Genomic DNA, 54,958 nt, shown 5'->3' with positions numbered 1-54,958 from the left:
GCCCCGGACCGACGGGAACGGCGATACGTCCGGGCGAGGGCTTGCGGGCGGCAAAGCGATCGGACAAGGCGCATGGTCCGGCAGTGATGGCGAAATAGTCGTAGTCGCCCGGCCGGTCGAAGGCGCAGAGGTACTGCAGGTGCAGCCGGAACCACCGCCAGCGCAAATCCCGCTGCAAGCGGGGCGACAGGGTGTGGCTGAACGCGGCCGAGATCACCAGGGGCCAGCGTTGCCCCGGCCCCGCCACGCCGCTGACCGCCACCGGATCGCACAAGGCGAAGCTGCACGGGTCGCCGGGGGCTGTCACGTCCAGCCAGAATAGCTCGGGCCGTTCGGACAGAAAGGCGAGGTCGGCCCGAAGCCGCTGCGCCCCGGGCAGGAAGGATGCCATCGGCACGACGTGCCCCAACGTCAGCAGGGTCAGGGCAGGGCGATGGGGACCCACGTCCCGGCGCAGCAGGTCGGCCATCAGCGACACGGCAAGATAGGCGCCCGAGGAATGGCCGACGACCAGAACCTCGTCCACGTCCTCGGCCAGGGCGTCGGCGACGCGGTCGGTGAACCGGGCCAGCCGTTTTTCGAGTTCAGGGGGATAGGCCCCGCGAAGACTGGCGGTGAACGCATAGTCATGCATCAGGTAATATGCGAACAGCCGGTGGTCCTGCGATGCGGCAAGGGACAGGACCCCCCAGGCCGCAACGATGCCAAGGATGGCGGCAAGCCAGCCTTGGCCGGTCAGGTCCATGGCGGTCCAGCCGGCCAGAAGCGCCGCGAGGATGGCGGCGATCAGTTGCAGGACCAGGACCACCACAGGATAAAGCGCCGCCAGCACGGGTCCCCGGCGCAGCCGCATCAACCTTCGCAGCGCGCCCGAGGCGATGTAGATCCACGCCGTCCGCACCAGTTGCGCATAGGTCGTCAGGATGCCGCCCTTCATGGACGCCTGAACCAGATCGGACCAGACCAGCACGTCGAAGCGGGTCCTTGCCTCGCCCCCGGGGAAGCGCGCATGGGTTTGCCAGCCGAAGCCCGCGCCCTTGCCGGGCTTTTCCATTGCCAGGTCGAAGCCGCTGACCTTGGCCTGCTTTCGCGCTTCCTGCCGGAAAAGCTCGCGATAGCGACGCGGGGGCATTGGGTCGAAGCCGGGCAGGTAGAAAACCCGGCGGCGGAAGGGTCGCGTCATCGTCTGTCCCGGTTGTTCGCCGGAAGCATAGGACAACCACCGCGTGCCGCAAGGCCCTTCAGCCGTCGTGCCAGCGGGCCTTGTGCGCCTCGATGGCGGCAATGCGGCGGGCGGTGGGCGGGTGCGACAGCAGCCAGGCAGGCGCCTGGCCCATGCCCTTGCCGGTCAGCCGGTCCAGCTTGCGAAACAGCGAGATCTGCGGATCGGTCCCCAGACCCGCGCGGATCATCAGCGCGCTGGCGAAGCGGTCGGCCTCGAACTCGTCGTCGCGGGACAGGCGGGCGGCCACGGCAGTTGCCACAAGCCCGGCGATCCAGACGCCAAGGCCGGGGATGATGCGGCCCAGGATGCCGGCAAGCGCCATGCGGATGGCGTTCTGGCCCGCGAAGTCGATCATGCGCCGGCGTGCATGGCCATGGGCGACATGGCCAAGTTCGTGCGCGATGACGCTGGCCAGTTCCTCGGGCGTGACCTCGCCCGCGTCCAGCTTGCGGATGAAGCCGCGCGTCAGGAAGATACGGCCGTCGGGGGCGGCAAGGCCGTTGACCGGCTCGACCTCGTAGACATGGGCGCGAACGGCGGGCAGGTCCATCGCCCGGCCCAGACGTTCCAGCATCGGCGTCAGGCGGGGATGGCTCAAGGGCGTCGATCGCTGGTTCAGTTCCTGCTTCAGGCGCCACAGCGAGAAGAACCACACGGCGGCCAGGTAAAGGATCAGCAGGATGATCGGGGTGAACTTCAGCATGGCTCCAATATGGTCGCGCCGTGCCGTCCGCGCCAGAGGTTAGCCCAAGGCCCGCATGGCCTGCGTCAACCCGTCCAGTGTCAGGGGCATCATGCGATTTTCGAAGATCCGGCCGATCATGGCGATGGACTGCGTATGGCCCCAATGGGCCTGCGGCACGGGGTTCAGCCAGACGTGGTCGGGCCATGTCTCGCAGGCCCGGCGCAGCCACAGCTCGCCCGGTTCGGGGTTCCAGTGCTCGTTTGCGCCGCCCGCCACCGCGATCTCGTAGGGCGACATCGAGGCGTCGCCCACGAAGATGCACTTGTAGTCGCGCCCGAAGCGATGCAGCACGTCCCAGGTCGGCGTCTGTTCCACCCAGCGGCGGCGATTGTCGCTCCACACGCCTTCGTAAAGGCAGTTGTGGAAATAAAAGTGCTGCATGTGCTTGAACTCGGCGCGGGCGGCCGAGAACAGCTCGTCCACGACACGGATATGGTCGTCCATCGAGCCGCCCACATCCAGGAACAGCAGCACCTTGACCGCGTTGCGCCGCTCGGGCCGGGTCTGCACGTCGATATAGCCGTGGTCGGCGGTGGCGCGGATGGTGGCGGGCAGGTCCAGTTCGTCGGCCGCGCCATGCCGCGCCCATTGCCGCAGGCGCTTCAGCGCGACCTTGATGTTGCGGGTGCCCAGTTCCACGCCGTCGTCAAAATTGCGGAACTCGCGCTTGTCCCAGACCTTGACCGCGCGGCGATGGCGGCTTTCGTGCTGGCCGATCCTGACCCCCTCGGGGTTGTAGCCATAGGCGCCGAAGGGCGACGTCCCGGCCGTGCCGATCCACTTGCTGCCGCCCTGGTGGCGGGACTGCTGTTCCGCCAGCCGTTCGCGCAGCTTCTGCATCAGCTCCTCGAAGCTGCCGCTGCCCTGGATCTGGGCCTTCTCCTCGTCGGTCAGCAGCTTTTCCGCCAGTCTTTCCAGCCATTCGCGCGGGATCGCCTGTTCGCTGACCAGGGCCTCGACCGGGATCTGCTCCAGTCCCGCAAAGGCTTCCGCGAAGGCGCGGTCGAAACGGTCGATATGCCGTTCGTCCTTGACAAGAGCCAGCCGGGCCAGATGGTAGAAGCCGTCGACGGTCCAGTCTGCGACCCCCGCCTGCATTCCCGCCATCAGGTCCAGCCATTCCCGCAGCGAGACCGGAACTCCGTGCCGGCGCAGGCTGTCGAGGAACGGGATGAACATCACATCATCCGGTCGACGAAAACGGTGGCAAACAGGCCGACGACGGCAAAGGCCACGGCGAAGGCTGCCGCATACTGGGCGCGGTCCCGCTGCGAGCCGCCAAGCTGGCCGGCGCGGCGCCAGCCCAGGATTGCGCCGATGACGGCGGCGGCGATGACGATCATGAAGGCCCCTCGGGTTCCGCTCTGGTCCTCCAGATAGCCGTTGGTCCCGTGCGGCGCAACCAAGCCTGTTCCCGCATCGGGACGGGTCCGGACAGGATCTCTTTGGCGTTGCGGCGGGAACATGAATCGGCAGGGCGGGTTGACTCGGGACAGGATGCAGGAGACTACCATGGACGAGAAGGAAAATCCCGATGCCGTTCCGCCCGGCACCCCGGGCGCGGGCGAGAACATCTGCCGCAAATGCGAGGGCAGCGGGCGCATCGAAGGCAAGGAATGCCCCGATTGCGGCGGCACCGGCAAGGTGAACACGGGAATCGGCGGCGGCTGATGACGCCGGTTCCGGTCAGGCCGGATCGGCCTTGCCGCCAAGCATCGCCCTGAATGCGTGCCAACTGGTCTTGGGGGTGCGCTTCATCGTCGTGTAATCGACATGGACAAGGCCGAAGCGCGGCCCGAAGCCCCAGCCCCATTCGAAATTGTCGAGAAGCGACCAGTAGAAGAAGCCTTTCAGGTTCACGCCCCGATCCATCGCGGCGCGTGCCGCGCGAAGGTGATCGCCGATGAAGGCGATGCGGCGCGGATCGGCCGCGACGTCCTGACCCGCAGCTTCGGACATGCCGTTTTCCGTCACGGAGATCGGCAGGTCGCCCACGTGATCCTGCTGCAGGCGGATCAGGAACTCGGTCAGGCCCTCGGGCCGGATTTCCCAGCCCATCTGCGTCTTGGGCAGGGGACCGTCCACCGCGCTGCCCCGCGGCCACAGGCCCGTTCCAGCCGCATAAAGGCGCCGCGTGTAGTAGTTGACGCCAAGCCAGTCTATAGGCTGCGCGATCAACCCCATGTCGGCCTGCCAGTCGTCCGGCAGATGCGCGGCAAGGCCTTCCAGCGCTAGGGGCGGATAACCTTGCCCCATGATCGCGCGGATGAACCACTGGTTGTAGATGGCATCCTGCACCCGGGCGGCGCCGAGCGCTTCGTCGCTGTCGTCGGCGGGCTGGGCCGTTTCGAAGTTCAGGACGATGCCGAGGTTTCGCGCGCCCTCGGACCGCAGCGCCTGGGTGGCGGCGCCGTGGGCCAGCAGGACGTGGTGCATGGCGCGGGCGGCTGCCCGGACGTCGCGCAGGCCGGGGGCGTGCTGGCCCAGGAAATGCGACAGCCAGGCGATGCACCAGGGCTCGTTCAGCGTGGCGGTGCTGGCGACGCGGTCGCCAAGCTTGCGGTGGATCACGGTGCAGTAATCGGCAAAGCGGGCGGCGATGTCGCGGTTCTGCCAGCCACCCGTGTCCGCCAGCGCGGCAGGCAGTTCCCAGTGGTAGCAGGTCAGATAGGGCGCCAGCCCCCGCTGCAGCATTCCGTCCACCAGCCGATCATAGAAGTCGAGGCCCTCCGGGTTCACCCTCACTCCGTCCGGCATGACGCGCGCCCATGATGTCGAGAAGCGATAGGCGGAAAAGCCCGCGTTGCGGATCAGGTCCAGATCCTCGGGCCAGCGATGGTAATGATCGCAGGCAAGGCTGCCGTTGCTGGCATCCGCGATGGTGCCGGGCGTCGCGGCAAAGGTGTCCCAGTGGGACGGACCCGACCCTCCATGCCCCGAGCCCTCGATCTGATAGGCCGAGGTGGCGACGCCGAAGACGAAATCGGGGGGAAATGCCTGGCGATCCGGCAGCATGGAGGTTCCTCTCAGGTGGCGGCGGTGCGGCGATGGGTCAGTTGCCGCCAGAAGAAGACCAGCGCGAACAGCGCGGTCATGACGACAACGATGGTCGGGGCAGGCGCGCTGTCCAGCCAGAAGCTGATCCAGATGCCGAGCAGGCTTGATCCGACGCCGACCGCGACGGACAGCGCCAGCATCGCCTGCAGCCGCGTGGTCAGCAGGAAGGCGATGGCCCCCGGCGCAATCAGCAGGGCGACCGACAGGATGATGCCGACCGCCGACAGCATGGCGACCACCACAGCCGAGATCATCGCCAGCATGCCGTAATGCAGCCATGGCACGGGCAGTCCTGCCACCCGCGCCTGCACGGGATCGAAGACCAGCAGCGCGAAGTCACGCCATTTCAGGACCAGGACCAGCGCGACAACGGCCGAGATCGACCCGGCCGAGATGAAGTCGTCGCGCCCCACGCCCAGGATGTTGCCAAACAGGATATGGTCCAGGTGCACGTCGGTCGGGAACTGCGTGTAGATCACGATGCCAAGGCCGAACATGCCCGACATGACGACGCCCAGCGTGGTGTCGGGTTTGACCCGGCTGTTGGCGTCCAGCCAGCCCGCCGACAGCGCGCAGATCATGCCCGCGATGAACGCTCCGATCAGCAGGGGGATGCCCGCCAGATAGGCTAGCACGATCCCCGGCAGCACGGCATGGCTGATCCCGTCGCCCATCAGCGACCATCCCCTCAGGACCAGGAAGCAGCTGAGCAGGGCGGCGGGAATGGCTACGATGACGGTGATCAGCATCGCCTCGACCATGAAGGGGAAGGCGAAGGGCGCGGTGAGCCAGGTCATTCGGTGGCCTCGCGCAAGCGGCGGCGGCTGGCAAGGATGCCGTGCGTGGGCGCGAAGACGAAGGCCGCCAGGAAGATCAGCGTCTGCATGACCACGATGATGCCCCCCGTTGCCCCGTCCAGGAAGAAGCTGAGATAGGCGCCGATGGCCGAGGTCAGGGTGCCGATGGCGACCGACAAGGCGATCAGGCGCGGAAAGCGGTCGGTCAGCAGGTATGCCGTGGCGCCGGGCGTCACCACCATGGCGATCACCAGGAAGGCGCCAACCGTCTGCATGGCGGCGACCGTGGACCCGGCCAGCAGCGTGAAGAACAGCACGCGCAGGCGGCCGGGACGCAGGCCGATGGTGCGGGCGTGGCTTTCGTCGAAGAACACCACCGTCAGGTCGCGCCATTTTGCCAGCAGGATCACCAGCGACACGCCGCCGATGATCGCCAGTTGCAGCGTGTCGCCGGGCGAGATGGCGAGGATGTTGCCCATGGTGATCGCTTGGAGATCCACCGCGACCGGGTTCAGCGAGATCATGAAGAGGCCGATGCCGAAGAAGCCGGTGAAGATGAGGCCGATGATCGCGTCCTCCTTGAGCCCGGTGCGGCTGTTGAGGAACAGCATGGTCAGTGCCGCCAGCCCCCCCGACAGGAAGGCGCCGAGCGCGAAGGGCAGGCCCAGCATGTAGGCGCCGGCGACACCGGGGACGATGGAGTGGGACAGGGCGTCGCCGATCAGGCTCCAGCCCTTCAGCATCAGGTAGGCCGAGAGGAAGGCGCAGACGCCGCCGACCAGGGCCGAGACCCAGATGGCGTTCGCCATGTAGCCGTAGGTGAAGGGGATCAGCAGGGTTTCCAGCATCAGGCGTTTTCCCTTGCGTCCCGCGGTCGCCGGGGGGCCAGCCCCCCGGACCCCCCGGGATATTTGGACCAAGGCAAAGAGGCTGTCATTCGTCCGTCCTGCGGGCACGCTGATCGTAGAAGACCGCCGGGCGTTCGTCGTCGGTGAAGACATCCAGGCTGCGCTGGTCGGCGTCGTCGTGAAGGGCGGCGCCCGCCAGCACGAAGTGGCGCAGCACGCCGCCGAAGGCATGGCGCAGGTTTTCGGGGGTGAAGGTCGTTTCGGTCGGGCCGCTGGCCAGCACGGTACCCTTCACCATCACGACGCGGTCGCAGTATTCTGGCACGGAACCCAGGTCGTGAGTGGAAACCAGCATGACCCGGCCTTCGTCGCGCATGGCCTTCAGCAGGGCGATGATCGCTTCCTCGGTCTTGACGTCCACGCCGGTGAAGGGCTCGTCCAGCAGAATCACGCGTGCGTCCTGCGCGATGGCGCGAGCCAGGAAGACGCGCTTCTTCTGGCCGCCCGACAGTTCGCCGATCTGGCGGCGGCGGAAATCGGTCATGCCCACGCGGGCCAGCGCGGCATCGACCGCCTGCCGGTCGGCGGCGCGGGGGCGGCGGAAGAAGCCCATGTGGCCGTAACGGCCCATCATCACCACGTCCTCGACCAGGACGGGGAAGGTCCAGTCCACCTCCTCGGCCTGGGGGACATAGGCGACGAGGTTGCGGGACAGCGCCCGGTCGACGGTTTCGCCCATGATGCGGACCTGGCCCGAGGCGTGGGGCAGAAGGCCCATCAGCGCCTTGAACAGCGTCGATTTGCCCGCGCCGTTGACGCCGACAAGGGCCGTGACCGACCCGGTCGGGACGGTGAAGCTGGCGTTCCGCAGGGCGGTGACGCCGTTGCGATAGGCGACGGTCAGGTCCCGGACGTCGATCCCGTCACTCATGCTGCAATCCCGTCACGATGGTTTCCGAGGTGACGCGCAGGAGGTCCAGGTAGGTCGGCACCGGGCCATCGGCCTCGGACAGGCTGTCCACGTAGAGGGTGCCGCCATAGGTCGCGCCCGTTTCCGCAGCCACGCGGCGCGCGGGGCGGTCGGAGACGGTGGATTCCGAGAAGACCACGCCCACGTCGTTGTCGCGCATCACGTCGATCACATGGCGCACCTGCTGGGGCGTGCCCTGGGCATCGGCGTTGATCGGCCACAGGTAGAGTTCCTGCAGGCCGAAATCGCGGGCGAGGTAGGAGAACGCGCCTTCGGACGTGACCAGCCAGCGGCGATCCTGAGGCAGCGCGCGGGCGGCGTCGCGCAGGGGGGCGATGGTGGCGGTGATCTGCGCCTTGTAGGCTTGGGCATTAGCCTGGTAGGTCGCGGCATTGACGGGGTCGGCGGCGGCCATCGCCTCGGCTATGTTGTCCACGTAGATCAGCGCGCTGTCCAGCGCCATCCACGCATGGGGGTTCGGCTTGCCCTCGTACTCTCCGCCGCTGATGGGCATCGGTTCCACGCCGTCGCTGACCACGGCGACAGGAACGTCGCCCAGTTGGTCGATGAACTGCTGGAACCAGCTTTCGAGGTTCAGCCCGTTTGCAAGGATCAGTTGCGCATCCGCCGCGCGGATCAGGTCGCCCGAGGTGGGTTGGTAGTTGTGGATCTCGGCCCCCGGCTTGGTGATCGATTCGACCGTCGCGGCATCGCCCGCGACGTTGCGGGCCATGTCGGCGATGATGGTGAAGGTGGTGGCGACCTTCAGCTGTTCGGCATGGGCGGGCAGGGCAATGAGGGTGGCAAGGGCTGCGGCCAAGGGCAGTTTCATCGGTCTTGTGTTCCAGTGCTTGCTGTCCATGGCCAAGTTATGTGCGAGCGATTCTCATCTGTCAACAGATGAGAATTAGTTGCAACTGAACGCCGGATCGGGCATGAGGGTTTCATGGAAAATCGTGCGACACAGTTGGAACAGGCGCTGCGCCGCGCCGGGGTGCGGGTGACACGGCAGCGTGCGGCGCTTTTGCGGGTCATCGCGGGCAGCGAGGATCACCCGGACGCCGCCGAACTGCACCGCCGCGCCGAGGCCGCGGGGGCGGGGGTGTCGCTGGCGACGGTGTATCGCACGCTGACCACGCTGCAGACGCAGGGCGTGATCGAGAAGCTGGAATTCCAGGGCGAGCCCGCCCGGTGGGAGGCGGCGGACCAGCGGCACCACGACCACATGATCGACGTGGACACGGGCGCGGTGATGGAGTTCACCAACGACCGGATCGAACGCCTGCAGGCCGAGATCGCGGCCGAGATGGGGTACGAGATCGTCCATCACCGCTTGGAGCTTTACGTCCGGCGGCGCGGCTGAGCCGTGCAGGTCTTCGACAAGATCATCTCGGACCGGGGATCGCGCTATGCGGTTTCAGGTGGCCCAGCCGCCAATCGGGCCGAGGCCTTGGCGCTGCTGGCCGAATTGAAGCGCAACAAGCGCTTCGCCAAGGCCACCCACAACAGTTGGGCTGCGATCCTTGGGGGCGAGCCGGTCAAGGACGATGACGGAGAGGCGGGCGCGGGCGCGCTGATCCTGCAGATGCTGGAGCGTGCCGGGCTGCGCGATCATGTCGTGGTGGTGACCCGCTGGTACGGCGGCAAGCAGTTGGGCGGCGACCGCTTCCGCCATGTGGCGGACGCGGTGCGGCATTATCTGCGGGAAACCGGGCTGGGCTAGCGCCAACCGAGCGCCGGGGCGACGTGGCGCAGGATGCTGTCCAGGACATGGACGTTGTAGTCCACCCCCAGCATGTTCGGCACGGTCAGCAGCAGGGTGTCGGCCTCGGCGATGGCCTCGTCCTCGCGCAGTTGCTCGATCAGGCGAGGGGGCTCGTCGGCATAGCTGCGCCCGAACACGGCGCGATAGTTGTCGATGTTGCCGATCTGGTCGCTGTCCTTGCCGCCGCGCCCGAAATAGCGGCGGTCCATGTCGCTGACCAAGGCAAAGATCGACCGGCTGACCGACACGCGCGGGGCGCGTTCGTGGCCCGCCGCCTTCCAGGCCTCGCGATAGGTGCGGATCTGGCGGGCTTGCTGGACGTGGAACGGCTCTCCGCTTTCATCCACCTTCAGGGTCGAGCTTTGCAGGTTCATGCCCATCCGCGCCGCCCATTCGGCGGTTGCGTCGGACGCCGAGCCCCACCAGATGCGGTCGCGCAGCCCTTCGGAATGCGGTTCCAGCCGCAGCAGGCCCGGCGGGTTCGGGAACATCGGGCGGGGGTTCGGACGGGCGAAGCCCTTGCCTTCCAGTTGTTGCAGGAAGACCTCGGTATGGCGGCGGGCCATGTCCTGCTCGCTCTCGCCCTCGGCGGGTTGATAGCCGAAATGGCGCCAGCCATCGACCACCTGTTCCGGGCTGCCCCGGCTGATGCCCAGTTGCAACCGTCCGCCCGAGATCAGGTCGGCCGCGCCCGCGTCCTCGACCATGTAGAGCGGGTTTTCGTAGCGCATGTCGATGACGCCGGTGCCGATCTCGATCCGGCTGGTCCGCGCCCCGACGGCGGCCAGCAAGGGGAAAGGCGAGGCGAGTTGGCGCGCGAAGTGATGGACGCGGAAATAGGCGCCGTCCGCGCCCAGCTCCTCGGCGGCGACGGCCAGGTCGATGGATTGCAGCAGCACGTCCCGGGCGGTGCGGACCTGCGAGCCGCGCTCGGGCGACCAGTGGCCGAAGGACAGAAAGCCGATCTTCTTCATGGTGGTGATCCCTTCTTGCGCGTGATGCGCCTTGCGGTCGATGTAGGGGTTGGCCCCGCAATGCCGCAAGGATCGCCGGCGCGCAGGGGATGTGCGCCAGCGATCAGAACGGGTGCTATTTCCAACGCCGATGGACCCAGAACCACTGGTCCATGTGCTGCCGCACCAGCATCTCCAGGTCGTCGTTCAGCGCCTGCATCATCTGCGCCGGTTCGCCGCGTTCGACCGGCGCGCCGACATGGACGCGGAAGCGCAGGCCGTCGGGGCAACGGATGCCGTGGACCGGCACCAGCAGCGCGTCATAGCGGACGGCCAGTTCGGCAGGCGTCAGCACCGTGCGGCTGGGCAGGTCGAAGAACCGCAGTTCCGGCGCGTGCCGGTCGTATTGGTCGAAGCCCAGCGCCAGCCAGCCGCCGCCCTTCAGGAACCGCAGCATCGAGGTCAGCCCGGACCTGCCGCGCGGGAACAGGGGTTCCGCGATGGCGGTGATGGCGGGGATGTAGTGGCGGTTGAACGCCTCGTTGTTCATGGGGCGGTAGAGCGCGCCGACCGGCCAGCCGCGCCCCGACAGCGCCGCGCGCATGGCGTCGTAGTTGCCGAAATGCGCGCAGGCGATGATGACCGGGCGATGCGCGTCGAAGGCGGCCTCCAGCGCGGGCAGGCCGGGGCCTTCCAGCGGGTCGGCGGCGTGGATGCGGTCGGTGAATTCCTCGCCCGAATAGATTTCGGCCACGGAGCGGCCCGCGTTGTTCGGCACCGCGCGGGTCAGGGCCCTGACCTCATCGGGCGTGAGGTCGGGGCGGGCGAGCGTCAGGTTCTCCCGAATGCGGCCCCGCCAGCCCGCAAGCGGGCCAAGCACATGCGCGAAAAGCCAGCCCACGGCGGGGATGCGCCTTTCATAGGGCAACAGCCGGGCAAGGCCGATCACCGACAGAAAGGCTGCGTTGGCGATCCGGTCGGACAGGGGCGGAGTGTCGGGATGGCTCATGGGATCTTTCGCGCCGCGCGGGCCTCACGCGACCAGACATACAGGCCCGCGACAACGATAATGGTGGCCCCCGCGACCGTCCAGACATCGGGAAGCTGCCCGAAAAGCAGCCAGCCCCACAGCCCGGCCCAGACCAGCCCGGTATAGCCGAAGGGCGCCAGCACCCCGGCCTCGGCCGTGGCGAAGGCGCGGACCAGCAGGTATTGGCTGAGCGTGCCGAAGACCCCCAGCAACGCAAAGGCCCACAGGTCCGACGGCGCGATCGGCTGCCAGACGAAGGGCACCGCCAGCGAGGTCAGCAGGCTGCCCACCACCGCCGACCACATGACGGACGTGGCGACCGAATCCGCCCGCGCCATGCGCGTCAGCAGCGCGCCCGTGGCATAGGTGAAGGCGCCCGCAAGCGGCAGCAGCGCGGCGGGCTGGAACACGCCCATGCCGGGGCGGATGATGATCAGCGCGCCGACCAGGGCGGCGCCGATGCCGGCAAGCCGTCGCGGCCCGATCTTCTCGCCCAGGAACAGCGCGGCGCCCAGGGTGATCAGCACCGGGTTCAGATCCATGATCGCCGTCGCCTCGGCCAGGCCGATCACCTGCAGCGAACTGAAGAACAGCGCCACCGATCCCAGCTGCATCAGGGCGCGGGCGAATTGCAGGCCGGGACGGCGGGTGCGCAGCAGCGGAAACAGGGCGCCCCGGAAGATGATCGCGAAGATCAGCAGGTTGCCGACGAAGCGCGCCCAGACGACCTGCGCGGGGTGATAGGTCTGCGTCAGGTGCTTTGCCGTCGCGTCCATCATCGTGAAGCCTAGGATCGCGGCCAAAATCAGCATGATCCCGGCGGCTTGCGTATCGCCCGGCAGGCGCGTGCCGATCTGAAGCTTCATCCGTTCCCCCGCAGGATCATTGCCCGCCCTCCCTAGCGGCAGGAAGGGCAAGGTCCAAGACCCCTATCCCCTGCGGGCAAGGGGATGATGGGTCAGCACCAGGTCCCGCATCCGGTCGTCCAGGACATGCGTATAGATCTCGGTCGTGCCCAGGTCGGCATGGCCCAGCAGCGTCTGGATGCTACGCAGGTCGGCGCCGCCTTCCAGCAGGTGGGTGGCAAAGGCGTGGCGGATCACATGCGGCGTCACGCGGGACGGAAGGACGCCCGCGCGCACGGCCATGTCGTTCAGCAGCCGCCCGAAGGTCTGGCGCGGCATGTGGCCCACGGCGCCCGGCGCGGGAAACAGCCAGCGCGCGCCCTTGCCCGCCACAAGGCGTCCCAAGGCGCTGTTCTTCGGGGCAGCGTCGCGCAGCGCCAGCCAGTGCGACAGCGCCCGCCGGGCCGGGGGGGTCAGCGGCACCATGCGTTCCTTGCTTCCCTTGCCCCGGATCAGCAGCACGCGCGGATCGCCCCGGCACGCCGCGACGGGCAGCGACACCAGTTCGCTGACGCGCATCCCGGTCGCATAAAGCAGTTCGATAAGGCACAGGTTGCGCGCCTGTTCTGTCTCGCTGCGCCCGATCTGGGGGGCGGCGGCAAGCAGGGCCTCGATCTCGTCCCGGCCAAGGGTCTTGGGCAGGCGCTTGGCCTTTCCCGGGCCCACGATGCGGATGGCGGGGTCGTCCTCGCGCCAGCCTTCCTCCAGCGCGAAGCGCGAGAACTGCCGGATCGAGGACAGCCGCCGTGCGCGCGTCGCTCGCGACAGACCCTGTGCGTCGCAATGGGTCAGATAGTCCTCGACCCGTTCGCGGGTCAGGTCGGCAAGCGTCGCGCGGCGGGCAGCCAGCCAGTCCGACAGGTCGCGCAGGTCGCGCCCATAGGCCAGCATCGTATTCTGCGCCGAACCGGACTCGGCAGCCTTGGCATCCAGAAAGGCCGAGATGGCGCGGTGATCGGCGATCATGGCGCGACCCGCATCACCGGCAGCAGCGACAGTTGCGCCGCCGCCAGATCGGCCTCGGCCGACAGCCCCAGCGCGCGGATCATCGCAAGGCCGCGTCCCGCGCGGGGCAGGTCGCCGTCAAGCCCCGCATCCACGTCTGCCATGGCGGCCAGCAGGGCCTCGCCCTTCTGGGTGTCGGGGGGCTGCACGCCATCGGCTTTCAGCGCCGGGTCCAGAACCAGCGGCACCGGCGTCGGCAGGCCCTGCCATTGGCGCAGCCAGACGGCGATCTCGGCCGAGCGTCCCTCGCCGCCCTCGGGAAGGTCGGCGGCAACCATGGCGGCAAGGACATCCGCCATGCCGGCGCCGCGGAACTGGTCAAAGGCGTGGGGCAGGGCGGGCGAGGGGTCGCCCCCGGCCAGGGCGGCCTCCAGGGTGCGCATGGCGCCCGCGCGTTCCCAGACCCCGCCCGAGGCCGCGGGCTTCTGTTCGCTGTAAAGTGCGCGCAGCATGTTGGGCGCAATGGCGCCGGCGCGGGCAAGACGCTCGGCCGCTTCCAGCCGCGCCTTCCAGCCATTGTTCATCCGCAGGTCGGAATGGGCAAAGGCGATCGGCAGGGCCGATGTCGGCAGCGGCTGGCCGATCGCCTCGTGGATGCGGAAGTCCAGGGGCGTCATGCGGTCTGGGGCGGGCAGCGCCTCGCCGCTGTCCACATAGGCGTCGTCCAGGAAATGCGTCAGCAGCACCGCCTGCCGCTGGTCCAGCAGGCCCAGCGTCTCGGCCCCGTGCAGGCTGATGGCGGCGGCGGCCCAGTCGCCGGTCTGCGCAAGGCAGAAGATGCGCGCGGCAAAGCTGGGCGCAATGCCGGGAGTGGTGTTCATGATGTCGCAAGCCCGGCCCTCGTCCCCTTCCAGCAGGGCGATGTCGAACAGGCGGCGGAAGATTTCGGGATTGCTGGGTCCGGCGGCGATCAGCAGCGCTTGCGCCCGGTCCACGGCGCCCGCATCCAGCAGCCGGTCGGCGCGCGCCAGGAACAATGCGCCCTGCGGGGCGTCAGCCTGCGTTGGCGGGGCGAACTGCGTGGTCAGCACGCGATCCAGCAGCGCGTTCATCGCGGGCAGCCGGGCAGGTGTGCGCAGGATCATCTCGGCCAGGGCGGTGGTGGTGCTGCCTTCCCACAGATCCGGCGGAAGGCCGGCCTTGCGGGGGGTCTTCAGGCCCACGGCGTCGGGATTGCCGTTGCCCAGCCGGGTGACCTGGACCGAGCCGACCTCTCCGGTCGCGGCGACGGGCTTGGGGCCGGGGGCGCCGGGCACGTCGGGGGGCGGCTTGTCGCCCGGCCTCCAGGCCGAGCTTTCGCGATCTGGCCCGCGCACGCTGCCCGACAGCCAGTCGCTGGCCGACAGCGGCTGCTGGCCCTGGGCAGGCCAGGCCAGCGCCAGCGCAACGGCCACGGGCAGCAGGCGCACGCTCACTCGGTTTCCGTCCCGGCGGCGGGTGCCGCAGGCGCGCCGGCGATGGGGCTGCGCACCTCGGACCGGACCGGCTGCATGTCGCCGAAATAGGCGTATCCCACCAGGCCGATCACCGCAGCCAGAATCAGCACCACCAGAACCTTGAGCAGCCGCATCGAAATTCGCCTCGTTCGTCGTTGTTCGCTACATTCAGCCGGTCTTTCGCCGGCTTGGCCGGAATATATATGGCATTTTCCGAAAGATCACGCCATTCAGTCGGGCCAATGAACGGGGGTTGTTTATGCGCCAGCGCCTGAGGCGCCATATCGTGCTGGTTGGAATGATGGGGGCGGGCAAGACCGCCCTCGGGACGGAACTGGCCCGGCGGCTGCACGTCCCCTTCACCGATTCGGATGTCGAGATCGAAACGGCGGCGGCCATGTCCATCTCCGAGATTTTCGCCCGCGACGGAGAGCCGTTCTTCCGCGACCGCGAGGCGCAGGTCATCGCGCGCATCCTGAAGGAATCGCCGCGCGTGATCTCGACCGGCGGGGGCGCCTGGATGCAAGAACGCAACCGGGCGGCCATCAGGGCGGCGGGCCTGTCGGTCTGGCTGGCCTGCGACCTGGACACGCTGTGGCACCGGGTGCGGCAGCGCACGACCCGGCCCCTGCTGAAGACCGCCGATCCCAAGGGCACCCTGGCCCGCCTTCTTGCCGAACGCGAGCCGACCTACGCCCTGGCCGAACTGACCTTTCCCGCGCGCCCCGGCGACAGCGTGGACGCCGCCACCGCGCGGCTTCTGGACGCGATCCGCGACGCCGACCCCGCCCTAGTGATCGAGACGCCATGACCAGCCATCCCCAACCCGTCACCGTTCATGTGCCCTTGGGCGACCGCGCCTATGACGTCCGCATCGGCGCCGGTCTGATCGACCGCGCGGGCGAGGAGATCGCGCCCTTGCTGCGCCGTCCGCGCGTTGCCATCGTGACGGACGAGACCGTGGCGGGGCTGCACCTGAAGCGCCTCCAGGCGGCACTGGCGGCGCAGGGCATCGTGTCCGAGGCCCTGGTGCTGCCGCCCGGCGAATCCACGAAAAGCTGGCCGCACCTGACCACCTGCGTCGAATGGCTGCTGGAACACCGGGTCGAGCGGCGGGACATCGTCATCGCCTTTGGCGGGGGCGTGATCGGCGATCTGGTGGGCTTTGCGGCGGCGATCCTGCGTCGGGGCGTTCGCTTCGTGCAGATCCCCACGACGCTTCTGGCGCAGGTGGACAGCAGCGTCGGCGGCAAGACCGGCATCAACAGTCAGCACGGCAAGAACCTGATCGGCGCCTTTCACCAGCCCTCGCTGGTTCTGGCCGACATCGCGGTGCTGGACACGCTGACGCCGCGCGATTTCCTTGCGGGCTATGGCGAGGTCGCGAAATACGGCCTGCTGGGGGACGCGGACTTCTTCGAGTGGCTGGAGGTCAATGCCCCCCGCCTGCGCGACGACATGGCGCTGCGCCAGCACGCCGTCGCGCATTCGGTCGCGATGAAGGCGGGCATCGTCACCCGCGACGAAACCGAGCAAGGCGAACGCGCGCTGCTGAACCTGGGCCATACCTTCGGCCACGCGCTGGAATCGGCCACCGGCTATTCCAGCCGCCTTCTGCATGGCGAGGGCGTGGCGATCGGCTGCGTGCTGGCCTTCGACCTGTCGGCCCGCATGGGGCTGTGCAGCCAGGAAGCGCCGTCGCGCGTGCTTGCGCATCTGCGGGAAATGGGGATGCCCGCAGCCATCCGTGACATTCCGGGCGATCTGCCCGACGACGCCGCGCTGATCGCGCTGATGGGGCAGGACAAGAAGGTCGTGGACGGCCAGTTGCGCTTCGTCCTGGCGCGCGGCATCGGCGAGGCCTTTGTCAGCGACGACGTGAAGGCGGACCTGCTGGAACAGGTGTTGCGGGACGCGCGCTAGCCGCGCCCCGCGACAGGATCAGAACGGAATTTCGTCGTCATAGTCGCTGCGGCTGCCGCCACCCTGGCTGCCGCCGCCGCCGCTGCTCGACGAGCCGCCGCGATCGTAGTCGTCATACCCGCCGCCCCCGAAGCCGCCGCCGCTGTCACGGCCGCCGCCCGAGCCGCCGTCGCGTCCGTCCAGCATCTGCAGGGTGCTGTTGAAGCCGCGCAGCACGACCTCGGTCGCGTAGCGGTCCTGGCCGGACTGGTCCTGCCATTTGCGGGTTTCCAGCTGGCCCTCGATATAGACCTTGCTGCCCTTCTTCAGGAAACGCTCGACCACGTTGACCAGGCCCTCGGACATGATGGCGACGCTGTGCCATTCGGTCCGTTCCTTGCGCTCGCCCGTGTTGCGGTCCTTCCACTGTTCCGAGGTTGCGATCCGCAGATTCGCGACCTTGCCGCCGTTCTGGAAGGTGCGGATTTCGGGGTCGCGGCCCAGATTGCCGATCAGGATGACCTTGTTGACGCTGCCTGCCATGGCGGGCTCCTTGCACTGTGTTTCTTGGCGAACGGTCTAGCGCAGGGCCCTTCTCGATGCAAATAGGCGCTTTGGCGCCGACGTGCCCCGGCCTGTCTGAAAAGCGATGCTGGCGACGGGCCCCGAAATCTGTATAGTCCCCTCAAAACCCAAAACAACGAGGGCGGGGACATGAAATTCATCCCAACCATCAAGGCGGGTCTGTGCGCGGTCCTGATCGCGGGAATCGCGGTTCCCGCCGGGGCCGAGGGGCTGCGCCTGTCGGGCAGTTCATCGAAATCGCGCGCCGAGCAGTTCGCCCGCCAGACGCGGCTGATGGATTCGCGGTTGGCCGGGCAATACCAGCAATCGGCGCGGCTGCAGCCCAGGGGGCGCAGCACCAGTTCGGTGGAAATCCAGCTTTCCGCGAACATTCCCGCCTATCGCGGCAAGCGCAGCGACTTCATCCCCCACGCCCGCGCGGCCGCCCGCCAGCACGGTATCCCCGAGGATCTGTTCCTGCGTCTGGTCCAGCAGGAATCGGGCTGGAACCCGCGGGCCCGGTCCCACAAGGGTGCGACCGGCCTTGCGCAGCTGATGCCCGGAACGGCGGCGAAGCTGGGGGTGAACCCCAATGATCCCGTGCAGAACCTGAACGGCGGGGCACGCTATCTTCGGATGATGTACAACCAGTTCGGCAACTGGCGCCTTGCGCTGGCGGCCTATAACGCGGGACCGGGCGCGGTGCAGAAATACGGCGGCATCCCCCCCTATCGCGAAACGCGCAACTATGTGCGGATCATCGCGGGAAGCTGAGGCTTTCCGCCTTGGAACGAAGCGGGGCCTTGCGGCCCCCTTTCCTTTTTCAGGGCACCTGGAAAAATTGCGCTAACCGGGCCGCCGGGGCAGGACGCACAGGGCTTTCGGCTGCTGGAGCTTGACGATGGTGCAGATGGGTTTTTTGATCTTTCGGACCGCTATGCGAGCCTGGACACCAAGAAGGATCCCCTGGTCGAGATCAACGCCGTGGCGGCACGGGAGGAGTTTCGCCCCATCCTTGAGCGGGTCTGGCGCAAGCCCATGGACGCCGTTCTGATGTTCAAGACGCTGGTGCTGAGCGCGCTCTATAACCTGTCCGACGACCAGATCGAATACCAGGTGCGTGATCGGCTGTCGGCCAGGACGGTTCCTCAGCCTCGGGCTTGAGGACCGGGTGCCCGATGCCAAGACGGTCTGGCTTTATCGCGAGGCGTTGGCGCAGGCAGGCGTGGTGGAGATGCTGTTCAAGCAGTTCGACGGCTATCTTGCGCGACAAGGTTATATCGCGCGGGGCGGGCAGATCCTTGATGCCTCCATCGTCCCGGTGCCGCGCAACCATAATACGCGTGATGAAAACCAGGCAATCAAGAGCGGTAAAAGGTTCCTGAGGATTGGGCGGACCACCCGGCCAAGCGGTCACAGAAGGACGTTGATGCCCGCTGGAGCGAGGAGGATCAGAAAACAGTCTGGGGGACTGTTTTCCCGACGAGTAAGCACGGGAAATCCCACTATGGCTACAAGAACCATGTGAGTATGGACAGGAAGCACAAGCTGGTGCGGCGTTACCATGTCAGCGATGCCGCCCTGCACGACAGCCAGGCGGTGGACCACCTGCTGACGCGGGGCAACACCGGCGCGGGTGTCGGGGCCAATCCGGCCTATCGCTCCGAGGACATGGAAGCCAGGCTCTGCGCGTGCAAGCTGAAGAGCCACATCCACCGCAAGGGCAAGCGCGGCAAGCCGCTGACCGAGCAAGCCAAGGCAGCAACCGGACCAGATCTTCGGTGCGCGCACGGGTCGAGCATGTCTTCGGCGCGCAAGCCAACGAGATGGGCGGCACACTGGTGCGGACGATCGGCATGGTGCGGGCGAAGGCAAAGATCGGGATGAAGAACCTGGCTTACAACATGCGCCGCCTCGGCCAGTTGAGCCGTCTGAACCCGTGCCCGGGCTGACACCAGGGCGCGGAAACCAAGTCGTGCGGCACGAAACGCCGCGCGCGACAGGCAAAGCATCAATGACCCCATAGCGCGCAAGGGCGCTGACGGGCTGCATCACGCCCATTTCGAGCCGCCCGCCCGCTACCCGCAGCCGGAAAAGCTAAAGAATCGAGGTGCCCTTCAGACTTCCTCGATCCGCAACTCGACCGGATCGCTGACCAGGACGCCCGTGCGCGGCAGCGCCTCGATGGCGAAGTCGATGGCCTCGGGCGTGGTCTTGTGGGTGACCACCAGGACCGGAACGCTTTCGGGGCTGTGCTGGCCATACTGGCGCATCCGGTCGATCGAAATCCCGGCCTCACCCAGGACGGTCGCGACCTTGGCAAGCGCGCCCGGCTTGTCCTGCAGTTCCAGCCGCATGTAGTAGGCCGCCGGAACGGCCGTGCGCGCGGGCTGCGCGGCTTTCAGGCTGGCCGCCGGTTGGCCGAAGACCGGCAACTGCACGCCGCGCGCGATCTCGATCACGTCGGACATGACGGCACTGGCCGTCGGGCCTTCGCCCGCGCCTGCGCCGCGCAGGACGATCTGGCCGACGCTGTCGCCCTCGACCACGACCATGTTGGTGCCGCCCATGAGCTGACCCAAGGGACTGTCGGCGGGGACAAGACAGGGGGACATGCGCTGTTCCAGCCCGCGCGGCGTCATCTGCGCCACGCCCAGCAGCTTGATGCGATAGCCCATGTCGGCGGCGCGGCGGATGTCGTCGATGCTGACGCGCTCGATCCCCTCGATCTCGACCGCGTCGAAATTGACCTGCGTGCCGAAGGCGATGGCAGACAGGATCGACAGCTTGTGGCCTGCGTCGATGCCGCCCACGTCCAGGGTCGGGTCGGCCTCCAGATAGCCAAGCTGGCGGGCTTCCTCGAACACGTCCGCGTAGGGCAGGCCCGCGCTTTCCATCCGCGTCAGGATATAGTTGCAGGTGCCGTTCATCACGCCCATGACGCGGCGTATCTCGTTGCCGGCAAGTGATTCCGTCATCGCCTTGATGACGGGGATGCCGCCCGCCACCGCTGCCTCGAACCGCAGGGTGCGGCCCAGGCCCTCGGCCAGTTCGGCAAGCGCCTGGCCATGGACCGCCAGCAGCGCCTTGTTGGCCGTGACGACGTCCTTGCCCGACCGCAGGGCCGCCTCGATGCTGTCCTTGGCGATGCCGCTGTCGCCGCCCACCAGTTCGACGAAGACGTCCACGTCGCCGGCGGTCGCGACGGCCATCGGATCGTCCTCCCACCGGTAGGAGGACAGGTCGGCGTCGCGGTTCTTGCGCCTGTCGCGGGCGCTGATGGCGGTGATCGACACGGGGCGGCCCGTCCGGAGCGCCAGAAGATCGGCGTGTTTCTGGACGATCTTGACGACACCGATCCCGACGGTGCCGAGCCCGGCGATACCCAGGCGAAGGGGGGACGACATAAGGGCCTCTTGTCTAACGTCGCCTGCTGTTAGCGCGCCGGGCGGCCTCATGCAACGGAGTCAGGCATCGCCCCCCTCGCGATCGTCGAATCCGGCCCATTCGCCATGGATTCCGGTGTCCCGCATGATGGACACGACCCGCCGCGCCGCCCGCAAGGTATCGGCATGGATGGCATGGACGGCAGCGGCGTCCATGTCGTCGGGGTAACGCTCGCCGCGCGTGTTGATGAAGGTGGGGTGCCAGAAACCCGGCTTGCCGCCGGGACGCCACGAGGCGTGGCACAGCAGGTTCCGCTTCAGGCGGATCATGCGCAAATCCTCGGCCAGGGGCTGTCGTCCTTCGATGCCAGATTGCTTCATCGCGGCGGCAAAGCTGTCGATCAGGGTTCCCAGGGTGTCGTCGGCGATCTCCTCCATCCGCCGCAGCCATTGCTGCAGTGCCTTGTCGCTGACCTCCGCCCCCAGTTCCTGGCGGGTCAGCGAAAAGATCGCGCGCTTCAACGCCTCCTCCAGAAAGCCGAAGGCCGATATGGCGTGGCCGATGGCCGCCGCCATCTCGTCCGACAGGCGGTCCGGCGCGCGCGGCAGGCTCATCTCACTCGCGCCACAGGTCTTTGACCCAGGTGGCGGGCAGCAGGTAGTGGCGCAGGTGCTTGGACAGGCTTTCCCGGCGCCCCGGGCCAAGGGCGGCGCGCAGGTGATCCAGCGGCGGGCGGTGCCGCTCGTCCTCGTGCCACCGGCCCGCAATGGCATCCGGCGGGTTGAGGTTGCCCGCGAAGATCACGATCCGGCTGTTCTTCGGCACCTTCGGTTCGCGAAGGTAGTTCAGCGGAAAGGGCGGGACCGAATGCATCCGGAAATGTGCCAGCCAGCCGCGCGGCCAGAACTTGACGCCGCCCGGCGCGTTGCGGGTGACGAAACGCTGCTCGTACTTGTACTTGTCCGCCACGGCCTGCGGATCGGCGCGAAAGATGTCCTGCAGCGGCGCCAGCTTGCCCACCCGCATCCGATAGACGGACGTCTGCCCCAACTTTTCCAGCGGCGTGTTCGGATTGCGCCCCAGGATCGTGTCGTCGGGATCGCCGAAGGTGAAGAACGGGTCCAGGTTTCCGGTGATGATGACGTCCAGGTCCAGAAACAGCACCACGCCCGTCACATCGCCCAGATCCCCCCACAACCGAGACTTGGGCCATTTGCCCCGCGTGTTGACGGGCACCCGGTATTCGAAGACCGGCAGCGGTCTCACGGCGATATCGGGATGCAGGCCCGCGCCGTCATCGGTAAAGCAGAACAGCCGAAAGGGCGGGGTGATGTTGCGGCTGATCATCCCGTGCAGGCGGTTGACATATTCCGGCCCGAACTTCGTGCCCCACTTGATGCAGATGATCTGCTTGATCTCCGGCTCGTCCATCCGCCTGTCCCTTGCTGCCGCGCGCAAGGTTTCACAGCCGCGAAGTCAAGGCAATGTCCTTTGCCTTGGTCCAAATATCCCACAGGGGGTTCCGGGGGACGTGAAGTCCCCCGGCCACCGCGGGACGCAAAGCTTAAGCCGCCCGGCTTTCCCGGATCAGCCGCAGGATGTCGGCGGCAGCGGTGGGAATGTTCGTCCCCGGCCCGAAGATCGCCTTCACGCCCGCCTGCCGCAGATAGTCATAGTCCTGCTGCGGGATCACGCCGCCGCAGATGACCAGGATGTCCCCGGCGCCCTGCGCCTTCAGCGCCTCGATCAGCTTCGGCGCCAGCGTCTTGTGCCCCGCCGCCTGGGAACTGATGCCCACCACATGCACGTCGTTGTCCACCGCATCCTGCGCCGCTTCCTCGGGCGTCTGGAACAGCGGGCCGACGTCCACGTCGAAGCCGATGTCGGCGAATGCCGTGGCGATCACCTTGGCGCCCCGGTCATGGCCGTCCTGGCCCATCTTGACCACCAGCATCCGGGGGCGGCGGCCCTCCTCCTCGGCAAAGGTTTCCACGTCCCGCTGGATCGCGGCAAACCCTTCGTCACCCTCGTAGGCCGCCCCATAGACACCGGCCAGGGTCTTCACCTCGGCCCGGTGACGGCCCCATTCCCTTTCCATCGCCATGCTGATCTCTCCGACGGTTGCGCGGGCGCGGGCGGCCTCGACGGCGGCCTCCAGCAGGTTACCGCCCTCGCGGGCGCGGCGGCTGATCTCGTCAAGCGCGGCCTGGGCTGCGGCCTCGTCGCGCGTCGAACGGATGCGGTTCAGGCGCGCGATCTGGGCATCGCGGACCTTCATGTTGTCGATGTCCAGGATGTCGATCGGGTCTTCGCGGTCCTTGCGGTACTTGTTGACACCGACGATCACCTCCTCGCCCCGGTCGATCTGGGCCTGGCGGCGGGCGGCGGTTTCCTCGATCCTCAGCTTGGGCATCCCCGAGGCGACGGCCTTGGTCATGCCGCCCATCGCCTCGACCTCCTCGATCAGGGCCCAGGCCTTCTCGGCCAGCTCGGCCGTCAGGCTCTCGACGTAATAGGACCCGGCCAGGGGATCGACGACATGGGTGATGCCGGTCTCCTCCTGCAGGATCAGTTGGGTGTTCCGCGCGATGCGCGCGCTGAATTCCGTCGGCAGGGCGATGGCCTCGTCCAGGGCGTTGGTGTGCAGCGACTGCGTGCCGCCAAGAGCCGCCGACATCGCCTCGTAAGCGGTGCGGACCACGTTGTTGTACGGGTCCTGTTCCTGCAACGACACGCCCGAGGTCTGGCAATGCGTCCGCAGCATCAGGGACGACGCCTTCTTCGGCTGGAAATCCGACATGATCCGGTGCCACAGCAGCCGCGCGGCGCGCAGCTTGGCGATCTCCATGAAGAAGTTCATGCCGATGGCGAAGAAGAAGGACAGCCTTCCTGCGAACTGGTCCACGTCCATGCCCGCGCTCAGCGCCGCGCGCACGTATTCGCGCCCGTCGGCCAGCGTGTAGGCCAGTTCCTGCACCAGGTTCGCGCCCGCTTCCTGCATGTGATAGCCGGAGATCGAGATCGAGTTAAACTTCGGCATCTCGTGGGACGTGTATTCGATGATGTCCGCGATGATCCGCATCGAGGGTTCGGGCGGATAGATGTAGGTGTTGCGGACCATGAACTCCTTGAGGATGTCGTTCTGGATCGTGCCCGACAGGACCGCGCGCGAATGGCCCTGTTCCTCTCCGGTCACGATGAAGTTGGCCAGGATCGGGATCACCGCGCCGTTCATGGTCATCGACACGGACACCTTGTCCAGCGGAATGCCGTCGAACAGGATCTTCATGTCCTCGACCGAATCGATGGCGACGCCCGCCTTGCCGACATCGCCCACCACGCGCGGATGGTCGCTGTCATAGCCCCGGTGCGTCGCCAGGTCGAAGGCGACCGACACGCCCTGCTGCCCCGCCGCAAGCGCCTTGCGGTAGAAGGCGTTCGATTCCTCGGCCGTGGAAAAGCCCGCGTATTGGCGGATGGTCCAGGGACGGCCCGCATACATTGTCGCGCGCGGGCCGCGGGTGAAGGGCGCGATGCCGGGCAGGCTGCCCAGGTGGTCCAGGCCCTCCAGATCGGCCTCGGTGTAAAGGGGCTTGACCGGAATGCCTTCCAGCGTGTTCCAGGTCAGGCTGTCGGGACCCTTGCCCTTCAGTTCCTTCGCCGCAAGCTTCTGCCAGTCGTCCAGCGTGGGTTTCGTCATGATCCATCCTTTCGCACGGCGCGGGCTGCCCTATATTCAGGGCAGGAAGGGGTGCCGATGAAGTTGAAATTGCTGTTAGTTGCGATGCTGGTCGCAGCCATGGGTCCGGCAAGGGAGGCGCCCCCGCCCAGGGTCGAGCCGCAGCCCGCCAGCCCCGAGGAGCTTGCGGCGCCCGAGCCCGAGCACGCGCGGCCAGACCTGCGCATCCTGTCGGCGGCGGAGGCGATGCCGGACGACTTCCTGTGGAGCGCCCGGCCGGTCGTGGTCTTTGCCGATACTCCGAACGATCCGGCGTTCCGCGAACAGATGCGTGCGCTGGAGGCGGGGGACCAGGCGCTGATCGAACGCGACGTGGTGGTCATCACCGACAGCGATCCGGGGGCGAACAGCACCTGGCGGCGGCAGTTGCATCCGCGCGGCTTTTCCCTGGTCATCATCGACAAGGACGGGCAGGTCAAGCAACGCCGCCCGCTGCCTTGGGACGTGCGCGAGATCAGCCGCGCCATCGACAAGCTGCCCTTGCGCCGACAGGAGATCGGCCGGGCGGGGATGGTGCCATAAGCGTTGAAAACCCGGACGCTGCCCCCTATATTCGGGGCGAAGGACTTGGAGGTTCGACATGAGCACGACATCCTACAACCCGCCCCCGATCACTGGCCGAACCGGCCCGAAGCCGGGTTATTGATCGTCTTCCGGTAAGACTTGCCCCGGCCGTTCAGATTGGCGCCGATTGCCTCCAGCGCCTGTTCCCCCAGTTCCAAGGCCTCGATCTTCATCGAGATGTAGTCGTGATACATCCCGGCCGCGCGCTCGGCCCCGATCTTCGCGACATCCAGTTCCCGCAAATCGCTGATCATCGCCGCGATGGCGTTCAACTGGCTGTAGTACAGCACCACCGGATCGACCGTGTCGCGCGGCAGCACGTGAATGTCGCCGATGATCGCGCGGAAGACGGCGTCGTTATGCTCGGTCGGGATGACCGGGAAGAAGCCTTTCTCGGTCAGGATGCGATCCTTGATCCGGGCCCCGTATTCGCCCACGTTGTCGCGCTTCAGCACCGCCAGATAGGCCCGGATCTCGGCAAACACCGCCCGCTGCACGTCGCGCACGCGTTCGGCCCGCAGGTTGGCATCGCGCCTGCGGTTCTGAAGCGCCACGACCCACCAGCCGATGGCCAGGAACAGCCCGGCGATGACCGCCTGCTGCGCCTGGGGGCTGAGATATTGGTCGAAGGGGGGCATCCGGGACCTGCGCGGCTATTCGAATTCCATGATCACGTCATCGACCTTGAGGCTCTGGCCCGCCTCGGCGTTCACCGCCTTGATTACGCCCCGCCGTTCGGCGCGCAGGATGTTTTCCATCTTCATCGCCTCGACCGTGGCAAGGGCCTGGCCTTCCTGAACCTCGTCGCCGGCGGCCACGTTCACGCGCACCACCAGCCCCGGCATCGGGCAGAGCAGGAATTTCGAGGTGTCAGGCGGCAGTTTCTCGGGCATCAGCCGGGTCAGTTCCGCGGTGCGGGGGCGGCGGACCTGGACCTTGAGGTCGGCGCCGCGCGTGCGCAGGCGGAACCCGGCGGGGATCTTGTCGACCTTCATCACCAGCGGGCGGCCATCGACCGTCAGCCGGGCAAGGGTCTGACCCGGTTTCCAGTCGCTTTCGGCGCGCAGGTCGCGGCCGTTCACGGCGACTGTCGCGCCCTCACGGTCGGCACGGATCTTGACGGGAATTTCCTGCCCGTTGACGAAAACCACCCAGTTCTCGCCCACCCGGCGTTCATGATTGTCCAACCGACCGCTGATCCGGGTGCGCCGGATCTCGGCCACGCGGTGCATGGCCGATGCCGCCGCCGCCACGCGGGCCAGTTCGTCCTCGGGCAAGGTCGCGCCGCCGAAGCCCTCGGGGTATTCCTCGGCGATGAAGGCGGTGGTGATGTCGCCCGCGACGAACTTCGGATGGTCCATGACTGCCGACAGGAAGGGCAGGTTGTGGCCGATCCCTTCGACCTCGAACTCGTCCAGGGCGACCCGCATCACCTCGATGGCCTCGCCGCGCGACGGCGCCCAGGTGCAGAGCTTGGCGATCATCGGGTCATAGAACATGCTGATCTCGCCGCCCTCGAAGACGCCGGTGTCGTTGCGGACCACATGGGCCTCGTCCGCGACCTCGGCCGGGGGGCGGTAGCGGGTCAGCCGCCCGATCGAGGGCAGGAAGTTGCGATACGGATCTTCGGCGTAAAGGCGGCTTTCCATGGCCCAGCCGTTGATGGTCAGGTCCGCTTGCGCAAAAGGCAGGGGTTCGCCCGCCGCGACCCGGATCATCTGTTCCACCAGGTCGATGCCGGTGATCAGTTCGGTGACGGGATGTTCCACCTGCAACCGGGTGTTCATCTCCAGGAAGTAGAAGTTCTTCGCCCCGTCCACGATGAACTCCACCGTGCCGGCGCTGGTATAGCCCACGGCCTTGGCCAGGGCCACGGCCTGCTCGCCCATGGCCTTGCGCGTCGCGGGGTCCAGGAAGGGAGAGGGCGCTTCCTCGATGACCTTCTGGTTGCGGCGCTGGATGGAGCATTCCCGTTCGTGCAGATAGACCGCGTTGCCGTGCCTGTCGGCCAGGACCTGGATCTCGATGTGGCGGGGCTGGGTCACGAACTTCTCGATGAAGATGCGGTCGTCGCCGAAACTGCTGGCCGCCTCGTTTTTCGACGACTCGAAGCCCTCGCGCGCCTCCTGGTCGTTCCAGGCGATGCGCATCCCCTTGCCGCCGCCGCCCGCGCTCGCCTTGATCATCACCGGATAGCCGATCTGGCCGCTGATGCGCACCGCTTCCTCGGCATCCGCGATCAGGCCCATGTAGCCCGGCACGGTGGACACGCCCGCCTCTTGGGCAAGCTTTTTCGACGTGATCTTGTCGCCCATGGCCTCGATGGCCGAGGAGGGCGGGCCGACAAAGACGATCCCTTCGCGCTCCAGCGCCTCGGCGAACTTCATGTTCTCGGACAGGAAGCCATAGCCGGGGTGGACGGCCTCGGCGCCGGTTTGGCGGATCGCGTCCATGATCCGGTCGATCACGATATAGGACTGGTTCGCGGGGGGCGGGCCGATATGGACGGCTTCGTCGGCCATCCTGACGTGCAGCGCGTTGCGGTCGGCGTCGGAATAGACGGCAACCGTCGCGATGCCCATCTTGCGGGCGGTCTTGATGACGCGGCAGGCGATCTCGCCCCGGTTGGCGATCAGGATCTTCTTGAACATGGGCCCCCCCGGCCAGACATGAAAAAGCCGCCCGAGAGCGCAGGGCCCCGGGCGGCGAAAAGGGAATCGGGACGCGCGCCGCGTGCCGCGATCAGGTCGTTACTGGCAAAGCCGCACGTCGTCGCACAGCACGCCTGCTGCACCGCCGAGGGCCGCGCCCTTGACGACGTTTTCACCGCCGACGCTGGCGATGGTCGCGCCGACACCGGCACCGATAAGGGCGCGGTCGGTATCGGTCGGGTTGATGCCCTGGGTGCAGCCGGCAACGGCGGTCGCGCCGACCAGTGCGGCAAGGGCAAGGAACTTGGACATGTCTGTCTTCCTGTCGAATGAGTGGCTGGACCGGAACGCCGGACCAGCCGGTCAGGTTCAGTAACGACGCTGGCAGACGCCTGCGTCGTCGCACAGCGCGCCACCCACGGCGCCGACAGCCGCGCCGGTCGCGATGTCCTCGTCCAATGCCTTGGCGATGACGGCACCGGCGACGGCGCCGCCTGCCGCGCGCTGCGCGTCGGGCGAGATGCCGCCCGCGCCATAGCCCTGGTCGCAGGCAGCCAGGCCGAGAAGAAGGAAAGCGCCGCCAGCAATGCGGGTGAACGTCGAGGTCTGCATAAGGTATTGCCTGTATTGTGGGCCGTTTCATCGGCCGGTGAAAGGTCGTGAACGACTATCGCATAGCAACAAGGAAGGTCAAATTGACATGCGTGTGAGATCAATGCCCTAGGCAGCAAGTCGCGCATCATCGACGGTCCGTTTCGTCGTCCTCGTCGCCGTCGTCCCACGCCTCGTCGTCCCAGCCGAAGTCGGGTGGGCTGTCGGGGGCGAAAAGCTCGGGGAAGGAGGCTTCGGCGGCGGCCATGTCGACCTGCAGCAACTGCTCGTAATCGGCGGGATCGAAAGCGCCGACAGGCTTGACCTCGCGGCCGATCAGCCAGCCCAGGCGGCCGGCGTCAAGGTTGCCGCGGACAAAGGGTTCCTCGCCGAAATGCTCGATCAGGGCGGCCAGGAAGCCCGCGTCGGCGCGGCGGTCGGCCGCCTTGCGGTCGCGATAGCGTTCGCGCCGGGTGATCGGCGTCGCGCCCTTCTTGCGATTCTCGCGGCGGATGACGAACTGGAAATCGGTGCCGGGAAGGCGTCCCGGAAAGCCTCGGTGCTTCAGCATGATGTGCCCCTGCGTTGGGGGCGGGGCTGCGCCGGGCCGGGAAGGCGCGGGCAGCCGAACCGCCCGCGTGATGTCAGCCGGTCGGTCTTACGAGCCGTACTTGCTGGTGTAGACCGGCTCGGTCGTGACCGGGTTGGGGGTGGGCACATAGACCTCGGGCTCTGCTGCCTGGCGCTGGCACGCAGCGAAAGCCGAAACCAGCACGAGGCTGAGGATGATTTTTTTCGACATACTGTCACGCTCCTGTAAAGCGGGCGCTCTGGCGCCCGTCTGCTCGGGTTCTGGGGGATGTCTTGCTGCACCGCCCCGGTGGCGATGATAGCGATGCCGTCCGTGATCAGACAGGCAGCCAGGCCGGCCGCGGACAAATGTCCCTTGCCCTGTGGCTGGCCTGCATCATTCACGCGTTTGTGCGGCACGGTTGAAATCCCGGAACTTACAGGGGAATGTTGTCGTGTTTCTTCCACGGGTTCGACAGCCGCTTGGTGCGCAGGCTGGCAAGCGCGCGGGCCACCCGCTTGCGGGTGGAATGCGGCTGGATCACCTCGTCGATGAAGCCCTTTTCCGCCGCGACAAAGGGGTTGGCGAAGCGGTCCTCGTAGTCGCGCGTCCGGGCCGCGATCTTGTCGGGGTCTCCCAGCTCGCTGCGATACAGGATCTCGACCGCGCCCTTCGCGCCCATCACCGCGATCTCCGCCGTGGGCCAGGCATAGTTGAAATCGCCGCGCAGGTGCTTGGAGGCCATCACGTCATAGGCCCCGCCATAGGCCTTGCGCGTGATCACCGTGACCTTGGGCACCGTCGCCTCGCCATAGGCGAACAGAAGCTTCGCGCCGTGCTTGATGACGCCGCCATATTCCTGACCCGTCCCCGGCAGGAAGCCCGGCACGTCCACGAAGGTCAGGATCGGGATCTCGAAGGCGTCGCAGAAGCGCACGAAACGCGCGGCCTTGCGCGAGCTGTCGATATCCAGGCAGCCCGCCAGCACCATCGGCTGGTTGGCGACGACGCCCACGGTGCGCCCCTCGATGCGGATGAAGCCGATGATGATATTGCCGGCGAAGTCCTTCTGGATCTCGTAGAAGTCGCCCTCGTCCGCGACCTTCACGATCAGCTCCTTCATGTCATAGGGCTGGTTCGGGTTGTCGGGGATCAGCGTGTCCAGGCTTTCCTCGACCCGGGCGGGATCGTCGAAGAAGGGGCGCACCGGCGCCTTGTCGCGGTTGTTCAGCGGCAGGAAGTCGAACAGGCGGCGGATTTCGGTCAAAGCCTCGACATCGTCCTCGAACGCGCCATCCGCGACCGAAGATTTCCGGGTATGGGTGGACGCGCCGCCAAGCTGTTCGGCCGTGACCACCTCGTTGGTGACGGTCTTGACCACGTCGGGGCCGGTCACGAACATGTAGGAGGTGTCCTTCACCATGAAGATGAAGTCGGTCATGGCCGGGGAATAGACCGCGCCGCCCGCGCAGGGTCCCATGATGACGCTGATCTGCGGCACCACGCCCGAGGCCAGGACATTGCGCTGGAACACGTCGGCATAGCCCGCAAGCGAGGCCACGCCTTCCTGGATACGCGCCCCGCCCGAATCGTTCAGCCCGATCACCGGCGCGCCGTTCTGCATCGCCATGTCCATGATCTTGCAGATCTTCTGGGCATGGGTTTCCGACAGCGAGCCGCCGAAGACGGTGAAGTCCTGCGAGAACACATAGACCATGCGTCCGTTGATCGTGCCCCAGCCGGTCACGACGCCGTCGCCATAGGGGCGGTCGGCCTCCATCCCGAAATCGGTGGAACGGTGCGCCACGAACATGTCGAACTCCTCGAAGCTGCCTTCGTCCAGAAGCAGTTCGATCCGTTCCCGCGCCGTCAGCTTGCCGCGGGCGTGCTGCGCGTCGATGCGCCGCTGGCCGCCACCAAGCCGGGCCTGCCCACGGCGGTTTTCCAGTTCCTGCAGAATGTCCTTCATGGCGGCACCCCCCGTTATGCACAGGCAGCGTAGTCAGGCGGGGCAGTGCGGGAAAGCGCAATCGGGAAAATTTGCAAACCAAGAAAAGATGAGAGGGCGAAAAATGCAAACATGCAAAGCAATCGCGTGGGGGCGAGTGCACGGCGGAACTAACGCAAAAAAGGAGATGGGTGAGAGGCTGGACAACGACCCAAGCGGGGCTCGTTACGGCTGCTTCCTTCCGGACCTGACCGGGTTGGCGAGGCGCCTGCCCGCGCCAACCTCTCGCGTGCTAGATAGTGCGGCTGCGCGGGCGATGCAAGCCCGTCAAAGATGAACACGCAGAAGGGCGAACCCCGCATCCGTCCGTCCGGCATGTTCCAGGTCCAGATCGCAGCGGGCGGCGACCCGGGACAGCAGGGAAAGAGCGGCGGGGCCGGTTTCAAGCGTCACCGATGTTCCCGGCATGGGCACGAACCGCCAGGCCGGATCGGGATCCACCGACAGATGGCGGCGCTGGCGCAGGTAGTTCCGGATCACGTCCCGCGTCTGAGGGGCGGAACGCATGATGGATGCCTTTCCGGCGGTCAGCGAGGCAAACAGCCCCCAGCCGGCCATCCGGTACGAGTTGGTCGCCAAGACGAAGCGGTCCTCGTCGTTCAGCGGACGGCCGCGCCATGTCAGGTCGCGGACACGGCTGCTGCCCGTGGCTGATCCGTCAAGCGCATGGCCGGCGGGTTGCGACAGGTCGATGCGCCAGCGCAGGCCCTCGATCACGTCGAACTGATAGGCGGCGAAGCGCGGGTCTATCAGAGGCTGGTCGGGACTGCCCGCATCGATGCGGTTGAACAGACTGGCCGATCGTTCCAGCCAGCTACGCAGATCCGCGCCGTTTACCTGCAGGGCGCAGATCCGGTTGGCGAACGAATAGATGTCCGTGAGATTGCCGAGGTGCAGCCGCCCCGCCGGCACATCGGTATAATGGAAGGGACCGCCGCGCCCGCCCGCCCGGAACGGCGCCGCGGCGGACAGCACGGGAAGCCCCTGGGCCGCCGTTCCCTGCAGGGCTTTGCGGACAAACCAGCGTTGCGCCATGTTCACCAGGCTGAGGGCGGGATCGAAGCCCACCAGCGAGAAATAGCTGCTGATCCGCTGCTGGCTGGTTCCGATCCGCGTGGCAAGCCGCGACAGCGTCGTGCGATGGGAACTCGCCACGAGGCGCAGGATGGCGGGGGCAGGGGACAGCCGGTTCCCGACTGATTCGCAGCGAGATGTCGCGCCCGCAAGCCGCCATTCCCCCGATGCCCCGCGCACCAGCGACAGGTCGATCACCCCCAGATGCGAGCCGCCAAATCCCGGCATGACCGCGGGTGTGCCGGACAGCGTTCCGCCGATCGCATCGACGAATGATCCTGAAGCTTCGCCCTCTCCGGGAAAGACCTCATGCGTGTGGCCGGCCACGATGGCGTCGATGCCCTCGAGGCGGCCCAGGTCCGCGGCGACATTCTCGGCCCCTCCCGATCCGGGATGCGGGGAAATCCCGCTATGGGCCAGCGCGATGACGAGGTCTGCGCCTTCGGCCCGCATCCGGGGCACGATCCGGCGCGCGACGGCAAGAATGTCGTCGCAGCGGATCTGGCGTGACAGATCCGTGTTCCACGCCCTTGTCTGCGGCGGCAGGAAGCCCACCAGCCCGATGTTCAGCAAGGCGGGCTCGCCCGTCTCGGACAGGACGCGCCTTGCAAGGATGGTGTAGCGGGGAAAATCCGGGCGTCCCTTGATCCTCAGGTTGGCAGCAAGGAACGGAAAGCGGGCCTGCCGCGCGGCGCATTGCAGGACATCCAGGCCGAAGGCGAAATCGTGGTTGCCGATGGCTGCGGCGTCATAGCCCATCAGGTTCATGGCGGCGATGGCCGGATGGCCCTTGCCGACGGTCAGCGCCGCCTGATCGCCCAGCGGCGTGCCCTGAAGGAAGTCGCCGTTGTCCAGCAGCAGCGTGTTGCGGGCCTTGCGGCGATGCTGGTCCACAAGCGACGCCACCTGCGCCAGGCTGCCGCGCGTGCAGGTACGGCCTGAATGATAGTCATGCGGCAGCAGCTTCATGTGCATGTCCGTCGTGGCGAGGATGCGCAGAACGACAGTCTGGTGCAGGGGGGCGGATGGGGGAACGGAAAGCTCGATCTCGCCCGATCCGTCCGGCATGTACAACTCCGACCAAAGATCTTCCGGCGCGGCAGGCGCCACCATGGCCAGACTATCGGCCGACCGGCAGCCACTCAACCACAGATTGTTGATTTTGGCAGGTTAAATGATTTGCGCATTCAAAATCCCAATACTATCCTGAAAGTATTGACTGGTGCGTGCTTGCTTGCAACAGGGCAAGGAAAGCTATTCTATTCCTGGTTGAAGTTCTTTCCGTTGTAGGATTATCACCTGCATGGTTCGCGGCCTGATCGCCGCAGACATGCCCCGGATGGTTTAACCGCGAATGAAATTCTCGACCCGCATCGACTCCGATATTCCCGCGACCGACCTGTTCGACATCGCCGGCGATTTTTCCCGCAGCGAACGGACCCTTTCCGCGCGCGGCGTGGCGGTGCGGCGCATCGATCCCGCGCAAGAGCCGGGGACGGGCCTGGGGTGGCTGCTGGATTTCAACTGGCGCGGTCAGCGCCGGTCCGTCCGACTGGACGTCACGCGCTTCGACCGGCCGTCGCGCGTGACCTTCGCGGGCCACTCGGACCAGTTCGACCTGTCGATCGATCTGACCGTCGTCGCGCTGAGCCGCGTCAAGTCGCGCCTGCTGTTCGAGACCGAGGTCCGTCCCCGCAACATGCGGGCGCGGCTTCTGTTGCAGACGGCCAAGCTTGGCAAGTCGCAGCTGGATCGCAAGTACGACCAGCGAATCGCCGATTTCGTGACGCACTTGCGCGCGGCCTAGGCCGTCTGGCGCTGCGCCTCGCGAAGCGGATCGGCGGGATAGACGCCCAGCATGTCCAGCGACGACGTGAAATAGCGCAGCTCCTCCAGCGCGCGTTGCAGCGCGGGGTCTTCGGGGTGCCCCTCGACATCGGCATAGAACTGCGTCGCGGTGAAGACACCGTCCACCATGTAGCTTTCCAGCTTGGTCATGTTGACGCCGTTGGTGGCGAACCCTCCCATCGCCTTGTAGAGCGCGGCGGGCAGGTTGCGGACCCGGAAGACGAAGGTGGTCAGCATCCGGTCGGACCGGCGGCTGTGATCGGGCTGCCGCCCCATGATCAGGAAGCGGGTGGTGTTGTGGTGGTGATCCTCGATGTCGCGGGCCAGCACCTCCAGCCCGTAAATCTCGGCGGCCAGTTCGCTGGCCATGACGCCCATCCCCGGCGTGCGGTCGCGCGCCAGGTCGGCGGCGGCGCCCGCGCTGTCGGCCGAGGCGGCGGCGGTGATCCCGTGCCGCGTCAAAAAGCCGCGCGCCTGCGGAATCAGCACCAGATGCGCGCGGACGTGGCGCACGTCCTGCAACCGGGTGCCCGGCGGCGCCATCAGCGCGATGCGGACCCGCACAAACGCCTCGTCCAGGATGTGCAGGCCGGATTCGGGCAACAGGTGGTGGATGTCGGCCACCCGGCCATAGGTCGAATTCTCGACCGGCAGCATGGCAAGGTCGGCCTGGTGGCTGCGCACCGCCTCGATCACGTCCTCGAAGGTGCGGCAGGGCAGGGCCTCCATGCCGGGACGGGCCTTGCGGCAGGCCTCGTGGCTGTAGGCGCCGGGCTCGCCCTGGAAGGCGATGCGGTTTGTGGTGGTCGTCATGGCCCGCTGTCCGAATTTTGACTGGTCGCCGGGTAACTATACCTTGATCCTTCAAAGCGAAAGCGGATAGATACCCGTCGAATTGACGAGCTTACCAATGCGGGGATCGCACGCGATGTTCAACACCATGACCGTGACCAAGGCCGCCGGCGCGCTGATCGGCGCGCTGCTGTTCCTGATGCTTGCCAACTGGGCGGCAAGCGGCCTGTATCACGTGGGCGCAGCCCATCACGGCGAGGGTGAGGAAGTCGCGCAAGCCTACAGCATCCCGGTCGAGGAAGCTGCCGGCGGCGGCGAGGAAGCCGCCGAGGAGCAGATCGACTTCGCGGCGCTTCTGGCATCGGCCGACGTGGCGGCCGGCGAAAAGGACTTCGGCAAGTGCAAGGCCTGCCACAAGCTGGACGGCACCGATGGCGTCGGCCCGCATCTGAACGGCGTCGTCGGCCGCGAGGTCGCGGCAGTCGCGGGCTTCAGCTATTCGCCCGCCATGGTCGAGCACAAGGCCGAGGCGCCGCAATGGACGCCCGAGGCGCTGCAGGAATTCCTGGCAAACCCCAAGGGCGTCGTGTCGGGCACCAAGATGTCCTTCGCGGGCCTGAAGGACCCGCAGGATCGTGCCGACATCATCGCCTATCTTCAGGGCCAGCAGTAGGCATCCAGGCATCGGCGATCGGGGGCGCATCTTCGGATGCGCCTTTTTTCATGCCCTTCGGTGGCGTTCCCCTCACGAAATCGCGGGTTGATCGTGCCCCCGGTGCTGCCTAGCCTGCTGAAAACCGCCCCTAGCCGGAGTCCGCCGATGCGCCACCTTGCCCTGTTCGCCGCCCTGGCCCTTGCCCCGGCATCCGCCGCCCTGTCGCAAGAAGCCGCGAGCGCCGAGGGCGGCGAAAAGGTCATCAAGACCCATGCCATCGCGCTGTTCGGCGAACCCGCGCTGCCCGCCGATTTTCCGCACTACCGCTATGTGAACCCCGACGCGCCGAAGGGCGGCGAGATCTCGTTCGGCGCCGTGGGCGGCTTCGACAGCTACAACCCCTTCACCCATCGCGGTCGCGCCATCGCCCTGTCGGTGATCCAGCTGGAACGGCTGATGGACAGCCCGGCGGACGAATTGGGCGTGGATTACTGCCTTCTGTGCGAGACGCTGGAATATCCTGAAAGCAAGGATTGGGTGATCTTCAACCTGCGCCCCGAGGCGCGCTTCAGCGACGGCACGCCGCTGACCGCCCATGACGTGCTGTTCAGCTTCGAGACGCTGCGCGACAAGGGCCTGTCGTCGTTCCGCATGGCGATGCAGCAGATGATCGCCAAGGCCGAGGTTCTGGACGACCACCGCATCAAGTTCACCTTCGCCGAGGGCTATCCCCGCCGCGACGTGATCAGCCAGATGGGCAGCCAGATCGTGTTCTCGAAAAGGGACTTCGAGGACAACAAGCGCGACCTGGAGCAGAGCACGACCATCCCCTATGTCGGCTCTGGCCCCTACATGTTCGACCGCGCCGACATGGGCCGCACGATGGTGGTCAAGCGCAACCCCGATTACTGGGGCAAGGACCTGCCGATCAACAAGGGCCGCTTCAACTTCGACCACATCCGCTACGAGATGTTCGGCGACTTCGACAGTGCCTTCGAGGCGTTCAAGGCGGGCGAATACACCTTCCGCAACGAGACATCGTCGATGCACTGGTCCACGCGCTACGACTTCCCGGCGCTGTCATCGGGCGCGGTGGTGCGCGAAACGCTTGCGAACGGCGAAATCGCCAGCGGCGACGGCTGGGTCTTCAACCTGCGGCGCGCCAAGTTCCAGGACATCCGCGTGCGCGAGGCGATCGGGCTGATGTTCAACTTCGAATGGACCAACCAGACGCTGCTCTACGGGCTGGAAACACGGGTCAATTCCTTCTGGGACAACAGCGAATTCCGCGCCGACGGCCCGCCGTCCGATGCGGAAAAGGCGCTGCTGGAACCCGTGGCGGGCGATCTGCCCGGGGGCATCCTGACGGACCCCGCCGTGGTCCAGCCCACTTCGGGCGAACGCCAGCTTGACCGGGGGAATATGCGCCGCGCTGTGGCCCTGCTGGACGAGGCGGGCTGGACCGTCGGCAGCGACGGGATGCGCCGCAACGCCGCAGGAGAGACCCTGACGGTCGAGATCCTCAACGACGACGTGGGCAACGACCGGATCATCAACCCCTTCATCCAGAACCTGCGCGCCATCGGCATCGACGCCATGAACCGCCGCGTGGACAACGCCGAGATGCAGCTTCGGACCCGGTCCAAGGATTTCGACATGGTCGAGGATTCGCTGGGCCAGGCCTTTGCCATCGGCGGCTATGCCGGCCAGGTCTTCGGGTCCGAGGACGCGGACGACGTGTTCAACCCGATGGGCCTTGCGAACCCGGCCATCGACAAGCTGCTGGAGGTCGGCCAGCAGGCCGAGACGATGGATGACAACATCGTCGCAATCAACGCACTTGACCGTGCCCTTCGCAGCCTGCGCTTCTGGGTGCCGAAATGGTTCAAGGCCGAATACACGCTGGCTTATTACGACATGTATCGGCATCCCGAACAGATGCCGCCCTATGCGCTCGGCACGCTGGATTTCTGGTGGGCCGATACTGCGCGCGAGGCCGAGTTGAAGACCGCGGGCGCGATCCGCTAACGGCAGGGTTGATTTCCCGGCAGTCCGGCCCGACAAGGGCGGGATAAAGGAAACGGGGCCGCGAAGGCCCGCAAGGGGCAAGGTCGATCCGATGGGCGCCTATATCCTGCGGCGGTTGCTGCTGATCATCCCGACGCTGATCGGGATCATGGTGGTGAACTTCACCCTGACGCAATTCGTCCCCGGCGGTCCCATCGAGCAGATCGCCGCGCAGGTGCAGGGGTCCGGCGACGCCTTCAGCAACATATCCGGCGCGGGCGCGGGGGCCGACACCGGCGTGGTCGAGGGATACGAGGGCGCGCGCGGCCTGCCGCCCGAATTCATCGCCCAGCTTGAAAAGGAGTTCGGCTTCGACAAGCCGCCGCTGGAACGCTTCCTGACGATGATGGGCAACTACCTGACCTTCGATTTCGGCACCTCCTGGTTCCGGTCGATCAGCGTCATCGACCTGGTGGTGGAAAAGATGCCGGTGTCGATCACGCTGGGCTTGTGGTCTACGCTGCTGGCCTATCTGATCTCGATCCCGCTGGGCATCCGCAAGGCCACGCGGGACGGGACACGGTTCGACACCTGGACCTCGGCCGTGATCATCATGGCCTATGCGATCCCGGCCTTTTTGTTCGCGGTTCTGCTGATGGTGCTGTTCGCGGGCGGCAGCTATTGGCAGATCTTTCCCCTGCGTGGCCTGACCAGCGACAACTTCACGGACCTGAGCTTGTGGGGCAAGATCAAGGACTATGCCTGGCACGCGACGCTGCCGGTCGTGGCCTCGACAATTTCCAGCTTTGCCACGCTAACCCTGTTGACGAAGAACAGTTTTCTGGACGAGATCAACAAGCAGTACGTGATGACTGCCCGGGCCAAGGGCCTGACCGAGGGCCGCGTCCTTTACGGCCACGTCTTCCGCAACGCTATGCTGATCGTGATCGCGGGCTTTCCCGCCGTCTTCTTGGGCGTGTTCTTCGGCGCGTCCATCCTGATCGAGACGGTCTTCTCGCTGGACGGCCTAGGTCGCCTGGGCTTCGAGGCCGCGGTGCAGCGCGACTATCCGGTGATCTTCGGCACGCTCTACGTCTTCGGCCTGCTGAGCTTGGTCGTCGGCATCCTGTCCGACATGATGTATGTCTTCGTCGATCCCCGCATCGACTTCGAATCGAGGGCCGGCTGATGGCGCTGTCGGAACTGAACCGCCGCCGCTGGCGCAGCTTCCGCCGCAACGGCCGGGCCTTCTGGTCGCTGGTGATCTTTTCGGTGCTGTTCGTGGTGGCGATGTGCGCCGAGATCGTGGCCAACGACAAACCCATTGTCGCCAGCTATCGGGGCGATCTGTACTTCCCCGCCTACAACTTCTATCCCGAAATGGCTTTCGGCGGCGATTTCGGGACCGAGGCGATCTATACCGACCCCGCCGTGCAATGCCTGATCGTCACCGGCGGGCGGCAGGAGTGCTGGGATACCCCCGAGGATCTGATCGCCGCCGTTGGCGCGGGCACCAGCGACATCCCCAAGGCCGAGCAGGGCTGGATGATCTGGCCGCCGATCCCCTTCCATTACTCCACCATCAACAACGTCGGCAGCGCCCCGAGCGCGCCGGACGGCACGCATTGGCTGGGCACCGACGACACCGCGCGCGACGTGCTGGCGCGGGTGATCTATGGCTTCCGCATCTCGATCCTGTTCACGCTGATCGTGACGGTGGTGGCATCCGTCGTGGGCATCGCGGCGGGGGCGATCCAGGGCTATTTCGGCGGGCGCACCGACCTGGTGTTCCAGCGGGTGCTGGAAATCTGGGCGTCCACTCCGTCGCTTTACGTCATCATCATCCTGTTCGCGATCCTGGGGCGCAGCTTCTGGCTGCTGGTGTTCGTCACCATCTTGTTCGGCTGGCCCGCGTTGGTGGGCGTCGTCCGGGCGGAATTCCTGCGGGCGCGCAACTTCGAATATGTCCGCGCCGCCCGCGCGTTGGGGGTGGGCGACCGCACCATAATGTTTCGCCACATCCTGCCAAACGCCATGGTCGCCACGCTGACCATGCTGCCATTCGTCGTGACCGGCACGATCAGCGGGCTGGCAGCGCTGGATTACCTGGGCTACGGCCTGCCGGCATCCGCGCCATCGCTGGGAGAACTGGCCTTGCAGGCCAAGCAGAACCTCCAGGCCCCCTGGCTGGCCTTCACCGCCTTCTTCACATTCGCCATCATGCTGTCGCTTCTGGTCTTCGTCTTCGAAGGCGTGCGCGATGCCTTCGACCCCCGAAAGACCTTCAAATGACCGATCCCGTCCTGTCGGTTCAAGGCCTGCGCATCGGTTTCCGTCAGGAAGGCCGGATCGTGCCCGCCGTGAAGGGCGTCAGCTTCCAGATCGGCAAGGGCGAGACCGTGGCCCTTGTTGGCGAATCCGGGTCCGGCAAGTCCGTGACGGCGCTGTCCACCGTGCGCCTTCTGGGCGATTCCGCCGTGATCGAGGGGTCGGTGAAATATGCAGGCCGGGAAATGGTCGATGCCCCCGAAAAGGTGCTGCGCGACATCAGGGGCGACGACATCAGCTTCATCTTTCAGGAGCCGATGACCTCGCTGAACCCGCTGCACACGCTGGAAAAGCAGTTGGGTGAAAGTCTGGCGCTGCACCAAGGGCTGACCGGGGCCAAGGCGCGGGCGCGGATCGTGGAACTGCTGACCCGTGTCGGCATCCGCGACCCCGAAAGCCGCCTGGCCGATTATCCGCACCAGCTTTCCGGCGGCCAGCGGCAGCGGGTGATGATCGCCATGGCGCTGGCCAACGGCCCCGAGTTGCTGGTCGCGGACGAACCGACCACGGCGCTTGACGTGACGATCCAGGCGCAGATCCTCGACCTGCTGGCGGAACTGAAGGCGGCCGAGGGGTTGTCGATGCTGTTCATCAGCCACGACCTTGGCATCGTGCGCCGCATCGCCGACCGCGTCTGCGTGATGAAGGACGGCGAGATCGTGGAACAAGGCCCGGTGGCCGAGATCTTCGCGAACCCCCAGCACGACTACACCCGCAAGCTGCTGGCCGCTGAGCCGACCGGCACCGCCGATCGGGTCGCGAATGGCGCGGAAACCATGGTCGAGACTCGCGACCTCAAGGTCTGGTTTCCGATCCAGCGGGGCCTGCTGCGCCGGACCGTGGGCCATGTGAAGGCCGTGAACGGCGCCACCCTGACCGTGCGGGCAGGCGAAACCCTGGGCATCGTCGGCGAATCCGGCAGCGGCAAGACCACGCTGGCGCTGGCGATCATGCGGCTGATCGACAGCGACGGCCCGATCCTGTTCATGGGCCAGGACATCGCCCGCTGGCAGTCGCGCCAGTTGCGCCGCCTGCGCCGCGACATGCAGATCGTCTTCCAGGACCCTTTCGGCAGCCTGTCCCCGCGCATGACCGTGGAACAGATCATCGCCGAGGGCCTGGGCGTCCACGGCGTGGAAAAGGGCGCCGACCGCCGCCGGATGGTGGCCGACATCATGGCCGAGGTCGGGCTCAACCCCGACACCATGCACCGCTATCCGCACGAATTTTCGGGCGGGCAGCGCCAGCGCATCGCCATTGCGCGCGCCATGATCCTGCGCCCCAAGGTCGTGGTCCTAGACGAACCGACAAGCGCGCTCGACATGACGGTTCAGGTGCAGATCGTCCAGCTGCTGCGCGGATTGCAGCAGAAATACGGGCTGGCCTTCCTGTTCATCAGCCACGACCTGCGGGTCGTCCGCGCCATGTCCCACAAGATCATGGTGATGCGCGCGGGCGAGGTGGTGGAGCAGGGCAGCACCGCCCAGATCTTCGAGACGCCCGGGCAGGACTATACCCGCGCGCTGCTGGCCGCCGCGTTCCGCGACCATCACCGATGAAGATCCTGTTCGTCCATCAGAACTTTCCGGGCCAGTTTCCCCACCTGGCCCCGGCCCTCGCGGTGCGCGGCCATCAGGTCCTGGCCCTGACCGACGAGAAGAACCAGCGCGCCAGCCCGGTCTCGACCGTCCGCTACAAGACGCCCGAGCCGGTTCAGGCAAGCCCCTTCGGGCGCAGCTATGCGACCCATGCCGAACGCGGCTATCTGGCGGCACGCGGGGCGCGGGCTCTGCGGGACCGGCACGGCTTCACGCCGGACGTGATCATCGGCCATACCGGCTGGGGCGAGACGCTGTTCCTGCGCGAAATCTGGCCCGACGCGAAGCTTCTGGTCTATGCCGAGCTTCTGTATCGCACGCGCGGCCAGGATGTCGGTTTTGACCCCGAGCTTCAGGACACCAGCGACGAGGTCCGGATGATGGCCGTCGCGCGGTCCGCCCACCTGATCCAGGGCATCGTGCAGGCCGATGCGGCGATATCGCCCACCCGCTATCAGGCCGACAGCTTCCCGCCCGAGCTTCGCGCCAAGATCACCGTCATCCATGACGGGATCGACACCGCCCGGGTCTGCCCGAACCCGCAGGCCAGCCTGACGCTGCCGAACGGCCAGGTGCTGCGCGCAGGAGACGAGGTGCTGACCTATGTCAGCCGGTCCCTGGAACCCTATCGCGGTTTCCACATCTTCATGCGCGCGCTTCCCGAGATCCTGGCAGCCCGACCCCGGGCCCAGGTCGTGGTCATCGGGGCCGAGGGCGTCAGCTATGGCAGCGTCCCCAAGGAGGGCGGCAGTTGGAAGGCCCGGATGCTGGCGGAACTGGGCGACTGCCTGGATCTGTCGCGCGTTCATTTCCTGGGCCGCGTGGCCTATCCCGATTATCTGTCGCTGATCCAGCTGGCCCGCGTCCATTGCTACCTGACCTATCCCTTCGTGCTGTCCTGGTCCCTGACCGAGACGATGGCGGCAGGCGGATACATCGTCGCATCGGACACGGAACCCGTGCGCGAACTGATCCGCGATGGCGAAAACGGTCGTCTGGTGCCGTTCTTCGACGTGGCCGCCCTGTCCGCCGCGCTGATCCGGGGCCTTGCGGGCGATCCCGATGCCGGCCGGCTGCGCGGGGCGGCACGACAGACCATCCTGGACGGCTATGACCTGCACCGTCACAGCCTGCCGCGCCAGATCGCATGGGTGGAAAGCCACGCACCGATCGGCTAGACCGGCGGCGTTACAGAAAGGCGCACCATGGTCGAGATCCGGCTGACGAACACCCGCACCCGCAGGAAAGAGGTCTTTGAGCCGCTGGACCCCGGCAACGTGCGCCTCTACCTGTGCGGGCCGACCGTCTATGACCGTGCGCATCTGGGCAATGCCCGGCCCGTGCTGGTCTTCGACGTCCTGGTGCGCCTGCTGCGCCACGTCTATGGCCCGGACCATGTGACCTATGTGCGCAACTTCACGGACGTCGACGACAAGATCAACGCCCGCGCCGCCGCGACCGGCCGCGACATCCGCGAGATCACCGAGGAAACGGTGGCCTGGTATCACGACGACATGGACGCGCTTGGCGCCGACCGCCCCGATCACGAACCCCGGGCGACCGAATACATCGGCCCCATGGTCGAGATGATCCAGACCCTGATCGCACGCGGAAATGCCTACGAGGCCGAGGGCCATGTCCTGTTCGACGTGCGGTCCTTTCCCGAATACGGGCGGCTCTCGGGCCGGTCGGTCGATGACATGATCGCCGGCGCCCGGGTCGAGGTCGCGCCCTTCAAGCGCGATCCGATGGATTTCGTGCTGTGGAAACCGTCCGCGCTTGACCAGCCCGGCTGGGACAGCCCCTGGGGGCGGGGACGTCCCGGCTGGCACATCGAATGTTCCGCCATGTCGGCGGCGCTGCTGGGGCCAAGCTTCGACATCCACGGCGGCGGCATCGACCTGCAGTTCCCGCACCATGAGAACGAGGTCGCGCAAAGCTGCTGCGCCCATCCCGAGGCCTCGTTCGCCAACGTCTGGCTGCACAACGAGATGCTTCAGGTCGAGGGCAAGAAGATGTCCAAGTCCCTGGGCAATTTCTTCACCGTCCGCGACCTTCTGGACCGCCGCATCGCCGGTGAGGTGATCCGCTATGTCCTTCTGTCCACCCACTATCGCAAGCCGATGGACTGGACCCAGGGCAAGGCCGACGAGGCGCGCGACATCCTGTGGCAATGGCGGCTGCTGACCAAGGACGCCGCTCCCGCAGCCGCGCCGCACCCCGAGGTGGTCGAGGCGATCGCCAACGACCTGAACACGCCGGGGGCGATCGCCGTGCTGCATCGGCTGAAGGATGATCCGGCGCTGCTGCTGGCCTCGGCCCGTTTCATCGGGCTGTTGCAGGCGGGCGACGACGACTGGATGCGGGCCGATTACCAGGCGCTTGACAGCCAGTCGGCCTTCCGGAACTTCGACCAGATCCTCGCGGCCCTGCGGGATCGGCTGGCCCAGATCCGCGCCGAGGCGATGGCATCCAAGGACTTCTCGCGCCTTGACCGCGCCAAGGCCGACCTGACCGGCGCCGGGCTCGAGGTGCGCATGTCCAAGGTCGGTATCGAGTTGCTGGTTCGCCCGGCCACGGTCCAAAAGGACGTGGCCCGCATTGCCGAGGACCTGCTGACGTGACGCTGGACGCCTGCACCGAACTGGTGCGGAGCCAGGACCCCGAACGCTTCGGCGCCGTTCTTGTGGCCGATCCGCAAGATCGTCCCGCTCTGATGACGCTTTACGCGCTGAACCTGGAAATCGCGCGCGCACCCTTCCAGTCGGCCGAACCGATGCTGGCCGAGATGCGGCTGCAATGGTGGATCGACCGCCTGGCCGAGATGGGGCAAGGCAAGGCACCGCCCCTGCATGACGTGCTGACGCCCCTGTGGCAGGCGTGGGGCGACGAGGCCGGGCGCATCGCCCCCTTGGCCGAGGCACGCCGCCGCGATTGTGCAAGAGAGCCGTTCTCGCGTCCCGAGGAGGTCGTCGCCTATGTGAACGACACCGCAGGGCGCCTGATGGGGCTGGCGGCTGAACGGCTTGGCGCCCCTGCCGAGGCGCGGTCGGTCGTGGCAGACCAGGCGCTTGGGGCGGGTCTGACCGCCTGGCTGCGCGCGCTTCCGCGCCTGCAACCGCTTCGCCTGGGATTTGATACGCCTCGTCCCCAGGATGCAATCATCTTGGCGGGGATCGCGCGGGATGCCCTGCACCGCGCCGCAGGGTCGCGCCGCGTGCTGCCGAAACGGGCAGCGGCCGCGCTGTATCCCGGTCCGCGCGTGCCGCAGTTCCTGGCCGCTGTCCTGAGAAACGACATCAACTGTTTTTCGGAACCTTCTGGAATCACGCCGTTCCAGCGTCGGGCCTCTCTGGCGCGGCTGGCGCTGACCGGGCGGTGGTGGCGATGACGTCGGCGGGATGAAAGCCGCATAAATCCTCTTTTCAGCCTTTTGCTGATATGAAAGAAATCGGGCAAGGGCGCGGCGGGAAGGATCGGATGGCCAAGGGCGGGTTGGATGCACAGGCGAGGCAGGGTTATACCCTCATCGCGCCGCCGTTCCTGTATGCGCTGCTGATCCTGGCGGCGCCGCTGCTGACGATCCTGACCTACAGCTTCCTGACTGACGGCTATCTGGAGGTCGTGCGCGACTTCACCTGGGCCAACTATGTCCAGGTCTGGACTGACCCCATCGTGCGCACGGTGATGCTGCGCTCGCTGATGGTCTCGGCCCTCGTCACGCTGGTCACGGTGCTGCTGGCCTTTCCGGTCGCCTATTACGTCAGCTTCCTGGTCAGGCCCGAGAAGAAATCCCTGTGGCTGTTCCTGATCACCATCCCCTTCTGGACCAGTTACCTGATCCGGGTGTTCCTGTGGAAGGTGATCCTGGGCTACAACGGCGTCATCAACTCCAGCCTGACCGGGCTTGGCATCATCGACGAGCCGTTGACCTTCATCCTCTATAACGTCAATTCCATCGTGATCACGCTGGCCCATGCCTATGCGCCCTTCGCCATCCTGCCGATCTTCGTGGCCCTGGAAAAGATCGACCGCTCGCTGCTGGAAGCCGGGCGCGACCTGGGCGAAAGCCGCGCCATGACCTTCTGGCGGGTGACGCTGCCGCTGGCGATGCCCGGCGTGCTGGCGGCGGTGCTGATCGTCTTCATTCCGACCATCGGCGATTACGTCACCCCCGAACTGATCGGCGGCGGCAAGATCCCGATGATCGCTAACCTGATCCAGGTGCAGATGCTGGCCCTGGACAACCGCCCGCTGGGATCGGCGCTGGCGGTCACGGCTATGGCCATCGTCGCGCTTGTCAGCATCGTCTTCCTGCTGATCAACCGCCGCTTCCTTAAGGTGCGGTCGTGAAGGGGCAGGGGCGCGGCTTGCAGGTCTATGCGCTGCTGTATCTGCTGTTCCTTTATGCGCCGATCATCCTGCTGCCGCTGTTCGCGTTCAACTCGGGCACGATCATCGCATTTCCGTTGCAGGGCTTCACGACCGACTGGTTCGCGCAGATGTGGGCCAATGCCACGCTGCGCACGGCGCTGACCAATTCGCTGATCATCGCGGTCAGCGCCTCGATCCTGGCGACATGCCTGGGCATCTTCGCCGCCCGCGCCTCGACCCGGTTCGAGTTTCCGGGCAAGGGCGGCATGATGGGCTTCATCCTGCTGCCGATGGTGCTGCCGGAAATCATCGTCGCCATGTCGCTGCTGGTCGTGCTGCTGGGCGCGGGGGTGGAACTGTCGATCCTGACGGTGATCCTGGGCCATGTCCTGATCTGCATGCCCTATGCCATCGCGATCCTGTCCACGGCCTTTTCATCCCTGGACAAGTCGCTGGAGGAAGCGGCCTATGACCTGGGCGAGACGAAGTGGAGCGCGTTCCGTCTGGTCACGCTGCCGCTGGTCATGCCGGGGATCATCTCCTCGCTGCTGATTTCCTTCACCATCAGCTTGGACGAATTCATCATCGCCTTCTTCCTCGCGGGCAACCAGCCGACGCTGCCCACCTACATCTTCAGCCAGTTGCGGTTCCCCAAGCAGATCCCGATGATCATGGCGCTGGGCACCGTGCTGGTGGCGCTGTCCATCGTGCTGCTGGCGCTTGGCGAATACTTCCGCCGCCGCGGCAATGCCCGCATGGGCGGCAATCCGACCGGAGGGTTCCTGTGACCGACGACCGCAAGCCGATGATCGAATGTCGCGGCGTCCACAAGCATTACGGCGATTACCATGCGCTGCGCGGTATCGACCTGACCATCCGCGCGGGCGAGTTCTTCTCGCTTCTCGGGCCGTCCGGCTGCGGCAAGACCACGCTTCTGCGCACCATCGCCGGGTTCGAGGACATTTCCGACGGCGCGATCCTGATCGACCAGAAGCGCATGGACGAGGTGCCGGCCAACAAGCGCCCCACCAACATGGTGTTCCAGTCCTACGCCATCTTTCCGCATCTGACGGTGGCGCAGAACGTGGCCTTCGGGTTGCGCCGCGATCCGCGCGGCAAGGCGGAAAAGGCGGCCCTGGTCGAGGAGGCGTTGGCGATGGTTGGCCTGCGAGGTTATGGCAACCGCGCCGCGCACGCCTTGTCGGGCGGCCAGCGTCAGCGGGTGGCGCTGGCCCGCGCCCTGATCCTGAAGCCCAAGGTGCTGCTTCTGGACGAGCCGCTATCGGCCTTGGACCGCAAGATGCGCGAGCAGATGCAGGTCGAACTGATCAAGCTGCAGCGCCAGGTCGGCATCACCTTCGTGCTGGTGACGCATGACCAGGAGGAGGCCCTGGTCATGTCCGACCGCATCGCCGTCATGTTCGAGGGTGAGATCGCCCAGCTTGACGGCCCCGAGGCGCTGTATGCCCGTCCCGCCAACCGCCGGGTCGCGGATTTCATCGGCGTGATGAACTTCCTGCCCGCGCAGATCCTGGGCGAGGCGGGTGGCACGGTGACGGTCGAGGTGCCGGGACTTGGCATTGTCGAACTGCCGGATCGGCAGGTCAGCCGCGCGAATCCGGACGACGCGGGCCCGACAATCGGCTTCCGCCCCGAAACCATGACGCTGGTCGGTCCTGCCCAGACCCACAGTCAGCCGCGCGAAACAAGCGCCACCATCGACGAGGTCGTCTATTATGGCGACATGACCTATTACGACTTGCGCCTGGACGGCGCTGCGGCGGTAGACGGCAAGGCGCGGCCCGTGCGGATCTCCATGCGCAACGTCTTCGGCCGCGACGTGCAAGAGGTCGGCACGCGGACCCGGCTGGCCTGGTCGCCCGGATCGCTGGTCCTGTTCCGCTGACGCTTGCAGAAGCCCGGCGGCTTGCCTAGAACGCGCCCTGACTTGGGCAAAAGGGGCGCGTCATGGGCTTTCGCATGGGAATTGTCGGCTTGCCGAACGTGGGCAAATCGACTCTGTTCAACGCGCTGACGAAAACGGCGGCTGCGCAGGCCGCGAATTTTCCGTTCTGCACCATCGAGCCGAACGTGGGCGAGGTCGCGGTTCCCGATCCGCGCCTGGACACCCTGGCCGCCATCGCCAGCAGCAAGCAGGTCATCCCGACGCGCATCACCTTCGTGGACATCGCGGGCCTCGTGAAGGGAGCGTCCAAGGGCGAGGGTCTGGGCAACCAGTTCCTGGCCAATATCCGAGAGGTCGACGCCATCGCCCATGTCCTGCGCTGCTTCGAGGATGGCGACGTCACCCATGTCGAGGGCCGGGTCGATCCCATCGCGGACGCGGACACCATCGAGACCGAGCTGATGATCGCCGACCTGGAATCGGTCGAGCGTCGCCTTGCCAACATCCAGCGCAAGCTGAAGGGCGGGGACAAGGACGCCGTGGCCCAGGAAAAGCTGCTGAAGGCGGCGCAGGCCGCGCTGGAATCCGGAAAGCCCGCCCGGACCGTGTCCGTGGCGGACGAGGACCGGAAAGCCTGGGACATGCTGCAACTGCTGACCGCCAAGCCGGTGCTGTTCGTCTGCAACGTGGAGGAAGACAAGGCCGCGACCGGAAACGCGCAATCGGACCGCGTGGCCGAGATGGCGCGCGCGCAGGGTGCCGGCCATGTCGTGATCTCGGCCAAGATCGAGGAGGAGATCAGCCAGCTTCCCGCCGACGAGGCCGCGATGTTCCTTGAGGAGATGGGCCTGCACGAGGCGGGTCTGGACCGGCTGATCCGCGAGGGCTACAAGCTGCTGGGCTTGGACACCTATTTTACCGTCGGCCCCAAGGAAGCCCGCGCCTGGACCATTCACAAGGGCACGCTGGCCCCGCAGGCGGCGGGCGTCATCCATGGCGATTTCGAGCGCGGCTTCATCCGCGCCGAAACCATCGCCTATGACGATTATGTCACCTACAAGGGCGAGGTCGGTGCGCGCGAGGCGGGCAAGTTCCGCGTGGAAGGCAAGACCTACGAGGTCAAGGACGGCGACGTCCTGCACTTCCTGTTCAACGCCTGACGCCTCAGCTCGTCCACAGGTACCAACCCAGGGCCGTCGCCAGCAGGATCGCGATCACGATCCCGCCCGTGCCGCGCCACCAGGGCGTCCGCTCCAGCGGATCGACGGACAGGGGCGCCGTCCCGTGCCCCAGGCTTTCGCGTATCCTTTGCCGCGCGCGGGCGGGGGCCATCACCGGGGTCAGGTCGTCCGCGAACAAGGCCAGCCGTTCCTGCCAGTCGCGCACCTGCCTTGCGAAGGCGGGATCGGCGGCAAGGCGGGAGGTTGCCGCGGCGTCGGTCCCCCCTGCCATGCCCAAGGCCAGTTCGGCCGCCAGCAAGTCGTCGCCTTCGGACGCGCCCAGGGCCGCGAAACCCTCGTGCAGGCGTTGCCGCGCGGCGTCAGCGGGAATGCCGGCCCGGTCCGAAAACTCGGCCAGGCTCATGCCTTGCAGATAGGCCGAGCGAACCGCCCTGGCCGGATGGGTCACATCGCCCGTGGCCGGCAGGGCGGGGCCGGTCGTCCCCGATCGCTGGATCGCGCGGTCGCGCGCGACGGTGACAAGCCAGGTGGCCGGCGACAGCCCGGTCCCGGCGAAATCGCGGGCGGTCTTCCAGATGTCGATATAGACCTGCTCCAGCACTTCCTCGGCTTCCCGACGGTCGCGCAGCACGGACAGGCACACCGCGTTCAGCCTGGCCGAGGTCGCCTGGTACAATTCGTCGAAGGCATGGCGATCGCCCTGCGCCACGCGCCCGATCTGATCCTGCAGCATGGTTCCACGGGCGTCCGGCAACAGGTGATCCTCTTTCGGTTGCGCGGCCAACTTAGCAGCCCGTCCGGCCCCGTCAACGCAGGCCCGGCTTGCGCGCGGCGGACTTATGCGCGATCAAGGCGGGCGATGCGAGGAAAGGTGCCGACAATGCTGGACATGAACGCCAAACCCACCGAAGAGATCGACCTGCGCGAGGTGTTCGGTCTGGACAGCGACATGAAGGTCAAGGGCTTCGCCGAACGGTCCGACCGTGTCCCCGAGATCGACAGCACCTACAAGTTCGACCCCGACACCACCATGGCGATTCTGGCGGGCTTCGCCTATAACCGCCGGGTCATGATCCAGGGCTATCACGGCACCGGGAAATCGACGCATATCGAGCAGGTGGCCGCCCGGCTGAACTGGCCTTGCGTACGCGTGAACCTCGACAGCCATGTGTCGCGCATCGACCTGATCGGCAAGGACGCGATCAAGCTGGTCGATGGCAAGCAGGTCACGGTCTTCCACGAAGGCATCCTGCCCTGGGCGCTGCGCAACCCGACCGCCATCGTCTTCGACGAATACGACGCGGGCCGCGCGGACGTGATGTTCGTGATCCAGCGCGTTCTGGAAACCGACGGCAAGCTGACGCTGCTGGACCAGAACGAGGTCATCACGCCGAACCCCTATTTCCGCCTGTTCGCCACCGCCAACACCGTGGGCCTGGGTGACACGACCGGCCTGTACCACGGCACCCAGCAGATCAACCAGGGCCAGATGGACCGCTGGTCGCTGGTTTCCACGCTGAACTACCTGTCGCATGACGCCGAGGCCGCCATCGTGCTGGCCAAGAACCCGACCTACAACACCGAGAAGGGCCGCAAGATCATCGGCCAGATGGTGACGCTGGCGGACCTGACGCGGACGGCCTTCATGCAGGGCGATCTGTCCACCGTCATGTCGCCGCGCACGGTGATTGCCTGGGCGCAGAACGCGCGCATCTTCGGCAACAACATCGGCTATGCCTTCCGCCTGACCTTCCTGAACAAGTGCGACGAGCTGGAGCGGCAGACGGTGGCCGAGTTCTACCAGCGCCTGTTCGACGAGGAACTGCCGGAAAGCGCCGCCGCGAAGGCCAGGTAAGGCGAAGGGCGGGCCGGATCGGCCCGCCCCGTCGTCAGGTCACGCGTCTTCGGCGACGGGGTAGTCCACATACCCCTCGGGGCCGCTGCCATAGAAGGTTGCGGGGTTCTGCTGGTTCAGCGCCAGATCCTCGCGGAAGCGGCGGGGCAGGTCGGGCGTGGCGATGAAGTCCTTGCCGAAGGCCGCGGCGTCCGCCCGGCCGGTGCGAAGCAGATCCTCGGCGCTTTCGCGGGTAAGCTGTTCGTTCGCGATGACCACGCCGCCGAAGGCTGCCTTGATGTCGTCCAGCAGGCTGTCGGGCCCGAGGTATTCGCGCAGGCAGAGGAAGGCCAGCCCGCGGTCGCGCATCTGCCGCGCCACATGCGTGAACAGGGCCTTGGGATTGCTGTCGCCCATGCTGTGGCTGTCGCCGCGCGGGGCCAGGTGCAGGCCCACGCGATCCGCGCCCCAGACGCCGATGACGGCATCCGTGATCTCGTTCAGGAACCGCGTGCGGTTTTCGATGGACCCGCCATAACGGTCGGTCCGCTTGTTGCTGCCGTCCTGCAGGAACTGGTCGATCAGGTAACCATTCGCGGCGTGGATCTCGACCCCGTCGAAGCCTGCGCGCTTGGCGTTCTCGGCGCCCTGGCGATAGGCCTCGACAATGCCGGCAATCTCGTCGGTCTCAAGGGCGCGGGGGGTTTCATAGGCCTTCTTCGGGCGAACCAGGCTGACGGTGCCCTCGGGGCGGATGGCGCTGGGTGCGACCGGCAGTTGCCCGTCGAGGAACATCGGGTCGGAAATGCGCCCGACGTGCCACAGTTGCAGGAAGATCAGCCCGCCCGCGTCATGCACGGCCTTCGTGACCTGCTTCCAGCCCTCGACCTGCGCATCGTTCCAGATGCCCGGCGTGTCGGCATAGCCCACGCCCATCGGGGTGACGCTGGTTGCTTCCGACAGGATAAGCCCGGCGCTGGCGCGCTGCGCGTAGTATTCGGCCATCATCGCGTTGGGCACGCGGTCCGCCCCTGCGCGGGCACGGGTCAGCGGCGCCATTACGATGCGGTTGCGAAGCGTCAGGGCTCCGATCTGAAGCGGGTCAAAAAGCGTCGGCATGAAAGGTCCTTTCAGTTTGCATGACCTGCAACTGTGCATGGCACATCGCGCTGTCAACATGCAGGCGGCGCATGTCGGCCTTGGCCTGAGCGCCGCGTCCGGTTAAAACCGGCTTCCGTTTGCCGGAGAAGACCATGGACACAGCCGCCCGTATCGCCCGCACCATCGCCGGTGAGATCAACGCCACGCCGGCGCAAGTTTCGGCGGCGGCGGAACTGCTGGACGGCGGCGCGACCGTGCCCTTCGTCGCCCGCTACCGGAAAGAGGCGACGGGCGGGCTTGACGACACGCAATTGCGCACGCTGGCCGAACGGCTGGCCTATCTGCGCGAGATGGAGGCGAGACGGGCGGCGATCCTGAACTCGATCAAGGACCAGGGCAAGCTGACCGACGACCTGGCCCGCGCGATCGCGGGGGCGGAAACAAAGGCGGCGCTTGAGGACATCTACCTGCCCTTCAAGCCCAAGCGGCGCACCAAGGCGATGATCGCGCGCGAGAACGGGCTGGAGCCGCTGCTGCGGGCGATCCAGGACAAGCGGGCCGCCGATCCGCTGACGCTTGCGGCAGGCTATCTGTCGGGCGCGGTGCCGGACACGAAGGCCGCCCTGGACGGGGCGCGGGACATCCTGGTCGAGGAACTGTCGGAGAACGCCTCGCTTCTGGGCAACCTGCGTGACTTCATGCGCAACGAGGCCTTCATCGCGGCCAGGCTGATCGCGGGTAAGGAACAGGCGGGCGCCAAGTTCAGCGACTATTTCGACCATCGCGAGAAATGGTCGGCCATCCCCGGGCACCGTGCCCTGGCGATCCTGCGGGCCGCGAAAGAGGAAATCGTCACCATCGACATCTCGCCCGACCCCGAGACGGGCGCGCAGCGGGCAGAAGGGATTGTCGCGCGGGCGCTTGGAACCCTGGGCAGCGGTCCAGGCGACCAGTGGCTGCGGCAGGTGGCGGGCTGGACCTGGCGGGTGCGGCTGTCGAACACGATGTATATCGACCTGCTGACCGAATTGCGCAAACGCGCCCATGACGAGGCGATCCGCGTCTTCGGCCGCAACCTGCGCGACCTGCTGCTGGCAGCCCCCGCCGGGGCGCGGGTGACGCTGGGCATCGATCCGGGCATCCGCACCGGCTGCAAGATCGCGGTGGTGGATGCCACGGGCAAGCTGCTGGACACCGCCACGATCTATCCCTTCCAGCCCAAGAACGACCTGCGCGGGGCCGAGGCCACGCTTCTGACGCTGATCGCCCGCCATGGCGCCGACCTGATCGCCATCGGCAACGGCACCGCCAGCCGCGAAACCGAACGTCTGGTGGCCGAGGTGCTGAAGCGCCTGCCCAAGGGCGCGAAGGCACCGACCAAGGTGATCGTCAGCGAGGCCGGGGCCTCGGTCTATTCGGCGTCCGAACTGGCCGCGAAGGAATTTCCGGGGCTTGACGTGTCGCTGCGCGGCGCGGTGTCCATCGCCCGGCGCCTGCAGGATCCGTTGGCGGAACTGGTCAAGGTGCCGCCCGAATCCATCGGCGTCGGCCAGTACCAGCACGACGTGGACCAGCGGCAGCTTGCCAAGACGCTGGAGGCCGTGGTCGAGGATGCCGTGAACGCCGTGGGCGTGGACCTGAACACCGCATCCGCGCCGCTGCTGGCCCATGTGGCGGGGCTTGGCCCCTCGCTGGCGCAGAACATCGTGGCCTGGCGCGATGAAAACGGCGCCTTCCCCTCCCGCGCGGCGCTGAAGAAGGTGGCGGGCCTTGGTCCGCGCGCCTTCGAGCAATGCGCGGGCTTCCTGCGCATTGCCGGCGGCAAGGAGCCGCTGGACGCCTCGGCCGTCCACCCCGAGGCTTATGGCGTCGCGCGCAAGATCGTGGCTGCCTGCGGGCGCGACATCCGCGCGATCATGGGCGACGGCGCGGCGCTGAAATCCGTCCGGGCCGAGCAGTTCGTGGACGAGCATTTCGGCCTGCCCACCATTCGCGACATCCTGTCCGAACTGGAAAAGCCCGGCCGCGACCCGCGCCCGTCCTTCGTCACCGCCAGCTTTGCCGAAGGGGTGAACGAGATCACCGACCTGAAACCCGGCATGATGCTGGAAGGCACCGTCACCAATGTCGCGGCCTTCGGCGCCTTTGTGGACATCGGCGTTCATCAGGACGGGCTGGTCCATGTCAGCCAGCTTGCCAACCGCTTCGTCAAGGACCCGAACGAGGTGGTCAAGGTCGGCGACGTGGTCCGCGTCCGCGTGACCGAGGTGGACGTGCCGCGCAAGCGCATCGGCCTGACCATGCGGTCCGATGCCGAGGCTGCGAAGCCCGCACCCAAGGCTCAGGGGAAGGCGGGTCCGCGCCAGGCCAGTTCTGCCCCCGAAACAGGCGGGCAGGGCGGTTTCGGGGCAGCCCTGGCCGAAGCGATGCGCCGCAAGTAGCGATCTTTTCGCCGGAACGGACCCGATGGCGCCCCTGCGCCGTTCCAGACCGACACAAGCGGGGGCGGCAGGAATGCGGATACGGGTCGAGGTCGAACTTCACTACAAGCTCCTGACGCCGGGGCCGGCCATCCTTGCGGTCGAGGCCGCCGGCGCCTTCGGGCAGGAAATCAGCAACGCCCGCATCGACTTCGGCCCGGTCGAGCATCTGGCCCGCGTTCCCGGCGAGGAGGGCATCGGCGAAAAGATCATCATCCGCGCCGCCGAGGACCTGCGCTGTTCCTATTCCGCCGATGTGGTGGTGACGCGTCCCCGCCCCGTGTTCGAGCGCATGGCCGCGCTGGAGGTTGACCAGATGTCGGGCGACGCGCTGCGCTATCTGCTGCCCTCGCGCTATTGCCAGGCCGAACGCTTCGTGCCCTTCGTGAACCAGCGGTTCGGCGACACGGCGGGCGGCGCCAAGGTCCTGGCGATCCGCGACTGGATCGAGCAGCGGCTGGACTATGTGTCGGGCGTCAGCACGTCTTCGACCACGGCGGCGGATACCTTTCTGGAACGGCGCGGGGTCTGCCGCGATTATGCCCACCTGATGATCGCGCTTTGCCGGGCCGCCCAGATCCCCGCCCGCATCGCCAGCGTCTTCGCGCCCAGGGTTGATCCGCCCGACTTCCATGCCGTGGCCGAGGTTTACCTGGATGGCACCTGGCACCTGATCGACCCCACGGGCATGGCCGCGGCGGACGAGATGGCGCTGATTGCCGTGGGGCGCGACGCGGTCGACGTGGCCTTCCTGACGACGATGACGGCGACGGAACTGCAGACGCAGACGGTCAAGGTCACCAAGGTCTGACAAGAACAAGAACTGCAAGGACCAGCCCCGCAAGCAGCACCGCGCGTCTATATATGGCAAGCGCCCGGTCCAGGTCGGCGGCACCGGGATCGCGGGCGCTGCCGTTCAGCCAGGGCTCGTCCGCGACCCGGTCGGCGTAGACACGCGGCCCCGACAGGCGGACGTGCAGGGCGCCCGCCATCGCGGCCTCGGGCCAGCCGGCGTTGGGCGAGCGATGGGCGCGGGCATCCCGCCGCGCGGCGGCCCAGGACCGGCG

At 66.8% G+C, this 54,958-nt stretch carries 56 protein-coding genes, 1 other RNA gene and 1 pseudogene (1 of these 58 cut by a window edge); 24 read left to right on the top strand and 34 right to left on the bottom strand.

What is annotated here, in order from left to right:
• The 4 genes in view from J0F76_RS09405 to J0F76_RS09390 are tightly spaced (at most 58 nt apart) and all read right to left on the bottom strand, a layout consistent with a single transcriptional unit that may run on beyond the window.
• A protein-coding gene (locus J0F76_RS09405; protein ID WP_207468386.1) for an alpha/beta hydrolase crosses the window boundary here: on the bottom strand, positions 1–1,183 show its 5' portion. The gene continues 8 nt to the left of window position 1, outside the view; 1,183 of the gene's 1,191 nt are visible here — the first part of the coding sequence; the start codon lies at positions 1,181–1,183; the stop codon falls past the left edge of the window.
• Positions 1,184–1,241: 58 nt separating this feature from the next.
• The gene (locus J0F76_RS09400) at positions 1,242–1,928 is read right to left on the bottom strand and encodes a M48 family metallopeptidase (RefSeq protein WP_207468385.1); all 687 of its coding nucleotides are present in this window, start codon (positions 1,926–1,928) and stop codon (positions 1,242–1,244) included.
• A 39-nt stretch (positions 1,929–1,967) separates the two neighbouring features.
• On the bottom strand, positions 1,968–3,149 hold the full coding sequence (locus J0F76_RS09395; RefSeq protein WP_207468382.1) for a vWA domain-containing protein: 1,182 nt from the start codon (positions 3,147–3,149) through the stop codon (positions 1,968–1,970).
• The gene (locus tag J0F76_RS09390) at positions 3,149–3,313 is read right to left on the bottom strand and encodes a hypothetical protein (protein WP_207468380.1); all 165 of its coding nucleotides are present in this window, start codon (positions 3,311–3,313) and stop codon (positions 3,149–3,151) included. Before J0F76_RS09390 ends, J0F76_RS09395 begins: the two co-directional genes overlap by 1 nt.
• Positions 3,314–3,482: 169 nt before the next feature.
• Here J0F76_RS09390 and J0F76_RS09385 point away from each other — a divergent pair, with 169 nt between their 5' ends.
• Positions 3,483–3,641, top strand: coding sequence for a hypothetical protein (locus J0F76_RS09385; RefSeq protein WP_207468378.1), 159 nt, complete (start codon positions 3,483–3,485; stop codon positions 3,639–3,641).
• Positions 3,642–3,656: 15 nt separating this feature from the next.
• Here the strand turns inward: J0F76_RS09385 and J0F76_RS09380 are convergent, their stop codons facing one another.
• The 5 genes from J0F76_RS09380 to J0F76_RS09360 all read right to left on the bottom strand — a co-directional run bounded on the left by J0F76_RS09380 (position 3,657) and on the right by J0F76_RS09360 (position 8,504).
• Positions 3,657–4,985 carry a GH1 family beta-glucosidase gene (locus J0F76_RS09380; RefSeq protein WP_207468376.1) on the bottom strand — a complete coding sequence of 443 codons (1,329 nt, stop codon included), beginning with the start codon at positions 4,983–4,985 and terminating at the stop codon, positions 3,657–3,659.
• Between the two features lie 11 nt (positions 4,986–4,996).
• The gene (locus tag J0F76_RS09375; RefSeq protein WP_207468374.1) at positions 4,997–5,824 is read right to left on the bottom strand and encodes a metal ABC transporter permease; all 828 of its coding nucleotides are present in this window, start codon (positions 5,822–5,824) and stop codon (positions 4,997–4,999) included.
• A complete protein-coding gene (locus tag J0F76_RS09370) occupies positions 5,821–6,672 on the bottom strand; it encodes a metal ABC transporter permease (protein ID WP_207468371.1) in 852 nt (283 codons plus the stop codon). The genes J0F76_RS09375 and J0F76_RS09370 overlap by 4 nt, the downstream gene beginning before the upstream one ends.
• 85 nt (positions 6,673–6,757) lie before the next feature.
• Positions 6,758–7,603, bottom strand: coding sequence for a manganese/iron ABC transporter ATP-binding protein (locus J0F76_RS09365; protein ID WP_207468368.1), 846 nt, complete (start codon positions 7,601–7,603; stop codon positions 6,758–6,760).
• Positions 7,596–8,504, bottom strand: coding sequence for a metal ABC transporter substrate-binding protein (locus tag J0F76_RS09360; RefSeq protein WP_423227367.1), 909 nt, complete (start codon positions 8,502–8,504; stop codon positions 7,596–7,598). Before J0F76_RS09360 ends, J0F76_RS09365 begins: the two co-directional genes overlap by 8 nt.
• Before the next feature lie 84 nt (positions 8,505–8,588).
• Between J0F76_RS09360 and J0F76_RS09355 the strand changes: the two genes are divergently transcribed.
• Entirely contained in the window at positions 8,589–9,005 is a 417-nt protein-coding gene (locus J0F76_RS09355) for a Fur family transcriptional regulator (protein WP_207468365.1), read from the top strand.
• A 3-nt stretch (positions 9,006–9,008) separates the two neighbouring features.
• Positions 9,009–9,365, top strand: a complete 357-nt coding sequence (locus J0F76_RS09350) for a YigZ family protein (protein ID WP_207468362.1) — start codon at positions 9,009–9,011, stop codon at positions 9,363–9,365.
• Here the strand turns inward: J0F76_RS09350 and J0F76_RS09345 are convergent.
• The 6 genes from J0F76_RS09345 to J0F76_RS09320 all read right to left on the bottom strand — a co-directional run bounded on the left by J0F76_RS09345 (position 9,362) and on the right by J0F76_RS09320 (position 14,870).
• Entirely contained in the window at positions 9,362–10,381 is a 1,020-nt protein-coding gene (locus J0F76_RS09345) for an LLM class flavin-dependent oxidoreductase (protein WP_207468403.1), read from the bottom strand. The genes J0F76_RS09350 and J0F76_RS09345 overlap by 4 nt on opposite strands.
• A gap of 115 nt (positions 10,382–10,496) precedes the next feature.
• Positions 10,497–11,369: a lysophospholipid acyltransferase family protein gene (locus tag J0F76_RS09340; RefSeq protein WP_207468360.1), complete on the bottom strand. Its 873-nt coding sequence runs from the start codon at positions 11,367–11,369 to the stop codon at positions 10,497–10,499.
• Positions 11,366–12,256 carry a DMT family transporter gene (locus J0F76_RS09335; RefSeq protein WP_207468357.1) on the bottom strand — a complete coding sequence of 297 codons (891 nt, stop codon included), beginning with the start codon at positions 12,254–12,256 and terminating at the stop codon, positions 11,366–11,368. The genes J0F76_RS09340 and J0F76_RS09335 overlap by 4 nt, the downstream gene beginning before the upstream one ends.
• 63 nt (positions 12,257–12,319) lie before the next feature.
• On the bottom strand, positions 12,320–13,261 hold the full coding sequence (locus J0F76_RS09330; protein ID WP_207468354.1) for a site-specific tyrosine recombinase XerD: 942 nt from the start codon (positions 13,259–13,261) through the stop codon (positions 12,320–12,322).
• On the bottom strand, positions 13,258–14,715 hold the full coding sequence (locus tag J0F76_RS09325; RefSeq protein ID WP_207468351.1) for a hypothetical protein: 1,458 nt from the start codon (positions 14,713–14,715) through the stop codon (positions 13,258–13,260). Before J0F76_RS09325 ends, J0F76_RS09330 begins: the two co-directional genes overlap by 4 nt.
• On the bottom strand, positions 14,712–14,870 hold the full coding sequence (locus J0F76_RS09320) for a hypothetical protein (RefSeq protein ID WP_207468348.1): 159 nt from the start codon (positions 14,868–14,870) through the stop codon (positions 14,712–14,714). Before J0F76_RS09320 ends, J0F76_RS09325 begins: the two co-directional genes overlap by 4 nt.
• A gap of 125 nt (positions 14,871–14,995) precedes the next feature.
• Here J0F76_RS09320 and J0F76_RS09315 point away from each other — a divergent pair, with 125 nt between their 5' ends.
• Both J0F76_RS09315 and aroB read left to right on the top strand, forming a co-directional pair.
• Positions 14,996–15,547 (top strand): shikimate kinase, encoded by a 552-nt coding sequence (locus J0F76_RS09315; protein ID WP_207468346.1) that lies wholly within the window; start codon positions 14,996–14,998, stop codon positions 15,545–15,547.
• Positions 15,544–16,659, top strand: coding sequence for a 3-dehydroquinate synthase (gene aroB / locus J0F76_RS09310; protein WP_207468343.1), 1,116 nt, complete (start codon positions 15,544–15,546; stop codon positions 16,657–16,659). Before J0F76_RS09315 ends, aroB begins: the two co-directional genes overlap by 4 nt.
• Positions 16,660–16,677: 18 nt before the next feature.
• Here aroB and ssb read toward each other — a convergent pair whose 3' ends face one another.
• Positions 16,678–17,181: a single-stranded DNA-binding protein gene (gene ssb / locus J0F76_RS09305; protein ID WP_207468340.1), complete on the bottom strand. Its 504-nt coding sequence runs from the start codon at positions 17,179–17,181 to the stop codon at positions 16,678–16,680.
• Positions 17,182–17,352: 171 nt separating this feature from the next.
• On the opposite strand from ssb, the gene J0F76_RS09300 reads away from it, so the two are divergent.
• Entirely contained in the window at positions 17,353–17,976 is a 624-nt protein-coding gene (locus J0F76_RS09300) for a lytic transglycosylase domain-containing protein (RefSeq protein WP_207468338.1), read from the top strand.
• Positions 17,977–18,090: 114 nt separating this feature from the next.
• Positions 18,091–19,154: pseudogene (locus J0F76_RS09295) on the top strand (IS5 family transposase).
• A 165-nt stretch (positions 19,155–19,319) separates the two neighbouring features.
• Here J0F76_RS09295 and J0F76_RS09290 read toward each other — a convergent pair.
• The 4 genes from J0F76_RS09290 to scpA form a co-directional block, all read right to left on the bottom strand.
• Positions 19,320–20,609: a homoserine dehydrogenase gene (locus tag J0F76_RS09290; RefSeq protein ID WP_207468335.1), complete on the bottom strand. Its 1,290-nt coding sequence runs from the start codon at positions 20,607–20,609 to the stop codon at positions 19,320–19,322.
• A gap of 60 nt (positions 20,610–20,669) precedes the next feature.
• Positions 20,670–21,203 carry a hypothetical protein gene (locus J0F76_RS09285; RefSeq protein ID WP_207468333.1) on the bottom strand — a complete coding sequence of 178 codons (534 nt, stop codon included), beginning with the start codon at positions 21,201–21,203 and terminating at the stop codon, positions 20,670–20,672.
• Between the two features lies 1 nt (position 21,204).
• The gene (locus J0F76_RS09280; protein WP_207468331.1) at positions 21,205–22,020 is read right to left on the bottom strand and encodes a glycosyl transferase; all 816 of its coding nucleotides are present in this window, start codon (positions 22,018–22,020) and stop codon (positions 21,205–21,207) included.
• Between the two features lie 133 nt (positions 22,021–22,153).
• Positions 22,154–24,289, bottom strand: a complete 2,136-nt coding sequence (scpA, locus tag J0F76_RS09275; protein ID WP_207468329.1) for a methylmalonyl-CoA mutase — start codon at positions 24,287–24,289, stop codon at positions 22,154–22,156.
• Positions 24,290–24,346: 57 nt separating this feature from the next.
• Between scpA and J0F76_RS09270 the strand changes: the two genes are divergently transcribed.
• The gene (locus tag J0F76_RS09270) at positions 24,347–24,850 is read left to right on the top strand and encodes a DUF4174 domain-containing protein (RefSeq protein WP_207468320.1); all 504 of its coding nucleotides are present in this window, start codon (positions 24,347–24,349) and stop codon (positions 24,848–24,850) included.
• A gap of 89 nt (positions 24,851–24,939) precedes the next feature.
• Here the strand turns inward: J0F76_RS09270 and J0F76_RS09265 are convergent, their stop codons facing one another.
• The 9 genes from J0F76_RS09265 to J0F76_RS09225 form a co-directional block, all read right to left on the bottom strand.
• The gene (locus tag J0F76_RS09265; protein WP_207468318.1) at positions 24,940–25,530 is read right to left on the bottom strand and encodes a hypothetical protein; all 591 of its coding nucleotides are present in this window, start codon (positions 25,528–25,530) and stop codon (positions 24,940–24,942) included.
• Positions 25,531–25,545: 15 nt separating this feature from the next.
• Positions 25,546–27,543 (bottom strand): acetyl-CoA carboxylase biotin carboxylase subunit, encoded by a 1,998-nt coding sequence (locus J0F76_RS09260; protein WP_207468315.1) that lies wholly within the window; start codon positions 27,541–27,543, stop codon positions 25,546–25,548.
• Between the two features lie 99 nt (positions 27,544–27,642).
• Positions 27,643–27,855 (bottom strand): hypothetical protein, encoded by a 213-nt coding sequence (locus J0F76_RS09255; RefSeq protein WP_207468313.1) that lies wholly within the window; start codon positions 27,853–27,855, stop codon positions 27,643–27,645.
• Positions 27,856–27,912: 57 nt separating this feature from the next.
• On the bottom strand, positions 27,913–28,155 hold the full coding sequence (locus tag J0F76_RS09250; RefSeq protein WP_207468311.1) for a hypothetical protein: 243 nt from the start codon (positions 28,153–28,155) through the stop codon (positions 27,913–27,915).
• Positions 28,156–28,282: 127 nt separating this feature from the next.
• A complete protein-coding gene (locus tag J0F76_RS09245) occupies positions 28,283–28,705 on the bottom strand; it encodes a hypothetical protein (protein ID WP_207468309.1) in 423 nt (140 codons plus the stop codon).
• A gap of 87 nt (positions 28,706–28,792) precedes the next feature.
• Entirely contained in the window at positions 28,793–28,936 is a 144-nt protein-coding gene (locus tag J0F76_RS09240) for a hypothetical protein (protein WP_207468306.1), read from the bottom strand.
• Between the two features lie 205 nt (positions 28,937–29,141).
• Positions 29,142–30,674 (bottom strand): acyl-CoA carboxylase subunit beta, encoded by a 1,533-nt coding sequence (locus J0F76_RS09235; RefSeq protein WP_207468304.1) that lies wholly within the window; start codon positions 30,672–30,674, stop codon positions 29,142–29,144.
• 169 nt (positions 30,675–30,843) lie between these two features.
• Positions 30,844–30,940, bottom strand: an RNA gene (gene ffs / locus J0F76_RS09230) — signal recognition particle sRNA small type.
• A 40-nt stretch (positions 30,941–30,980) separates the two neighbouring features.
• Positions 30,981–32,855, bottom strand: coding sequence for a bifunctional 2',3'-cyclic-nucleotide 2'-phosphodiesterase/3'-nucleotidase (locus J0F76_RS09225; RefSeq protein ID WP_207468302.1), 1,875 nt, complete (start codon positions 32,853–32,855; stop codon positions 30,981–30,983).
• Between the two features lie 286 nt (positions 32,856–33,141).
• Here J0F76_RS09225 and J0F76_RS09220 point away from each other — a divergent pair, with 286 nt between their 5' ends.
• Complete coding sequence (locus J0F76_RS09220; RefSeq protein ID WP_207468300.1) at positions 33,142–33,594, top strand: SRPBCC family protein; 453 nt, start codon at positions 33,142–33,144, stop codon at positions 33,592–33,594.
• Here J0F76_RS09220 and J0F76_RS09215 read toward each other — a convergent pair.
• Positions 33,591–34,448 (bottom strand): prephenate dehydratase, encoded by an 858-nt coding sequence (locus J0F76_RS09215; protein WP_207468298.1) that lies wholly within the window; start codon positions 34,446–34,448, stop codon positions 33,591–33,593. The two genes, J0F76_RS09220 and J0F76_RS09215, sit on opposite strands and share 4 nt — an antisense overlap.
• Before the next feature lie 115 nt (positions 34,449–34,563).
• Here J0F76_RS09215 and J0F76_RS09210 point away from each other — a divergent pair, with 115 nt between their 5' ends.
• The 12 genes from J0F76_RS09210 to ychF all read left to right on the top strand — a co-directional run bounded on the left by J0F76_RS09210 (position 34,564) and on the right by ychF (position 48,455).
• The gene (locus J0F76_RS09210) at positions 34,564–35,100 is read left to right on the top strand and encodes a c-type cytochrome (protein ID WP_207468401.1); all 537 of its coding nucleotides are present in this window, start codon (positions 34,564–34,566) and stop codon (positions 35,098–35,100) included.
• 147 nt (positions 35,101–35,247) lie between these two features.
• Positions 35,248–37,110 carry an extracellular solute-binding protein gene (locus J0F76_RS09205; RefSeq protein ID WP_207468296.1) on the top strand — a complete coding sequence of 621 codons (1,863 nt, stop codon included), beginning with the start codon at positions 35,248–35,250 and terminating at the stop codon, positions 37,108–37,110.
• Positions 37,111–37,201: 91 nt separating this feature from the next.
• Positions 37,202–38,278: a microcin C ABC transporter permease YejB gene (locus J0F76_RS09200; protein ID WP_207468294.1), complete on the top strand. Its 1,077-nt coding sequence runs from the start codon at positions 37,202–37,204 to the stop codon at positions 38,276–38,278.
• A complete protein-coding gene (locus tag J0F76_RS09195) occupies positions 38,278–39,381 on the top strand; it encodes an ABC transporter permease (protein WP_207468292.1) in 1,104 nt (367 codons plus the stop codon). The genes J0F76_RS09200 and J0F76_RS09195 overlap by 1 nt, the downstream gene beginning before the upstream one ends.
• The gene (locus J0F76_RS09190) at positions 39,378–40,976 is read left to right on the top strand and encodes an ABC transporter ATP-binding protein (RefSeq protein ID WP_207468290.1); all 1,599 of its coding nucleotides are present in this window, start codon (positions 39,378–39,380) and stop codon (positions 40,974–40,976) included. The genes J0F76_RS09195 and J0F76_RS09190 overlap by 4 nt, the downstream gene beginning before the upstream one ends.
• A complete protein-coding gene (locus J0F76_RS09185) occupies positions 40,973–42,193 on the top strand; it encodes a glycosyltransferase (protein ID WP_207468287.1) in 1,221 nt (406 codons plus the stop codon). The genes J0F76_RS09190 and J0F76_RS09185 overlap by 4 nt, the downstream gene beginning before the upstream one ends.
• A 27-nt stretch (positions 42,194–42,220) precedes the next feature.
• Positions 42,221–43,639: a cysteine--tRNA ligase gene (gene cysS, locus J0F76_RS09180; RefSeq protein WP_207468285.1), complete on the top strand. Its 1,419-nt coding sequence runs from the start codon at positions 42,221–42,223 to the stop codon at positions 43,637–43,639.
• Entirely contained in the window at positions 43,636–44,406 is a 771-nt protein-coding gene (locus J0F76_RS09175; protein ID WP_207468283.1) for a squalene/phytoene synthase family protein, read from the top strand. Before cysS ends, J0F76_RS09175 begins: the two co-directional genes overlap by 4 nt.
• An 89-nt stretch (positions 44,407–44,495) precedes the next feature.
• Complete coding sequence (locus J0F76_RS09170) at positions 44,496–45,368, top strand: ABC transporter permease (RefSeq protein ID WP_207468281.1); 873 nt, start codon at positions 44,496–44,498, stop codon at positions 45,366–45,368.
• Complete coding sequence (locus J0F76_RS09165) at positions 45,365–46,177, top strand: ABC transporter permease subunit (RefSeq protein ID WP_207468279.1); 813 nt, start codon at positions 45,365–45,367, stop codon at positions 46,175–46,177. The genes J0F76_RS09170 and J0F76_RS09165 overlap by 4 nt, the downstream gene beginning before the upstream one ends.
• Positions 46,174–47,295 (top strand): ABC transporter ATP-binding protein, encoded by a 1,122-nt coding sequence (locus J0F76_RS09160; protein WP_341351577.1) that lies wholly within the window; start codon positions 46,174–46,176, stop codon positions 47,293–47,295. The genes J0F76_RS09165 and J0F76_RS09160 overlap by 4 nt, the downstream gene beginning before the upstream one ends.
• A gap of 62 nt (positions 47,296–47,357) precedes the next feature.
• Positions 47,358–48,455 carry a redox-regulated ATPase YchF gene (ychF, locus tag J0F76_RS09155; protein ID WP_207468276.1) on the top strand — a complete coding sequence of 366 codons (1,098 nt, stop codon included), beginning with the start codon at positions 47,358–47,360 and terminating at the stop codon, positions 48,453–48,455.
• Between the two features lie 4 nt (positions 48,456–48,459).
• Here the strand turns inward: ychF and J0F76_RS09150 are convergent, their stop codons facing one another.
• Positions 48,460–49,209, bottom strand: a complete 750-nt coding sequence (locus tag J0F76_RS09150) for a sigma factor (RefSeq protein WP_207468274.1) — start codon at positions 49,207–49,209, stop codon at positions 48,460–48,462.
• Between the two features lie 147 nt (positions 49,210–49,356).
• Between J0F76_RS09150 and cobS the strand changes: the two genes are divergently transcribed.
• Positions 49,357–50,331: a cobaltochelatase subunit CobS gene (gene cobS, locus J0F76_RS09145; protein WP_207468272.1), complete on the top strand. Its 975-nt coding sequence runs from the start codon at positions 49,357–49,359 to the stop codon at positions 50,329–50,331.
• Positions 50,332–50,370: 39 nt separating this feature from the next.
• Here the strand turns inward: cobS and J0F76_RS09140 are convergent, their stop codons facing one another.
• Complete coding sequence (locus J0F76_RS09140; protein ID WP_207468262.1) at positions 50,371–51,429, bottom strand: alkene reductase; 1,059 nt, start codon at positions 51,427–51,429, stop codon at positions 50,371–50,373.
• Positions 51,413–51,565, bottom strand: a complete 153-nt coding sequence (locus J0F76_RS09135) for a hypothetical protein (protein ID WP_207468260.1) — start codon at positions 51,563–51,565, stop codon at positions 51,413–51,415. The genes J0F76_RS09140 and J0F76_RS09135 overlap by 17 nt, the downstream gene beginning before the upstream one ends.
• Here J0F76_RS09135 and J0F76_RS09130 point away from each other — a divergent pair.
• Positions 51,564–53,852: a Tex family protein gene (locus J0F76_RS09130; RefSeq protein WP_207468258.1), complete on the top strand. Its 2,289-nt coding sequence runs from the start codon at positions 51,564–51,566 to the stop codon at positions 53,850–53,852. The genes J0F76_RS09135 and J0F76_RS09130 overlap by 2 nt on opposite strands.
• Before the next feature lie 73 nt (positions 53,853–53,925).
• Positions 53,926–54,702, top strand: coding sequence for a transglutaminase-like domain-containing protein (locus J0F76_RS09125; RefSeq protein WP_207468256.1), 777 nt, complete (start codon positions 53,926–53,928; stop codon positions 54,700–54,702).
• On the opposite strand, the gene J0F76_RS09120 is transcribed toward J0F76_RS09125, so the two are convergent.
• Positions 54,689–54,958 (bottom strand): cobalamin biosynthesis protein (locus J0F76_RS09120; protein ID WP_207468254.1); only part of this gene is annotated, 270 nt, incomplete at its 5' end. The two genes, J0F76_RS09125 and J0F76_RS09120, sit on opposite strands and share 14 nt — an antisense overlap.

It is taken from the genome of Paracoccus fontiphilus, assembly GCF_017356265.1.
Lineage (GTDB): Bacteria > Pseudomonadota > Alphaproteobacteria > Rhodobacterales > Rhodobacteraceae > Paracoccus > Paracoccus fontiphilus.
The sequence above is the reverse complement of the archived record's forward strand: the minus strand, read 5'-3'. Positions and strand labels throughout refer to the sequence as shown.

Bases quoted from the DNA above. Each gene is read 5' to 3' on its own strand.
- J0F76_RS09400 (WP_207468385.1), bottom strand. From the start codon at position 1,928: ATGCTGAAGTTCACCCCGATCATCCTGCTGATCCTTTACCTGGCCGCC.
- J0F76_RS09395 (WP_207468382.1), bottom strand. From the start codon at position 3,149: ATGTTCATCCCGTTCCTCGACAGCCTGCGCCGGCACGGAGTTCCGGTC.
- J0F76_RS09390 (WP_207468380.1), bottom strand. From the start codon at position 3,313: ATGATCGTCATCGCCGCCGCCGTCATCGGCGCAATCCTGGGCTGGCGC.
- J0F76_RS09385 (WP_207468378.1), top strand. From the start codon at position 3,483: ATGGACGAGAAGGAAAATCCCGATGCCGTTCCGCCCGGCACCCCGGGC.
- J0F76_RS09380 (WP_207468376.1), bottom strand. From the start codon at position 4,985: ATGCTGCCGGATCGCCAGGCATTTCCCCCCGATTTCGTCTTCGGCGTC.
- J0F76_RS09375 (WP_207468374.1), bottom strand. From the start codon at position 5,824: ATGACCTGGCTCACCGCGCCCTTCGCCTTCCCCTTCATGGTCGAGGCG.
- J0F76_RS09370 (WP_207468371.1), bottom strand. From the start codon at position 6,672: ATGCTGGAAACCCTGCTGATCCCCTTCACCTACGGCTACATGGCGAAC.
- J0F76_RS09365 (WP_207468368.1), bottom strand. From the start codon at position 7,603: ATGAGTGACGGGATCGACGTCCGGGACCTGACCGTCGCCTATCGCAAC.
- J0F76_RS09360 (WP_423227367.1), bottom strand. From the start codon at position 8,504: ATGGACAGCAAGCACTGGAACACAAGACCGATGAAACTGCCCTTGGCC.
- J0F76_RS09355 (WP_207468365.1), top strand. From the start codon at position 8,589: ATGGAAAATCGTGCGACACAGTTGGAACAGGCGCTGCGCCGCGCCGGG.
- J0F76_RS09345 (WP_207468403.1), bottom strand. From the start codon at position 10,381: ATGAAGAAGATCGGCTTTCTGTCCTTCGGCCACTGGTCGCCCGAGCGC.
- J0F76_RS09340 (WP_207468360.1), bottom strand. From the start codon at position 11,369: ATGAGCCATCCCGACACTCCGCCCCTGTCCGACCGGATCGCCAACGCA.
- J0F76_RS09335 (WP_207468357.1), bottom strand. From the start codon at position 12,256: ATGAAGCTTCAGATCGGCACGCGCCTGCCGGGCGATACGCAAGCCGCC.
- J0F76_RS09330 (WP_207468354.1), bottom strand. From the start codon at position 13,261: ATGATCGCCGATCACCGCGCCATCTCGGCCTTTCTGGATGCCAAGGCT.
- J0F76_RS09320 (WP_207468348.1), bottom strand. From the start codon at position 14,870: ATGCGGCTGCTCAAGGTTCTGGTGGTGCTGATTCTGGCTGCGGTGATC.
- J0F76_RS09315 (WP_207468346.1), top strand. From the start codon at position 14,996: ATGCGCCAGCGCCTGAGGCGCCATATCGTGCTGGTTGGAATGATGGGG.
- aroB (WP_207468343.1), top strand. From the start codon at position 15,544: ATGACCAGCCATCCCCAACCCGTCACCGTTCATGTGCCCTTGGGCGAC.
- ssb (WP_207468340.1), bottom strand. From the start codon at position 17,181: ATGGCAGGCAGCGTCAACAAGGTCATCCTGATCGGCAATCTGGGCCGC.
- J0F76_RS09300 (WP_207468338.1), top strand. From the start codon at position 17,353: ATGAAATTCATCCCAACCATCAAGGCGGGTCTGTGCGCGGTCCTGATC.
- J0F76_RS09290 (WP_207468335.1), bottom strand. From the start codon at position 20,609: ATGTCGTCCCCCCTTCGCCTGGGTATCGCCGGGCTCGGCACCGTCGGG.
- J0F76_RS09285 (WP_207468333.1), bottom strand. From the start codon at position 21,203: ATGAGCCTGCCGCGCGCGCCGGACCGCCTGTCGGACGAGATGGCGGCG.
- J0F76_RS09280 (WP_207468331.1), bottom strand. From the start codon at position 22,020: ATGGACGAGCCGGAGATCAAGCAGATCATCTGCATCAAGTGGGGCACG.
- scpA (WP_207468329.1), bottom strand. From the start codon at position 24,289: ATGACGAAACCCACGCTGGACGACTGGCAGAAGCTTGCGGCGAAGGAA.
- J0F76_RS09270 (WP_207468320.1), top strand. From the start codon at position 24,347: ATGAAGTTGAAATTGCTGTTAGTTGCGATGCTGGTCGCAGCCATGGGT.
- J0F76_RS09265 (WP_207468318.1), bottom strand. From the start codon at position 25,530: ATGCCCCCCTTCGACCAATATCTCAGCCCCCAGGCGCAGCAGGCGGTC.
- J0F76_RS09260 (WP_207468315.1), bottom strand. From the start codon at position 27,543: ATGTTCAAGAAGATCCTGATCGCCAACCGGGGCGAGATCGCCTGCCGC.
- J0F76_RS09255 (WP_207468313.1), bottom strand. From the start codon at position 27,855: ATGTCCAAGTTCCTTGCCCTTGCCGCACTGGTCGGCGCGACCGCCGTT.
- J0F76_RS09250 (WP_207468311.1), bottom strand. From the start codon at position 28,155: ATGCAGACCTCGACGTTCACCCGCATTGCTGGCGGCGCTTTCCTTCTT.
- J0F76_RS09245 (WP_207468309.1), bottom strand. From the start codon at position 28,705: ATGCTGAAGCACCGAGGCTTTCCGGGACGCCTTCCCGGCACCGATTTC.
- J0F76_RS09240 (WP_207468306.1), bottom strand. From the start codon at position 28,936: ATGTCGAAAAAAATCATCCTCAGCCTCGTGCTGGTTTCGGCTTTCGCT.
- J0F76_RS09235 (WP_207468304.1), bottom strand. From the start codon at position 30,674: ATGAAGGACATTCTGCAGGAACTGGAAAACCGCCGTGGGCAGGCCCGG.
- J0F76_RS09225 (WP_207468302.1), bottom strand. From the start codon at position 32,855: ATGCCGGACGGATCGGGCGAGATCGAGCTTTCCGTTCCCCCATCCGCC.
- J0F76_RS09220 (WP_207468300.1), top strand. From the start codon at position 33,142: ATGAAATTCTCGACCCGCATCGACTCCGATATTCCCGCGACCGACCTG.
- J0F76_RS09215 (WP_207468298.1), bottom strand. From the start codon at position 34,448: ATGACGACCACCACAAACCGCATCGCCTTCCAGGGCGAGCCCGGCGCC.
- J0F76_RS09210 (WP_207468401.1), top strand. From the start codon at position 34,564: ATGTTCAACACCATGACCGTGACCAAGGCCGCCGGCGCGCTGATCGGC.
- J0F76_RS09205 (WP_207468296.1), top strand. From the start codon at position 35,248: ATGCGCCACCTTGCCCTGTTCGCCGCCCTGGCCCTTGCCCCGGCATCC.
- J0F76_RS09200 (WP_207468294.1), top strand. From the start codon at position 37,202: ATGGGCGCCTATATCCTGCGGCGGTTGCTGCTGATCATCCCGACGCTG.
- J0F76_RS09195 (WP_207468292.1), top strand. From the start codon at position 38,278: ATGGCGCTGTCGGAACTGAACCGCCGCCGCTGGCGCAGCTTCCGCCGC.
- J0F76_RS09190 (WP_207468290.1), top strand. From the start codon at position 39,378: ATGACCGATCCCGTCCTGTCGGTTCAAGGCCTGCGCATCGGTTTCCGT.
- J0F76_RS09185 (WP_207468287.1), top strand. From the start codon at position 40,973: ATGAAGATCCTGTTCGTCCATCAGAACTTTCCGGGCCAGTTTCCCCAC.
- cysS (WP_207468285.1), top strand. From the start codon at position 42,221: ATGGTCGAGATCCGGCTGACGAACACCCGCACCCGCAGGAAAGAGGTC.
- J0F76_RS09170 (WP_207468281.1), top strand. From the start codon at position 44,496: ATGGCCAAGGGCGGGTTGGATGCACAGGCGAGGCAGGGTTATACCCTC.
- ychF (WP_207468276.1), top strand. From the start codon at position 47,358: ATGGGCTTTCGCATGGGAATTGTCGGCTTGCCGAACGTGGGCAAATCG.
- J0F76_RS09150 (WP_207468274.1), bottom strand. From the start codon at position 49,209: ATGCTGCAGGATCAGATCGGGCGCGTGGCGCAGGGCGATCGCCATGCC.
- cobS (WP_207468272.1), top strand. From the start codon at position 49,357: ATGCTGGACATGAACGCCAAACCCACCGAAGAGATCGACCTGCGCGAG.
- J0F76_RS09140 (WP_207468262.1), bottom strand. From the start codon at position 51,429: ATGCCGACGCTTTTTGACCCGCTTCAGATCGGAGCCCTGACGCTTCGC.
- J0F76_RS09130 (WP_207468258.1), top strand. From the start codon at position 51,564: ATGGACACAGCCGCCCGTATCGCCCGCACCATCGCCGGTGAGATCAAC.
- J0F76_RS09135 (WP_207468260.1), bottom strand. From the start codon at position 51,565: ATGGTCTTCTCCGGCAAACGGAAGCCGGTTTTAACCGGACGCGGCGCT.
- J0F76_RS09125 (WP_207468256.1), top strand. From the start codon at position 53,926: ATGCGGATACGGGTCGAGGTCGAACTTCACTACAAGCTCCTGACGCCG.